This window comes from Salipiger sp. PrR002 (genome assembly GCF_010500775.1).
Lineage (GTDB): Bacteria > Pseudomonadota > Alphaproteobacteria > Rhodobacterales > Rhodobacteraceae > Salipiger.
In genome coordinates, this window is record NZ_JAAGOU010000014.1 from 1 (window position 1) to 56504 (window position 56504).

52 protein-coding genes (1 of these 52 running past the window's edge) are annotated in these 56504 nt (G+C 65.1%); 19 read left to right on the forward strand and 33 right to left on the reverse strand.

Annotated features, from left to right (window positions below):
* Nucleotides 1–14 precede the first annotated feature (14 nt).
* The 9 genes from G0A00_RS15010 to G0A00_RS15050 all read right to left on the reverse strand — a co-directional run bounded on the left by G0A00_RS15010 (nt 15) and on the right by G0A00_RS15050 (nt 9416).
* The gene (locus G0A00_RS15010; RefSeq protein ID WP_164182744.1) at nt 15–230 is read right to left on the reverse strand and encodes a hypothetical protein; all 216 of its coding nucleotides are present in this window, start codon (nt 228–230) and stop codon (nt 15–17) included.
* 70 nt (nt 231–300) lie between these two features.
* Nucleotides 301–1497: an IS256 family transposase gene (locus G0A00_RS15015; RefSeq protein ID WP_164182741.1), complete on the reverse strand. Its 1197-nt coding sequence runs from the start codon at nt 1495–1497 to the stop codon at nt 301–303.
* 511 nt (nt 1498–2008) lie between these two features.
* Nucleotides 2009–2704 carry a ribulose-phosphate 3-epimerase gene (gene rpe, locus G0A00_RS15020; RefSeq protein WP_164182739.1) on the reverse strand — a complete coding sequence of 232 codons (696 nt, stop codon included), beginning with the start codon at nt 2702–2704 and terminating at the stop codon, nt 2009–2011.
* Nucleotides 2705–2741: 37 nt separating this feature from the next.
* Nucleotides 2742–3677, reverse strand: a complete 936-nt coding sequence (locus G0A00_RS15025) for a glyoxylate/hydroxypyruvate reductase A (RefSeq protein ID WP_164182737.1) — start codon at nt 3675–3677, stop codon at nt 2742–2744.
* Nucleotides 3678–3695: 18 nt separating this feature from the next.
* The gene (gene rodA / locus G0A00_RS15030; RefSeq protein WP_164182735.1) at nt 3696–4835 is read right to left on the reverse strand and encodes a rod shape-determining protein RodA; all 1140 of its coding nucleotides are present in this window, start codon (nt 4833–4835) and stop codon (nt 3696–3698) included.
* Nucleotides 4832–6751, reverse strand: a complete 1920-nt coding sequence (gene mrdA, locus G0A00_RS15035; RefSeq protein WP_164182733.1) for a penicillin-binding protein 2 — start codon at nt 6749–6751, stop codon at nt 4832–4834. Before mrdA ends, rodA begins: the two co-directional genes overlap by 4 nt.
* Complete coding sequence (locus G0A00_RS15040; protein ID WP_164182731.1) at nt 6748–7290, reverse strand: rod shape-determining protein MreD; 543 nt, start codon at nt 7288–7290, stop codon at nt 6748–6750. Before G0A00_RS15040 ends, mrdA begins: the two co-directional genes overlap by 4 nt.
* Nucleotides 7283–8239 carry a rod shape-determining protein MreC gene (gene mreC, locus G0A00_RS15045; RefSeq protein WP_164182729.1) on the reverse strand — a complete coding sequence of 319 codons (957 nt, stop codon included), beginning with the start codon at nt 8237–8239 and terminating at the stop codon, nt 7283–7285. Before mreC ends, G0A00_RS15040 begins: the two co-directional genes overlap by 8 nt.
* 130 nt (nt 8240–8369) lie before the next feature.
* On the reverse strand, nt 8370–9416 hold the full coding sequence (locus tag G0A00_RS15050) for a rod shape-determining protein (RefSeq protein ID WP_066101739.1): 1047 nt from the start codon (nt 9414–9416) through the stop codon (nt 8370–8372).
* A gap of 399 nt (nt 9417–9815) precedes the next feature.
* Between G0A00_RS15050 and G0A00_RS15055 the strand changes: the two genes are divergently transcribed.
* The 5 genes from G0A00_RS15055 to G0A00_RS15075 all read left to right on the forward strand — a co-directional run bounded on the left by G0A00_RS15055 (nt 9816) and on the right by G0A00_RS15075 (nt 15475).
* Nucleotides 9816–12320 (forward strand): FAD-dependent oxidoreductase, encoded by a 2505-nt coding sequence (locus G0A00_RS15055; protein WP_164182727.1) that lies wholly within the window; start codon nt 9816–9818, stop codon nt 12318–12320.
* Between the two features lie 250 nt (nt 12321–12570).
* The gene (locus G0A00_RS15060; protein ID WP_164182726.1) at nt 12571–13269 is read left to right on the forward strand and encodes a hypothetical protein; all 699 of its coding nucleotides are present in this window, start codon (nt 12571–12573) and stop codon (nt 13267–13269) included.
* A gap of 84 nt (nt 13270–13353) precedes the next feature.
* The gene (locus tag G0A00_RS15065; protein WP_164182725.1) at nt 13354–13803 is read left to right on the forward strand and encodes a YtoQ family protein; all 450 of its coding nucleotides are present in this window, start codon (nt 13354–13356) and stop codon (nt 13801–13803) included.
* A gap of 218 nt (nt 13804–14021) precedes the next feature.
* Nucleotides 14022–14444 carry a large conductance mechanosensitive channel protein MscL gene (mscL, locus tag G0A00_RS15070; protein ID WP_164182724.1) on the forward strand — a complete coding sequence of 141 codons (423 nt, stop codon included), beginning with the start codon at nt 14022–14024 and terminating at the stop codon, nt 14442–14444.
* Between the two features lie 143 nt (nt 14445–14587).
* On the forward strand, nt 14588–15475 hold the full coding sequence (locus G0A00_RS15075; protein WP_164182723.1) for a cation diffusion facilitator family transporter: 888 nt from the start codon (nt 14588–14590) through the stop codon (nt 15473–15475).
* 129 nt (nt 15476–15604) lie between these two features.
* Here the strand turns inward: G0A00_RS15075 and ald are convergent, their stop codons facing one another.
* Nucleotides 15605–16723: an alanine dehydrogenase gene (ald, locus tag G0A00_RS15080; RefSeq protein WP_164182722.1), complete on the reverse strand. Its 1119-nt coding sequence runs from the start codon at nt 16721–16723 to the stop codon at nt 15605–15607.
* A gap of 151 nt (nt 16724–16874) precedes the next feature.
* Between ald and G0A00_RS15085 the strand changes: the two genes are divergently transcribed.
* The 3 genes from G0A00_RS15085 to G0A00_RS15095 all read left to right on the forward strand — a co-directional run bounded on the left by G0A00_RS15085 (nt 16875) and on the right by G0A00_RS15095 (nt 19492).
* Nucleotides 16875–17333, forward strand: coding sequence for an Lrp/AsnC family transcriptional regulator (locus G0A00_RS15085; protein ID WP_066101720.1), 459 nt, complete (start codon nt 16875–16877; stop codon nt 17331–17333).
* A gap of 168 nt (nt 17334–17501) precedes the next feature.
* A complete protein-coding gene (locus tag G0A00_RS15090; RefSeq protein WP_164182721.1) occupies nt 17502–19082 on the forward strand; it encodes a GMC family oxidoreductase in 1581 nt (526 codons plus the stop codon).
* A gap of 80 nt (nt 19083–19162) precedes the next feature.
* Nucleotides 19163–19492: a hypothetical protein gene (locus tag G0A00_RS15095; RefSeq protein WP_164182720.1), complete on the forward strand. Its 330-nt coding sequence runs from the start codon at nt 19163–19165 to the stop codon at nt 19490–19492.
* 179 nt (nt 19493–19671) lie between these two features.
* Here the strand turns inward: G0A00_RS15095 and ccoS are convergent, their stop codons facing one another.
* The 5 genes from ccoS to G0A00_RS15120 all read right to left on the reverse strand — a co-directional run bounded on the left by ccoS (nt 19672) and on the right by G0A00_RS15120 (nt 24905).
* Nucleotides 19672–19833 (reverse strand): cbb3-type cytochrome oxidase assembly protein CcoS, encoded by a 162-nt coding sequence (gene ccoS, locus G0A00_RS15100; RefSeq protein ID WP_164182718.1) that lies wholly within the window; start codon nt 19831–19833, stop codon nt 19672–19674.
* Entirely contained in the window at nt 19830–22025 is a 2196-nt protein-coding gene (locus tag G0A00_RS15105; RefSeq protein ID WP_164182716.1) for a heavy metal translocating P-type ATPase, read from the reverse strand. The genes ccoS and G0A00_RS15105 overlap by 4 nt, the downstream gene beginning before the upstream one ends.
* A 4-nt stretch (nt 22026–22029) precedes the next feature.
* Complete coding sequence (locus G0A00_RS15110) at nt 22030–22503, reverse strand: FixH family protein (RefSeq protein WP_164182714.1); 474 nt, start codon at nt 22501–22503, stop codon at nt 22030–22032.
* Nucleotides 22503–23936 carry a cytochrome c oxidase accessory protein CcoG gene (gene ccoG, locus G0A00_RS15115; protein ID WP_066101700.1) on the reverse strand — a complete coding sequence of 478 codons (1434 nt, stop codon included), beginning with the start codon at nt 23934–23936 and terminating at the stop codon, nt 22503–22505. The genes G0A00_RS15110 and ccoG overlap by 1 nt, the downstream gene beginning before the upstream one ends.
* A 90-nt stretch (nt 23937–24026) precedes the next feature.
* Nucleotides 24027–24905, reverse strand: a complete 879-nt coding sequence (locus G0A00_RS15120; protein ID WP_164182712.1) for a LysR family transcriptional regulator — start codon at nt 24903–24905, stop codon at nt 24027–24029.
* 17 nt (nt 24906–24922) lie between these two features.
* Between G0A00_RS15120 and G0A00_RS15125 the strand changes: the two genes are divergently transcribed.
* Entirely contained in the window at nt 24923–25225 is a 303-nt protein-coding gene (locus tag G0A00_RS15125) for a hypothetical protein (RefSeq protein WP_164182710.1), read from the forward strand.
* A 129-nt stretch (nt 25226–25354) separates the two neighbouring features.
* Here G0A00_RS15125 and ccoP read toward each other — a convergent pair whose 3' ends face one another.
* The 4 genes from ccoP to ccoN are packed head-to-tail and all read right to left on the reverse strand — an operon-like array spanning nt 25355 to nt 28821.
* The gene (gene ccoP, locus G0A00_RS15130; protein WP_066101695.1) at nt 25355–26245 is read right to left on the reverse strand and encodes a cytochrome-c oxidase, cbb3-type subunit III; all 891 of its coding nucleotides are present in this window, start codon (nt 26243–26245) and stop codon (nt 25355–25357) included.
* Between the two features lie 13 nt (nt 26246–26258).
* Complete coding sequence (locus tag G0A00_RS15135; RefSeq protein ID WP_066101693.1) at nt 26259–26456, reverse strand: CcoQ/FixQ family Cbb3-type cytochrome c oxidase assembly chaperone; 198 nt, start codon at nt 26454–26456, stop codon at nt 26259–26261.
* A 10-nt stretch (nt 26457–26466) separates the two neighbouring features.
* Complete coding sequence (gene ccoO / locus G0A00_RS15140) at nt 26467–27195, reverse strand: cytochrome-c oxidase, cbb3-type subunit II (RefSeq protein WP_164182708.1); 729 nt, start codon at nt 27193–27195, stop codon at nt 26467–26469.
* A gap of 12 nt (nt 27196–27207) precedes the next feature.
* A complete protein-coding gene (ccoN, locus tag G0A00_RS15145; RefSeq protein WP_164182706.1) occupies nt 27208–28821 on the reverse strand; it encodes a cytochrome-c oxidase, cbb3-type subunit I in 1614 nt (537 codons plus the stop codon).
* Nucleotides 28822–29024: 203 nt separating this feature from the next.
* Between ccoN and G0A00_RS15150 the strand changes: the two genes are divergently transcribed.
* A complete protein-coding gene (locus tag G0A00_RS15150) occupies nt 29025–29864 on the forward strand; it encodes a universal stress protein (protein WP_164182705.1) in 840 nt (279 codons plus the stop codon).
* Between the two features lie 118 nt (nt 29865–29982).
* On the opposite strand, the gene G0A00_RS15155 is transcribed toward G0A00_RS15150, so the two are convergent.
* The gene (locus G0A00_RS15155; RefSeq protein WP_164182704.1) at nt 29983–30429 is read right to left on the reverse strand and encodes a MarR family winged helix-turn-helix transcriptional regulator; all 447 of its coding nucleotides are present in this window, start codon (nt 30427–30429) and stop codon (nt 29983–29985) included.
* A gap of 69 nt (nt 30430–30498) precedes the next feature.
* On the opposite strand from G0A00_RS15155, the gene G0A00_RS15160 reads away from it, so the two are divergent.
* Nucleotides 30499–30852, forward strand: coding sequence for a DUF1428 domain-containing protein (locus tag G0A00_RS15160; protein WP_164182703.1), 354 nt, complete (start codon nt 30499–30501; stop codon nt 30850–30852).
* Here the strand turns inward: G0A00_RS15160 and fnrL are convergent, their stop codons facing one another.
* The gene (gene fnrL / locus G0A00_RS15165) at nt 30853–31599 is read right to left on the reverse strand and encodes a transcriptional regulator FnrL (RefSeq protein ID WP_066101677.1); all 747 of its coding nucleotides are present in this window, start codon (nt 31597–31599) and stop codon (nt 30853–30855) included.
* A gap of 65 nt (nt 31600–31664) precedes the next feature.
* Between fnrL and hemN the strand changes: the two genes are divergently transcribed.
* On the forward strand, nt 31665–33020 hold the full coding sequence (gene hemN, locus G0A00_RS15170) for an oxygen-independent coproporphyrinogen III oxidase (RefSeq protein ID WP_164182702.1): 1356 nt from the start codon (nt 31665–31667) through the stop codon (nt 33018–33020).
* Nucleotides 33021–33199: 179 nt separating this feature from the next.
* On the opposite strand, the gene G0A00_RS15175 is transcribed toward hemN, so the two are convergent.
* The 5 genes from G0A00_RS15175 to G0A00_RS15195 form a co-directional block, all read right to left on the reverse strand.
* A complete protein-coding gene (locus G0A00_RS15175; protein ID WP_164182701.1) occupies nt 33200–34795 on the reverse strand; it encodes an ABC transporter ATP-binding protein in 1596 nt (531 codons plus the stop codon).
* Nucleotides 34792–35997, reverse strand: coding sequence for an ABC transporter permease (locus G0A00_RS15180; protein ID WP_164182700.1), 1206 nt, complete (start codon nt 35995–35997; stop codon nt 34792–34794). Before G0A00_RS15180 ends, G0A00_RS15175 begins: the two co-directional genes overlap by 4 nt.
* Before the next feature lies 1 nt (nt 35998).
* Complete coding sequence (locus tag G0A00_RS15185) at nt 35999–37111, reverse strand: microcin C ABC transporter permease YejB (protein WP_066101668.1); 1113 nt, start codon at nt 37109–37111, stop codon at nt 35999–36001.
* Nucleotide 37112: 1 nt separating this feature from the next.
* Nucleotides 37113–39089, reverse strand: coding sequence for an extracellular solute-binding protein (locus tag G0A00_RS15190; protein ID WP_164182699.1), 1977 nt, complete (start codon nt 39087–39089; stop codon nt 37113–37115).
* Nucleotides 39090–39398: 309 nt separating this feature from the next.
* A complete protein-coding gene (locus tag G0A00_RS15195) occupies nt 39399–39908 on the reverse strand; it encodes a cytochrome c family protein (RefSeq protein ID WP_164182697.1) in 510 nt (169 codons plus the stop codon).
* Between the two features lie 145 nt (nt 39909–40053).
* Between G0A00_RS15195 and G0A00_RS15200 the strand changes: the two genes are divergently transcribed.
* Complete coding sequence (locus G0A00_RS15200; protein ID WP_164182695.1) at nt 40054–40887, forward strand: prephenate dehydratase; 834 nt, start codon at nt 40054–40056, stop codon at nt 40885–40887.
* 51 nt (nt 40888–40938) lie between these two features.
* Nucleotides 40939–41445, forward strand: a complete 507-nt coding sequence (locus G0A00_RS15205; protein WP_164182693.1) for a hypothetical protein — start codon at nt 40939–40941, stop codon at nt 41443–41445.
* A gap of 197 nt (nt 41446–41642) precedes the next feature.
* On the opposite strand, the gene G0A00_RS15210 is transcribed toward G0A00_RS15205, so the two are convergent.
* Genes G0A00_RS15210 through G0A00_RS15220 form a run of 3 tightly spaced genes read right to left on the reverse strand, consistent with a single transcriptional unit; the run spans nt 41643 to nt 44271 of the window.
* Entirely contained in the window at nt 41643–42401 is a 759-nt protein-coding gene (locus G0A00_RS15210; protein WP_164182691.1) for a TadE/TadG family type IV pilus assembly protein, read from the reverse strand.
* 11 nt (nt 42402–42412) lie between these two features.
* Nucleotides 42413–42949: a TadE/TadG family type IV pilus assembly protein gene (locus G0A00_RS15215; RefSeq protein ID WP_164182689.1), complete on the reverse strand. Its 537-nt coding sequence runs from the start codon at nt 42947–42949 to the stop codon at nt 42413–42415.
* A complete protein-coding gene (locus G0A00_RS15220) occupies nt 42946–44271 on the reverse strand; it encodes a pilus assembly protein TadG-related protein (RefSeq protein ID WP_255455354.1) in 1326 nt (441 codons plus the stop codon). The genes G0A00_RS15215 and G0A00_RS15220 overlap by 4 nt, the downstream gene beginning before the upstream one ends.
* 453 nt (nt 44272–44724) lie before the next feature.
* On the opposite strand from G0A00_RS15220, the gene G0A00_RS15225 reads away from it, so the two are divergent.
* The gene (locus G0A00_RS15225; RefSeq protein WP_164182685.1) at nt 44725–46161 is read left to right on the forward strand and encodes a Glu/Leu/Phe/Val dehydrogenase; all 1437 of its coding nucleotides are present in this window, start codon (nt 44725–44727) and stop codon (nt 46159–46161) included.
* A gap of 74 nt (nt 46162–46235) precedes the next feature.
* On the opposite strand, the gene ribD is transcribed toward G0A00_RS15225, so the two are convergent.
* The 4 genes from ribD to G0A00_RS15245 form a co-directional block, all read right to left on the reverse strand.
* Nucleotides 46236–47324, reverse strand: coding sequence for a bifunctional diaminohydroxyphosphoribosylaminopyrimidine deaminase/5-amino-6-(5-phosphoribosylamino)uracil reductase RibD (gene ribD / locus G0A00_RS15230; RefSeq protein ID WP_368667708.1), 1089 nt, complete (start codon nt 47322–47324; stop codon nt 46236–46238).
* Between the two features lie 25 nt (nt 47325–47349).
* A complete protein-coding gene (nrdR, locus tag G0A00_RS15235) occupies nt 47350–47817 on the reverse strand; it encodes a transcriptional regulator NrdR (RefSeq protein WP_066101636.1) in 468 nt (155 codons plus the stop codon).
* Nucleotides 47818–48029: 212 nt separating this feature from the next.
* Complete coding sequence (locus G0A00_RS15240; RefSeq protein WP_164182683.1) at nt 48030–48437, reverse strand: secondary thiamine-phosphate synthase enzyme YjbQ; 408 nt, start codon at nt 48435–48437, stop codon at nt 48030–48032.
* 136 nt (nt 48438–48573) lie between these two features.
* On the reverse strand, nt 48574–48825 hold the full coding sequence (locus tag G0A00_RS15245) for a hypothetical protein (protein WP_164182681.1): 252 nt from the start codon (nt 48823–48825) through the stop codon (nt 48574–48576).
* Between the two features lie 331 nt (nt 48826–49156).
* Between G0A00_RS15245 and G0A00_RS15250 the strand changes: the two genes are divergently transcribed.
* From G0A00_RS15250 to G0A00_RS15265, 4 genes are all read left to right on the forward strand, one after another.
* The gene (locus G0A00_RS15250) at nt 49157–49831 is read left to right on the forward strand and encodes an SDR family oxidoreductase (protein WP_164182679.1); all 675 of its coding nucleotides are present in this window, start codon (nt 49157–49159) and stop codon (nt 49829–49831) included.
* Nucleotides 49832–50017: 186 nt separating this feature from the next.
* Nucleotides 50018–53431 carry a DUF2126 domain-containing protein gene (locus tag G0A00_RS15255; protein WP_164182677.1) on the forward strand — a complete coding sequence of 1138 codons (3414 nt, stop codon included), beginning with the start codon at nt 50018–50020 and terminating at the stop codon, nt 53429–53431.
* Nucleotides 53432–53435: 4 nt separating this feature from the next.
* The gene (locus tag G0A00_RS15260) at nt 53436–55841 is read left to right on the forward strand and encodes a circularly permuted type 2 ATP-grasp protein (protein ID WP_368667709.1); all 2406 of its coding nucleotides are present in this window, start codon (nt 53436–53438) and stop codon (nt 55839–55841) included.
* Between the two features lie 24 nt (nt 55842–55865).
* Nucleotides 55866–56504 carry the 5' portion of a transglutaminase family protein gene (locus G0A00_RS15265; protein ID WP_164182676.1) on the forward strand. Its footprint extends 240 nt past the window's final position, so 639 of the gene's 879 nt are visible here — the first part of the coding sequence; it begins with the start codon at nt 55866–55868; its stop codon lies off the right edge, out of view.

Sequence of the window (56504 nt, forward strand, 5' to 3'; positions counted from 1 at the left end):
TTCAAAGCCGTGAATCATGCTGTTCCCGCGAAATCAATGCATCCTGAGCCTAGTTGCTTTCGATATTTGGTTCCGTCGCCATCCAGAATTGCAACAAACTTTACCGGTGCCGTGGGCAGGGCAATAACGGTGGCTTCTAAGTCCTCGGTGGGAACGGTTTTCTCGATATTGAAGTTAAGGCAATTCTTTAGTGTCGTTTTACCAGCTTGGCTCCGCCCGATGATGGACACCTTTCCAATTTTTTGATAGTGTTCGAGCGTCTGGTGTAGGAGCGCCGACCTTCTGAGAGGTCAGGGTCTTTCAGGTAGCCACGGCGCACAACCTGACTGTGGGATTGTCCGTGACGCGGGCCAGGGTTTCAAGGCTCATATGTCGGCGCGCCACGGCCCATTCGTCGTTGGTCTCCAGCATCAGGGCGCCGACCAGGTGGACGATGGCAGCATCAGTGGGGAAGATCCCAATGACATCGGCGCGCCGTTTCACCTCTCGGTTCACCCTTTCCAGCGGATTGGTAGAAGCGATCTGGGTCCAGTGCTCGCGTGGGAACGACATGTAGGCCAGCACATCGTCGCGCGAGGCATCCATCAGGGTCCCGAGCTTGGGTTGCTTCTCGCGCAGGGCCTCGGCCACGACCTCCCATTGCGCCTCGGCGTCAGACTTGGTCTCCTGCGCGAAGATCGTCTTCAGCATGGCGGCGACCGCCGCGCGCTGCTTGGCTGGAGCATGTGCCAGGGCATTGCGCATCCAATGAATGCGGCAGCGCTGGTGGGTGGCATTGAAGACGCGCCGCGCGGCCGCCCGGAGCCCTTTGTGATCGTCAGCGATCACGAGTTTCACCCCCCGCAGGCCACGATCAGCCAATGACCGCAGGAACTCGGTCCAGAAGGTTTCGGCTTCGGATGGCCCGGTTGCGACGCCCAGCACTTCGCGCTTGCCATCGTCGTTGACCGCCTCCGCGAGTATCACCGCCTTGCTGATGATCCGCCCGCCTTCCCGGACCTTGAGGTAGGTCGCATCGAGCCAGAGGTAGGGCCACGCGCCTTCCAGCGGCCGGGTCAGGAAGGCGTCGACCCGCTCGTCGATCTCCATGCATAGACGGCTGACCTGGCTTTTCGACATCCCGCCTGCACCCATGGCCTTCACCAGATCATCGACAGAGCGCGTCGAGATACCGTGGACGTAGGCCTCTTGGATCACCGTGACGAGCGCCTTCTCTGCCGTCCGGCGCGGCTCCAGGAAACTGGGGAAGTAACTGCCCTTGCGCAGCTTGGGGATCTCCAGCGCGATCCGACCGGCGCGCGTATCCCAGTCCCGGTCGCGGTATCCGTTCCGCTGGGCCTCCCGCACCGGCGAGCGAACGCCCTTGGCCGCCCCCGTCCGCGCCTCGATCTCGGCTTCCATGATGCGCTCGGCGGCAAAGGCCAACATCTCACGCACGAGGTCGCAATCGGCCTGCTTCTCAACCAACTCGATCAGAGCCATTCTGTCGTCGGTCATCGTCATCTCCGTCTCAGGGTTCAGGTGTCGCAACCCAAACCTTCTCCGAAGATCGACGGTGACCGCCAGCGTCGCCTAAGGTTCCGCCCGCGGCTTCCTACACCACGCCCTGAGCCACTATCTTTGTGAGACTTCTCGTCACCAATGGGGCGTCTCTCTCAGGGCGCCGACGCGGTGCAGGGCGCCGCGCATATCCTCTGGCAAAGCAGGCTGCGCAGACTGCCGGTGCGATGCGACCTGGAGCTCCAAATGAGCGAAGCAATGTTGAGGGCGGCTGCGCGAATTTCAGGCCAGTCATTGAAATCTGCTTGTTGTCGCGGTCGCTTGACGCACTGGACCCGGCCCGGGTGCTCGCTCCAGGACCGCAGAACGAGTGTCAGGTCGGCTTTCCTCGTTATTTTTCAATGGGAAGGGCGCCTCAAAGGGCGCCCTTCATATCTCTGTTGCTGCCGGGCCGCCGGATCTTGAGCGGCATTTGGCGCAAACTTGATCCGGATTTACACAAGACGGCTCAGGCGCCGACGCTGGCGCGGATGGCGCGGATGTTTTCGCCGTAGGGCGCGGGGTTCTCGACCGAGCCGCCGCGGAACACGGCAGAGCCTGCGACGAGCACGTCGGCACCGGCTTCGAACACCAGCGGGGCGGTGGTGGGATCGACACCGCCGTCGATCTCGATGTGGATCTCGCGATCGCCGATCATTTCGCGCAGTTTGCGCACCTGTGCCACCTGGCTGTGAATGAACTTCTGCCCGCCGAAGCCGGGGTTCACTGTCATCAAGCAGACGAGATCACACAGATCAAGCAGCGGCGCGGCAGCCTCGACAGGCGTGCCGGGGTTGAGCGCGAGGCCCGCCTTGGCGCCGGTGGCGCGGATCGCCTGAAGCGTGCGGTGGGTGTGTGCGCCCGCTTCGAGATGCGCGGTGATGATGTCGGCACCGGCGTCGGCGAAGGCTTCGATATAGGGGTCCACCGGCGCGATCATCAGGTGCACATCCATCACCGTCGAGATATGCGGGCGGATCGCTTTGACCAGCGGCGGGCCGAAGGTGAGGTTGGGGACGAAATGCCCGTCCATCACGTCGACATGGATCCAGTCGGCGCCCTGCGCCTCGACGGCGCGGATCTCGGCGCCGAAGTTGGCGAAATCGGCGGACAGGATGGACGGGGCGATCTTCAGCGAGCGATCAAAGGTCTCGGGCAGGGGCATGGCGGCAGCATCTCCAGTTCAGATGCGCCGCGCCTTATCAGTATCCCGCGTCCCGGTCCACAAGATGCAGCAAGGGCTCGCCCGTGACGCCGCGCCGCACGTTCTCGGCAATGACCCGCGCCGCCGAGTCCGCGCGCGTCTCGGCGGCGATATGCGGCGTAATGGTGACCTTGGGATGATCCCAGAACGGATGGTCCTGCGGCAGCGGCTCGATCCGGAACACATCGAGCGTGGCGTGGCCCAGATGGCCGCTGTCCAGCGCCGCCAGCAGGGCCTCGTCGTCGATCAGCTGGCCGCGGCCGGGGTTGACGATGCAGGCCCCCTCGGCCAGCTGCGCAAGCTCTGTGGCCCCCAGCGTGTTCTCGGTCTGCGGGGTGAAGGGCAGCAGCGTGACGACGATCTGTGCGCCGGCCAGTGCCTCGCTCAGCCCCTCGGAGCCCGACAGGCAGCGCAGGCCTTCGATCTCGCGCGGGGTGCGGCTCCAGCCGGTGACCGGAAAGCCGATCTGCGCCAGTTGCCGGGCGCAGGCGCGGCCCAGCATGCCAAGGCCCAGCACCGTGACGGGACGCTCGCGCGCCAGCGGCGGCGCCTTGTTCACCCAGGCATGCGCCGGGTTCACGATATGCGCATCCATCCCAAGGTGGTGGCGCAGCACATGACCGCTGACATATTCCACCATGCCCTGCGTCAGCCCCTCGTCATCGACCATGCGCGCCAGCGGCACGGTGAGCTTGGGGTTGCCGACGATCTTTTCGACCCCGGCCCAGAGGCTCAGCACCGCCTTGAGGCGCGGAAAGGGCGTGAAGTCCGTCAGGCCCGAGGAGGGCGCATAGACCACGTAATCGACCTCTTCGGCGGGAATGTCGCGGGCGAGGCGATAGTCGATCCCGGTGGCGTCCAGCGCCTCGGTTAGCGGCGCGCGATAGGCGTCCCAGGCGTCTTCCGGGGCGGCGAAGAGGATGGTGGTGGTCATGGAAGTCCTTGATAGTTCTCAGCGAGGCCGATGGATACAGGCACTCTGTACCAGTCCGAAGGCGATCATCAACACCAGCATCGCCGAGCCGCCATAGCTGACCATCGGCAGCGGCACGCCAACCACCGGCGCGAGGCCCATGACCATCGACATGTTGACCGCGAAATAGAGGAAGAAGGTCAGCCCGATGCCCAGCGTCAGCAGCGAGGAGAAGCGGTCGCGGTTGCGCAGCGCGGCAAAGATGCAGAACAGCAGGATCAGCACGTAGAGCGTCAGCAGCGACATCCCCCCGACAAAGCCGAACTCTTCGGCCAGCGTGTTGAAGATAAAGTCGGTGTGCTTTTCGGGCAGGAAGTTCAGCCGCGACTGGGTGCCCTGCATGAAGCCGCGCCCGGTCCAGCCGCCAGAGCCCATGGCGATCTTGGCCTGCGTGATGTGATAGCCCGCACCAAGCGGATCGGTCGAAGGATCGAGGAACGTGTCGATGCGCTTGAACTGATAGTCCTTGAGCAGCTGCCAGTCGGTGCCGCGCGATTCAAAGACCGTGTAGATCGTGCCCACGCCCGCGGCGATCACCACCGCGAAATAGGCCCAATGTACCCCGGCGAGGAACATGATCAGACCGCCGCCGATCATCAGCAGCAGCGCGGTGCCGAGGTCGGGCTGGATCAGCGTCAGCCCGGTCGGTGCGAGGATCAGCAGGATTGGCAAGAACACCCAGAGCGGGCGCGAGGTCTTCTTCAGCGGCAGCCAGTCGTAATAGGCCGCCAGCACCATCACCAGCGAGATTTTCATCAGCTCGGAGGGCTGCAGCCGCATGAAGCCGATGTCGATCCAGCGCTGCGCACCCATGCCCACAGTGCCGAAAAGTTCCACCGCCACGAGCAGCGCCAGCGAGCCGAGGTAGGCCAGCACCGACAGGTTGCGCCAGAGCCAGATCGGCACCATCGCGACGATGAACATTGCTGCGAGGCCGAGACCAAAGCGCTTCATCTGCGGCTCGGCCCATGTGTCGAGCCGTCCGCCCGCCACCGAGTAGAGCATCAGGAAACCGACGCAGGCCACGGCGGTCAGCAGGATCACCAGCGGCCAGTTGATGTAAAGGATCTTGCGCCAGCCCGTGGGCGTGGTCTTGACGTTATATTCGAGATAGCTCACGCGCGCCCCCGGACCTGTTCCGCGCGTTCCCGGCGCTCGCGGTCGAGCCGTTCCTGCAGTTCCTTGATCTTGTCATGGTCCGAAGACGGGTAGGCGTCGAGCGGCGGCGTGCCGCCATAGAGCGCCTGCAGCGCCACATCGCGCATGATCGGCGCGCCTGCGGAAGAGCCGCCGCCGCCGTGCTCCACAACCACCGAGACCGCGATGCGCGGGGCGTTCACCGGCCCGTAGCCCACGAAGAGCGCGTGGTCGCGCTCGATCCATGGCACATCCTCGTTGCTGACCACGCGGTTGCGCACCTGTGCCGTGCCCGACTTGCCCGCGAGCTCGTAGCCCTCGGCCACAGAGCGCGAGCGGTAGCCGGTGCCGCGGGAGGTGTTCATCACCGACGACATGCCCTTGCGCACCCAGCGCAGGTGGTTGGGGTTGATGTCGAGATCCTGCCCGCCGACCACCTCGGTCTCGACCCCGTCGATGGTTTTCACCAGCCGCGGGTGGATCTCGCGCCCGCTCGAGATACGGGCGGTCATGATCGCCAGCTGCAGCGGCGAGGTCAGCACGAAACCCTGTCCGATCGAGGCGTTGACCGTATCGCCGATCAGCCAGCCCTTGCCGCGCTCGCGCTGCTTCCAGTCCTTGTCGGGCATGATGCCCGAGGTGACCGCTGACATGGGCACATCCGGCGAGGCGCCAAGGCCCAGCCGCCGCCCGACATCGGCTATACGGTCGATGCCGACCTTCATCGCCACGTCGTAGAAGAACACGTCGCAGCTTTGCTGCAGCGCCTGTTCAAGGTTCAGGTGGCCGTGGCCGCGGCGCTTCCAGCAGTGGAACCGGCGCGAGCCGACCTCCATGTGACCCGGGCACCAGACCGTATCGTCGGGCGAGAGCACGCCAGCCTCGAGCGCCGCCAGCGCGGTGACCATCTTGAAGGTCGAGCCGGGCGGATAGGCATCCTGCACGGTTTTCGACGCCAGCGGGCGGTGATCGTTCTCGCGCAGGATCGAATAGTCGCCCACCGAGATGCCGCGCACGAACTTATTGGGATCGTAAGAGGGGGCCGAGGCGATCGCCAGCAGGTCGCCCTTTTCCACGTCCATGACCACGCAGGAGGCGGATTCATGCCCCAGACGGGCCTGCACATAGTCCTGCAGATCGGCGTCGATGGTCAGCTGGATGTCGGCGCCGCTGTCACCCTCGCGGCGGTCAAGCTCGCGCATGACGCGGCCCACGGCGTTCACTTCGACGCGCTTGGCACCGGCCTTGCCGCGCAGCTGTTCCTCGTATTTCGACTCGACCCCGACCTTGCCGATCTGGAAGCGTGGGATGCGCAGCACCGGCTCGGGGTCTTCGTATTTCGCAAGATCGCGCTCGGACACCGGGCCGACGTAGCCGACCACATGGGCGAAGTTGCCGTGCTGCGGATAGAAGCGCGAAAGGCCGACCTCGGGCGTGACGCCGGGCAGGGCGGGGGCATTGACCGCGACGCGGCTGATCGCTTCCCAACTCACGCGGTCGGCGATGGTTATCGGCAGGAAGGGCGCCGAGCGGCGCATCTCGGCCAGCGCGCGGTTAAGCTCGTCCTCGTCCAGCTCGACCAGTGCCGAGAGCTTGGCGATCACATCCTCGACGTCGCCGGCATCCTCGCGGACGATGGTGATGCGGTAGGTCGGCGTGTTCTCGGCGACGACCTTTCCCTTGCGGTCGAAGATGCGGCCCCGGCTCGGCGGGATCAGGCGGATGTTGATCCGGTTTTCTTCGGCCAGCAGGCGGAACTCATCGGCCTGATCGACCTGCATGTGGTGCATCCGCAGCCCGAGCATCCCGGCAAAGCCAAGCTGCGCGCCGCCCAGTAGCAGCGCGCGGCGCGAAATCCTGCGCCAGCTGTCGGCGCTGTCCTTCTGGGTGCGTTTCACATCGGCCTCCCCGCGTGGTCGAAATCGCCCGGCGCCATGCGGCGGACGCCGAACAGCCCCTGCGACAGCAGGACGATCAAAGGATAGCAGATCACCGTCATGGCGTATCGCATGAGCGCTAGGAAAGACGTTCCCTCGGGCACGATCAAGAGGGCCAGCGCCAGCCGGAACAGGATCGTGATGACCGCAAGCACCACCGCCACGGCGATCCACTCCTGCAAGAAGGTGGTTTCGCGGCGCGGGCGGTCACGGGACTTCAGAAACTCCGTGGCCATCAGCACCAGCAGCGCCCAGAGGCCGGGCGGGCGCTGGAACAGAAGATCGGCCAGCAGCATCACCGCCGCCACCAGCAGCGCGGGCACATAGTCGGGTCGGCGCAGCGCCCATGCAAAGCACAGGGCGGTCAGCACGTCGGGACCGGCATAGCTTGCGGGCATGAGGTCAAGCGGCAGCAGGTGGTAGAAGATCAGCGCAAAAGCCAGTGCCACGAAGGTGGCGCGCATCATCCAGACCTTGGCCGGGCGGCTGCTTTCAGCCATTTCCGGCCTCCGCCCCGTCCTCCTGCGCGTCGCTGAGCGGCGGCACGGTGGGATCGGTCTCGGCCTCGGGGGCGCGGCTTTCGGGTGGATGCTCGGGCAGGATCAGCCCCGAGGGGGCATTCACCCGGCGTGCACCATGGTCGCGCAGCACCCGCAGGAACTCCAGCCGCTCGTAGTCGGCGGCGAGCCGGACCCGCAGACGTCCGCCCGGATCCTGCGCCACCTGACCGATCAGGATGCCCGGCGGAAAGACCTCGCCGTCACCCGAGGTGACGATACGGTCGCCGGGCTTCACCAGATCGGGGTTCTCGAGAAAGTCGATCGGCGGGTTGGCGCTGTTGTCGCCGACCACCATGGCGCGTTGACCCGAAGGCTGGATCGTCGCCGGGATGCGGCTGGTGGCGTCGGTGAGCAGGATCACCCGCGCGGTGTTATTGCCGACGCCCGAGATGCGCCCGACAAGCCCGATGCCGTCCATCGTGGCCCAGCCATCGACGATGCCATCGCGCGAGCCCACGTTGATCAGCACCGACTGCCGGAACGGCGAGCCGCTGTCGGCCAGCACAACGCCTGTGATATAGGTCAGACGGGGATCAAGCTGGACGTTGTTCAGGTCGCGCAGCTTGGCGTTCTGCTGCTCGAGCTGCAGCGCCGCCTCTTTCCACGCGGTCATCTGGCGCAATTCGCGCCGAAGTTCCTGATTTTGCTCGTGGATGCGCTGGTAGGATTGGAAGTCGCGGAGGATCTTCACCGCGCCGGTCACCGGCGCCATCGCCCAGTCGAAGCCCGGCATCACCGTGTCGATCACCTGCGCGCGAAAACGTTCGACCCGCGGGCTGTCGATCCGCCACAGGATGAACAGCCCCGCAAGGCACAGGATCAGAACCGCCAGAAGCAGGCGCTTCAGCGGGCCGGAATAGTCTTCGCCATTGCTGCCGTTCTTCGCCATGTTCTTCACGCCGGAGCGTGCCTTGGAGCCGCCTTCGGAGCCTGTGTCCTACAGGCTGCGGAGGAGGGCGCATAGCCGTGCCGCGCGCCCTCCAATATTTCTGCCGCAGTCGCAGCCGTCCGCAAAGGGATCAGCTGTCGTAATCGATCGCGTGCTGCAGCTGCTTTTCGTACTCGAGCGCCTTGCCGGTGCCGAGTGCCACGCAGTTCAGGCTCTCTTCGGCGATGGACACGGCAAGGCCGGTCTGCTCGCGCAGCGCCAGATCGAGATCACCCAGCAGCGCGCCGCCGCCGGTGAGCATGACGCCGCGGTCGACGATATCCGCCGCCAGATCCGGCGGGGTCGCCTCAAGCGCCGACATCACCGCTTCGCAGATCGCCTGCACCGGCTCGGCCAGCGCCTCGGCCACCTGGGCCTGGCTGATCTCGGTTTCCTTCGGCACGCCGTTCAGCAGGTCGCGACCACGGATCTGCATCGAGCTGCCACGCCCGTCGTCGGGCATGCGCGCGGTGCCGATCGAGGTCTTGATCCGCTCGGCGGTGGCTTCGCCCACCAGAAGGTTCTGCTGACGGCGCAGATAGTTGACGATGGCCTCGTCCATACGGTCGCCGCCGACGCGGATCGAGCGCGCATAGACGATGTCGCCCAGCGACAGAACCGCCACCTCGGTGGTGCCGCCGCCGATGTCGACGACCATGTTGCCGGTCGGATCGGTGATCGGCATGCCCGCACCGATGGCCGCGGCGATCGGCTCGGCAATCAGCCCGGCCTTGCGCGCACCGGCGCTCAGCACCGACTGACGGATCGCCCGCTTTTCCACCGGCGTGGCGCCATGCGGCACGCAGACGATGATCTTCGGCTTCGAGAAGGTCGAGCGCTTGTGCACCTTGCGGATGAAATGCTTGATCATCTCTTCCGCTGTGTCGAAGTCCGCGATGACGCCTTCGCGCATCGGCCGGATCGCTTCGATCGAGCCGGGGGTGCGCCCCAGCATCAGCTTTGCATCCTCGCCAACGGCCAGCACCTTCTTGACGCCGTCCTTGACGTGATAGGCCACAACCGACGGCTCGGACAGAATGATCCCGCGACCTTTCACGTAGACCAGCGTGTTCGCCGTGCCGAGGTCGATGGCCATGTCCGCCGAGAAGGCGCCCATGAGTCTGTCCAGTCCAAACATTAAGTAGTCCCGCCCCAGAAATACGCATTTTGGCCCTCGACTCCCAGCGAGCGAAGGCCGGGGTCTTATAAGGCCGGACGGGCGAGCAAAAAAGCCCCCCCCTTACGCAAATGCGCGTGAAATCGCGTGTGCAGGGCGGCTGCCCGGGAATCGGGCGGTTTGAAAACATCGCTCCGGGCTGCCGGCAAAGGCGGTAACAGCCCCCAAACTAAGGAGATGACGGGAAAGTTCCCTTCCTCTTGGCGAAAATATCCCGGGGGTGAGGCGCGCCGCGCCGAGGGGGCAGCGCCCCCTTCGCACCGCATGTCGCTTTCCAACCATGGAAAGTCGGGGCGATCCTTCGGCGCTGCAGCATCGCCCGCTATGGATCCGGCAAATGCCTGCGGGAGATGCGGATAAATGAAGACAGACGTGAAAGCCCTGGTGGTTGGCGGCGGTGCCGTCGGAACCTCGATTGCCTACCATCTCGCCAAGGCGGGCTGGTCCGACGTGATGCTGCTCGAACGCGACGAGCTGACCTCGGGCTCGACGTGGCACGCCGCTGGCCTGCTGCCCTATTTCAACATGAGCTATGCCACCACGCATATCCACGACTACTCGATCAAGTTCTACAAGACGCTCGAGGAAGAGACCGGGCTGAACGCCGGTTTCTCGGTGGTCGGCAACCTGCGCATGGCCCAGACGCAGGCGCGGATGGACGAATACGAGCTCTATGCGACCACCGCGGACACCTGCGGCGTGCCCTATGAGTTCATGACCCCCGCGCAGATCAAGGAGCGCTGGCCGCTGGTCAACACCGACGACCTGCTGGGCGCGCTCTATCACCCGACCGACGGTTACATTAACCCCGCAGACGTCACCATGGCGATGGCCAAGGGCGCGCGTCAGCGCGGCGTGATGATCGAACGCAAGTGGCAGGTCGACGGCTACGAGTGGAAGGGCGATCACTGGGAGGTGACCGTCACCAAGACCGCCGAGAAGGGGGGTAACCTCATCTCCACCGACGAGACCGTGGTGATCAAGGCCGAGCATGTGGTGACCGCCACCGGCAACCACGCGCAGCGCACTGCCAAGCTGCTGGGCATCAAGACCCCCGCGATTCCGGTCGAGCACCAGTTCATCGTCACCGAGCCCGATCCGGCGCTGGTCGAATACCGCAAGGCGGGCAACCCCGAGCACCCGGTGCTGCGCGATGCCGACGCCAAATGGTACGTGCGCGAAGAGCGCGGCGGCTGGATCCTCGGCCCCTATGAGCTTGGCGCCCCGGCCTGCTTCAAATACGGCGTTCCCGACAGCTTCCGTGCCGACCTCTTCCCGCTCGATCTCGAGCGGATCGAGGAAGAGTACATGAGCATGATCCACCGCATCCCGACCTCCGAGACGGTGGGCCTGAAGGACGATTTCAACGGCCCGATCTGCTATACGCCCGACGGCAACCCGCTGATCGGCCCGGCACCCGGCCTGCGCAACATGTGGCTGGCCGAGGGTTTCTCGTTCGGCATCACCGCCGCGGGCGGCGCGGGCTATTACCTTGCGCAGCTGATGACCGAGGGCGAGGCCGAGATCGACATGGGCAGCCTCGATCCCAAGCGCTACGGTCAGGACTGGATGACGACCGACTACGCCGTGGCCAAGAACGAGGAAGCCTACGAGCACGTCTACATCCTGCACCACCCCGACGAAGAGCGTCCGCGCGCCCGTCCGCTGCGCACCGCCCCCGCCTACGAGCGGCAGAAGGCGCTTGGCGCGCAGTTCGGCTGCGTCAACGGCTGGGAGCGTCCGAACTACTACGGTCCGCTCGACGCCGATGACAATTTCGACCATGACGCCCGCAGCTTCCGTCGCGGCGGCTGGTGGCAATACGCCATGGAAGAGGCCAAGGCGATCCGCGAAGGTGTCGGCATCATCGACGCCAGCGCCTTTGCCAAGCATGTGGTCAAGGGCCCCGGCGCCACCGCCTTCCTCGATCACCTGACCTGCAACAAGCTGCCCAAGGTGGGGCGGATCAACCTGACCTACGCGCTGTCGGTCAAGGGCACGACCCGCACCGAATACACCATCGTGCGTCTGGCCGAGGATGAGTACTACCTCGTCAGCGCCGGTGCGCTGCACGCCTATGATGAGGATTTTCTGCTCAAGGCTGCCGAGGACTTCGGCTTCGATCAGGGCTACTTCCACATTCAGGACGTGACCACGCAATGGGCGGTCTATGCCGTCGCAGGCCCCAAGTCGCGCGATCTGCTGAACGAGCTGGTGCGCGATGCCGAGCCGGAAACCGTGCTCAGCAACAAGCGCTTCCCGTGGCTGTCGATGCGCAATATCGAGCTGGGCATGTGCCCGGTCCGCGCCATCCGCGTCGCCTATACCGGCGAGCTTGGCTGGGAGCTGCACGTGCCGGTGGAGATGGGCCTCTACCTGTGGGATCAGCTGATGGCCGCAGGCGAGAAGCACGGGCTGAAGCCGGTCGGCACCCGCGCGCAGAACTGGCTGCGTCAGGAGAAGAGCTACCGCGCCTATGGCCATGAGCTTGGCCGCGACGCCACCCCGATGGAGGCGGACCTGCCGCGCTTCATCGACCTGTCGAAAGACTTCGCCGGCAAGGCCGCGATGGAAGCGACGGGCGTGCGCTCGAAATGCGTCACCGTCCTGATCGACGGGCCGGAAGACGCCGATCCGTGGGGCCGCGAGGCGCTGTTCGACGGCGAGACCCGCGTCGGGCGTCTGACCTCGGGCGGCTATTCGGTGGCCTTCGGCAAGTCGATCGGCATGGGCTATGTGAAGCCCGAGCAGGCGGTTGCGGGCACCAAGCTCAAGGTGAAAATGCAGGGCAAGCTTTGGGACGCCGAGGTGACCGAAGACAGCCCCTACGATCCCACCAACGCCAAGATCCGCATCGACGGCTGATCCGAAGCCTCACCTGACAAAGACCGACCGGTCGGCGCTTCTGCGTCGGCCGGTTTTCTTTTGTCTCTCCGGCCTGCAACCGGCCTCCATCCGGCCTGTAAGCGGTGGCGCGCGCGGTGGGCTACTCTCCTAAAACTGGTGCTTGCCGCAAAAATTCGCGCGTATACTATGGGGTTGAGCGTCACGGCCTTTTCAACGTCTGCAGCGGGCTGGCGCGGTATTTTTGAACATATTTCAAAAGGACAGCGCCTTGGATTTTCCAACCAGCCGATATCGCGCGGGGCTTTGTGCCTGCCTGCTTTCGCTCAGCCTCGCAGCGCCCGCGCTGGCGCAGCAGGAAAAGAACCCCGAAGACCCCACGAAGATCGCCACCAAGGCCGGGGTCTCTTATTCTGATGAGCTGTCGATCTCAGGCTCGCTGGCCTTCGGGCCGGTGACCAAGCTGAACGCGCGGGTGTCGGAGAGCGGGCAATGGTCGATCGGTGCCTCCTATCTCTTTTCCTTCGCCATTCTGACCTTCTCGGCGTCGGAGAATGAGTTCGACAATGGCTCGGTGCAGACACGCTATTCGCTGGGTGGCTTCGTGCCGCTGACCGCCATGGGGCTCAAGACCGGAAAGTGGCAGCTGTTCTCGCCCTTCGGCTACACCTACAGCGAGGGGGAAGTGGCGGTGACCAGCGTCGAGTTGCAAGAGACGTTCAACGTCGACGTCAGCAACAACAGCGGCTACGTGGGCCTCTTCGGGATCCGCCCGTTCAACGAGCGGCTCACGTTCCTCTCGGGCGGCATCTACACCCGCGGATCGGATGATTTTCAGGGTATCTCGCTGGGCGCGGGGCTGTCGTATCACCTTGGCGAGAACGACACGGTGGCGCTCTTCGGATCTTACATCGACAATGATTTCGGCGAGGAGCAGAAGCTCGGGGTCTCTTACCGGCACGAGTTCTGAGATCTGCAGCCGGTCCTTTGCGGTTGTCATATGCCCTGCAGTGCATAGGTTGCGCGGCAAGGACGCACACGGAAGGAAAACGGCATGGGCCTCAACGTCTATCTCTCGGGAGAAATTCACACCGACTGGCGCGAGCAGATCATCGAAAGCGCGCAGGGGCTGGACGTGACCTTCAGCGCCCCCGTCACCGATCACGCGGCGAGCGACGATTGCGGCGTGGCGATCCTCGGCAGCGAGGAGAGCAAGTTCTGGCACGACCGCAAGGGCGCGCAGGTGAACGCGATCCGCACCCGCAAGGCCATCGCCGACGCCGATGTGGTGGTCGTGCGCTTTGGCGAGAAATACAAACAGTGGAATGCCGCTTTCGATGCGGGCTACGCCGCCGCGCTGGGCAAGTCGCTGATTATCCTGCAGCAGCCCGAGCATGACCACGCGCTGAAGGAGGTTGATGCCGCGGCGCTGGCAGTGGCGCGTGCGCCGGGCGAGGTGGTGTCGATCCTGCGCTATGTGCTGACCGGCGCGCTGCCGGGGTAATTCGCGGCGTGATATAAAGGGGAGGGGGCGCTGCCCCCTCGCCGCTGCGCGGCTCACCCCCGGCGTATTTTTGAAGAGAAGAAGGGCAGGGCGCGCATTGGTGTGCGCCGTCCCGTGGACGCGGCGCATTTTCCGTGGCGTCATCGCGCCATCTATGCAACCTCTGGCACCGGTAACGAACAGGAACCCGCGATTGGCGGGCCAGAGGGACACGAGACATGATTCAGGAATTCAAGGATTTTATCGCCAAGGGCAACGTCATGGACATGGCGGTTGGCATCATTATCGGCGCCGCTTTCACCGCGATCGTCAAATCGCTGGTGGGCGACATTTTCAACCCGATCATCGCCCTCTTTACCGGCGGCATCGACTTCTCGGGCTGGTTCTACGCGCTGGACGGTGGCGAGTATGCCTCGCTGTCGGCGGCGCAGGAGGCCGGGGCGCCGGTCTTTGCTTTCGGCAGCTTCCTGATGGCGGTGATCAACTTCTTCATCATCGCCTTCGTGGTCTTCATGCTGGTGAAGATGGTGAACCGCATCAAATCGGCGGCCGAAAAGCCCGACGAGGTTGCACCCGAGGTGAAGACCGGTCCTTCGGAGCTTGATATCCTCATCGAGATCCGCGACGCGCTGAAGAAGTGACCCTGAAGTCGCCCGAGGCTGAGGGCGCCCGCCACGGCGCCGGACGCATAGCAGCATGCATCCGGCTGCCACGCGCCATAAGCGGGTTGCGGCCCTTTGAGCGGCTTTGTACATCGCCCGGACCCATCCCCCGGAGACTCGTCATGAACCGCAGCGTGAAAATCGCCATTGGCAGCGTATTCGTCGGCATTCTCGTTCTGGCGATCAAGACGCTTGCCTGGTGGCTGACCGGCTCGGTGGCGCTGCTCTCGGACGCGCTGGAGAGCATCGTGAACGTGGCCACTGCGCTGGCGGCGCTGATGGCGGTGCATATCTCGTCGCAGCCGCCCGATGCGGATCATCCTTTCGGTCACCATAAGGCCGAGTATTTCAGCGCCGTGCTGGAAGGCGTGCTGATCGTTGTCGCGGCGGTGCTGATCCTGCGCGAGGCCTGGGGCGCGTGGCAAGACCCCGCGCCGATCGAGCAGGTGGGGCTGGGGCTCATCATCAACCTGTCGGCAGGGGTGCTCAACGCGGTCTGGTGCTGGGTGCTGCTGCGCGAGGGGCGCAAGCTGAAGTCGCCCGCGCTGGTCGCCGATGGCAAGCATCTGCTGACCGATGTCTTCTCCTCGGCGGGCGTGGCGATTGGCGTGGGCGCGGCGGTGCTCACCGGCTGGCTCTGGCTCGACGCGCTGCTGGCGGCGCTGGTGGCGGTCAACATCCTGTGGTCGGGCTGGCAGGTGATCCGCTCCTCGGTCGGCGGGCTGATGGATGAGGCGGTGCCCGAAGAAGACCTGTCGGAGATGCGCACGATCATCTCGGCCAATGCCGAGGGCGCGGTCGAGGCGCATGACCTGCGCTCGCGCCGGGCGGGGCAGGCGGTGTTTCTGGAGTTCCATCTGGTGGTGCCGGGCGAGATGAGCGTGGTCGCGGCGCATGACATCTGCGACAGGATCGAACACGCGCTGCAGGACGCCATCGAGGGCTGCCGTGTCACCATCCACGTGGAGCCGGAGCATAAGGCCAAGCACTCGGGGATCGTGGTGCTCTGAGAGCGGGGCGTGAGGGGGCGCTGCCCCCTGCTGCCTGTCTTCCTAGGCCTTTTTCCATGGGCGTATTATCAAAGAGAAGAAGGGCGGGCGCCGTGATGTGGCCCGCCCTTGCTTTGTCCTATGGCGTGATCAGGCGGCGATGGCCTTTTCGGTGCTTTGCAGCGGCAGGTTCAGCGCGCGGGCGACGGCGGCATTGGTGATCTGACCGTCATGCACGTTGAGCCCGTTGCCGAGATGCGGGTCCTCGGCGCAGGCCACGCGCCAGCCCTTGCCCGCCAGCGCCAGCATGAAGGGCAGCGTGGCATTGCCGAGCGCCAGCGTCGAGCTGCGCGGCACCGCGCCGGGCATATTGGCGACGCAGTAATGCTGGATGCCGTCGACGGTATAGACCGGGTCCTGATGGGTGGTCGCCTTGGAGGTCTCGAAGCAGCCGCCCTGGTCGATGGCCACATCCACCAGCACCGCGCCGGGTTTCATAGTCGACAGCTGCGCGCGGCTCACCAGTTTCGGCGCTTCGGCGCCGGGGATCAGCACCGCGCCGATCACCATGTCGGCCTCGGTCAGCAGTTCGGCCACGGCGCCTTCGGTCGAGTAGCGGTTCTTGAAGGTGCCGCCGAAGGTCTCGTCGAGCTGGCGCAGGCGCGGCAGCGAGCGGTCGAGCACGGTCACATCCGCGCCCATGCCCGCGGCGATGCGCGCCGCATGGGTGCCGACGACGCCGCCGCCCAGAACCAGCACATTGGCCGGGCCGACGCCGGGCACGCCGCCCATCAGCACGCCGCGGCCACCGTTGGCCTTCTGCAGCGACCATGCGCCCATCTGCGGCGCGAGACGTCCCGCCACCTCGGACATGGGCGCCAGCAGCGGCAGCCCGCCGCGCGCGTCGGTCACCGTCTCATAGGCGATGCAGGTGGCGCCGGAGGCCAGCAGATCCTGCGTCTGCTCGGGATCGGGGGCGAGGTGCAGATAGGTGAAGAGCAGCTGGCCGCGCCCCAGTTGCTTGCGCTCGACCGCTTGCGGCTCTTTCACCTTCACGATCATCTCGGCCTCGGCCCAGATTTCCTCGGCGGTGGCGGCGATGCGGGCACCGGCGGCGGTGTAATCCTCGTCGGTGAAGCCTGCGCCGAGCCCGGCGCCCTGCTGCACGATCACCTCATGGCCATGCGCCGCCGCCTCACGCGCGGCATTGGGTGTCAGGCCGACGCGGAATTCCTGCGGTTTGATCTCTGTCGGGCAACCGATTTTCATGCTAGCTCCTCCTTCCGGCCCCTTCGGGCGCGTTATCCTGCCCTGAGGATGCGCCTCTGGCCGTGCAATTTCCTTGCTGATTTGCCGCGACCAAATCGCTATTGGGGGGAGAATCTTCGACCCAAGCCCGATTTTTTCGAAAGACCTGAGCATGACCCTCGACGACACCGACCGCCGTATCCTGCGCGCGCTGCAAAAGCAGGGGCGCATGTCCAACGCGGAACTGTCGGAGAAGGTGAACCTTTCGGCCTCGGCCTGCCATCGGCGGGTGCAGCGGCTGGAGGCCGAGGGCTATGTGAAGGATTACGTAGCGCTGCTCAACGCCCGCAAGATGGGGCTGGCGAGCACGGTGTTTGTCGAGATCCGGCTCAGCGCGCAGGCCGACGAGGTGCTGGAGGCCTTCGAGAAGGCGGTGGCGCGGGTGCCTGCGGTGCTGGAATGTCACCTGATGGCGGGCACGGCGGATTACATCCTGAAGGTGGTGGCCGAGGACACCGAGGATTTCGCCCGCATCCATCGCCAGTATCTGACGCGGCTGCCGGGGGTGGCGCAGATGCAGTCGAGCTTTGCCCTGCGCACCGTGTTCAAGACCACCGCGCTGCCGGTGTGATCCCGCGCGGGTCTTTCCCGCGCCGCGAGGGCCTGTGCCGCGCCGCGCGGCCCATTAGCCTGCGATCCTATAGCCTGCGCCCCTATGTCGCTTGCCCGGCTCCGCACCGCCTGACATAAATTCAGGCGGGCAGGGAGGCCCGAAGGCGGGACCGTCGCGGAGGGGAAAATGGCGTTCGATCATGTGATTGTCGGGGCAGGTAGCGCCGGATGCGTGCTGGCCAAACGGCTGGCCGAGGGTGGGCGCCGCGTGCTGCTGCTCGAGGCGGGCGGGCGCGATACCTACCACTGGATCCATATCCCGATGGGGTATCTCTACTGCATCGGCAACCCGCGCACCGACTGGTGCTACCGCACCGCCGAGGAGAAGGGGCTCAACGGGCGCTCGCTGCTCTACCCGCGCGGCAAGGTGCTGGGCGGCTGCTCATCGATCAACGGCATGCTCTATCTGCGCGGGCAGGCGGCGGATTACGATGGCTGGCGTCAGATGGGCCTGCAGGGCTGGGGCTGGGACGACGTTCTGCCCTATTTCCGCAAGTCCGAGGATTACGTCGAGGGCGAAAGTGCGGCGCATGGCGCGGGCGGCGAGTGGCGCGTGGAAAACCAGCGCCTGCACTGGGACATCCTTGACGATTGGATCAAAGCCGCCGAGGCCGAGGGCATCCCAAGGGTCGATGATTTCAACACCGGTGACAACGAGGGCGTCAGCTATTTCCGGGTGAACCAGCGCAACGGCTGGCGGATGAACACCGCCAAGGCGTTTCTGCGCACCACCCGGAGCGACCGGCTGAAGGTCGAGACGAACGCCCATGTGACGCGGCTGCTGATCGAGGAGCGGCGCGTGGTGGGCGTCGAATACGAGCGGGGCGGGCAGATCCATCAGGTGCGTCCCGAAGGCGAGGTGATCCTCTCGGCGGGCGCGGTGAACTCGCCGCATCTGCTGCAGGTCTCGGGGGTGGGTCCGGCGGAGCATCTGCGGCAGCATGGCATCGACGTGGCGCTGGACGCGCCCGAGGTGGGCGGCAACCTGCAGGACCATCTGCAACTGCGCTGTGCGTGGCGGCTCACCGGGGCCAAGACGCTCAACACGCTGGCCAGCACGCTCTTCGGCAAGGGCAAGATCGGGCTCGATTACGTGCTGCGGCGGCGCGGTCCGATGTCCATGGCGCCCTCGCAGCTTGGCGCCTTTTCGCGCTCGCGGGAGGGGCTGGCATCGGCGGATCTCGAATACCATGTGCAGCCGCTCTCGCTCGAGGCCTTCGGCCAGCCGCTGCATAATTTCCCCGCAATGACCGCGAGCGTGTGCAACCTGCGCCCCGAAAGCCGCGGCACGGTGCGGCTGGCATCAAACGATGCGCGCGAGGCGCCGGTGATCGCGCCCAACTACCTGTCGACCGAAGGCGACCGGCGGGTTGCGGCAGATGCCATCCGGCAGGTGCGCCGGATCATGGCGCAGCAGGCCATGGCGCGCTACCGGCCCGAGGAGTTGAAGCCGGGGGCGCAGTTCCAGACCGAGGAGGAGTTGCAGCGCGCGGCGGGCGAGGTGGGCACCACCATCTTCCACCCGGTGGGTACTGTGCGCATGGGCACCGAAGAGAGCGCGCCGCTCGACGCGGATTTGCGCTTCCGGGGGCTTTCGAACCTGCGGGTGGTGGATGCCAGCGTGATGCCGCGGATCGTCTCGGGCAACACCAACTCGCCGACCATCATGATCGCCGAGAAGGCGGCGGACATGATGCTGCACGGCTGAGGCGGAACCGTGCTAAGCTCCAAGGTGTTTGAGTCTCAAGTCCTTTGCCCCCGCATGTCACATGCTTATGGAGACAGCCGATGAAACTTCTTTCCGCCCTGACCGCCCCCGCGCTTTTGCTCAGCCTCGCTGCACCGGCCTTCGCCGGGGACTATGAGGTTTATGAGGACGTGCTGCCGGAAAACCGCGATCCCGAGGGCGCGCTCTATTTCAGCCAGATGGATCTGGACCGCAACGGTGTGCTCACCCGCTCGGAGATCGTCGCGGCCTTCGGCGATGGCGCGTTTGATGCGATCATGGCCTTTGACGCCAATGCCGACTGGCAGCTCACCCGCAACGAGATGCGCGCTTATGGCGATCTTGGCACCGGCGGCCCGGCTGGCCTGCTGCATGAAAGCGTGCGCGGCTGACAGGCTGCGGGTGAGGGGGCTCTGCCCCCTCGGCGCTGCGCGCCTCACCCCCGGGCGTATTTGAAAAGAGAAGAAGGGCGCGGGTGCTGCTCTTCTTCTCTTTCCAAATACGCCCGCCGGAGGCAGGCCCGTCAGGGCCTACTTTCGTCGGGTCTCTCTTCCATTCGCGACGCGCGCGGTCAGTCCTGTTTCGGGCGATCGTCATATTTGCCCGAGAGGATGCGCTGCGCGTCGCCTTCGGGGTCGTCGTACTGACGGGTCTTCACGGTGAAGACGAAGAAGGCGAGGCCGAGGCCGCCGAGGATCAGCGAGATCGGGATCAGATAGGCGAGGATATTCATCGAGATGCTTTCAGTCTCAGCGCGTTCAGCGACACGGTGATCGAAGAGGCCGACATCGCCAGCGCCGCGATCAGCGGCGAACAGAGCCCGGCGATGGCCAGCGGCACGGCAATCACATTGTACCATGTGGCGATGGCGAAGTTCTGGCGGATGCGGCGCGTCGCCTTGCCTGCCACTTCCAGCGCGCCGGGGATCGGCGCGAGCGAGGCGCCCAGCAGCACGATGTCCGAGGCGACCCGCGCCGCATCGAGCGCCGAGGCAGGTGAGATCGAGACATGCGCGCCGGCAAGCGCCGCCGTGTCGTTGAGCCCGTCGCCGACCATCAGCACATGCGCGCCCTGCTCGGAGAGCGCCTTGATCCGCGCGGCCTTGTCCTGCGGCAATGCCTCGGCAACCCACTGAGGGATGCCGAGCCGGCGGGCCAGCGCTTCGACCGCCGCAGTGCCATCGCCGGAGATCAGGATCACCTCCTTGCCCGCCTCCTTCAGCGTGTGCACCGCCTCTTCGGCGCCGGCGCGCAGGCTGTCCTCGAAGGTGAACGCCTGCGCCGGGGCATCGCCGACGCGCAGCCAGCTGGCGGTCATGGCGCTCTGGCCGCCGCCGGTCCAGGCGGCGCGGCCGAGGCGGATCTCGCGGCCCTGCCACATGCCTTGCGTGCCGTAGCCGGGAACCTCGGTGATGCCGGTGACCTCGGCGGCGGGAATGCCAGCGGCGCGCAGGGCGTGGGTCAGCGCGGCGGAGAGCGGGTGGTTCGAGCCTTCGGCGAGGGCGAGGGCGAGCGAGAGGTCGTGGCGGGTGAAGGCATCAAGGTTGGTCAGCGTCGGCGTGCCGCTGGTCAGCGTGCCGGTCTTGTCGAAAACCACCGTGTCCACATCCGCCAGACGCTCCAGCGCGGTGCTGTCCTTGATCAACAGGCCGCGTTTGAACAGCCGTCCCGAGGCGGCGGTGGTGACCGCGGGCACCGCGAGGCCGAGCGCGCAGGGGCAGGTGATGATTAGCACCGCCGCGGCGATGTTGAGCGCCACGCGCAGATCGCCGGACCACGCGAGCCAGCCGAGGAAGGCCAGGGCCGAGAGGATATGCACCCCCGGCGCGTAGAGCTTGGCGGCCTTGTCGGCGAGCGGGGTGTAATTCTCGCGGCCCGATTCCGCCACGGCCACGAGATCGGCCATGCGGTGCAGCGAGGTGTCGCGCCCGACGGCGCTGGCGCGGATCACCAGCGGACCGGTGAGGTTGATCTCGCCAGCGCTGACCTGCCTGCCCGGCTCGGCGTAGACCGGGCGCGTCTCGCCGGTGAGCAGCGCGCGGTCCAGCTCGGAGGTGCCTTCGGTGATCTCGCCATCCACCGGCATCCGGCCGCCGGGCCGCACGCGGATCAGATCGCCGACGCGCAGCTCGCTGGCGGCGACCTGGTCTTCGCCGGTCTCGGTCACGCGCCAGGCGCGCGGCACTTCGAGCGCCGAAAGCTCCTCGGCGGCGGAGCGGGCGATGGCGCGGGTGCGGTGGTCGAGATAGCGCCCGGTGAGCAGGAAGAAGGTCAGCGCGATGGCGGCGTCGAAATAGGCGTGCTCGCCCGACAGCATGGTCTCCCAGAGCGAGGTGGCGATGGCCAGCAGGATCGCCAGCGAGATCGGCACGTCCATATTGAGATGCCCGGCGCGCAGCGCGGTCCAGGCGTTGCGGAAGAAGGGCTGCGCCGAGAAGGCGATGGTCGGCAGCACGATGGCCGCCGAGACCCAGTGGAAGAGATCGCGCGTCGGCCCTTCGGCGCCGGACCAGACGGCGATCGACAGCAGCATGACGTTCATCGCGGCAAAGCCCGCCACGGCGAGGCGCATCAGCAAATCGCGCCCGGCCTTGTCGGTGGCGGTGGCGGCCAATGTGCCAGCGTCAAGCTCATGCGCCTCGTATCCTGCCGCCTCGACCACGGGGATCAGATCTGCGGCGGTGATCTCGGGCGCGGCCTCGATGCGCACGCGTTTCTGGCTGAGGTTGACCCGCGCGCTGTGTACGCCCGGCGCGGCTTCGAGCGCGCTTTCCACCGCCGTCATGCAGGCGGCGCAATGGATGGTGGGCAGCGAGAGCGCCAGCTTGGCCTCGGTTGCGCCCGCGCGTTCGGCCAGCGCCTCGGCGGCGGGGGCGGCGACACAGGCGGGGCAGGCTGAAGCCTGCGGGCGCAGGGCGGCGGTCATTGGCTCAGTCCTTGACGAAAAATTCCAGTCGCTGCTCGAAGAGCGTGCCATCGTCGGCATGGGCGTTGACCCAGACGTTCCAATGCCCGGGGGCAAGGGCATCGGCGGCGACGAACTGGCGGCCGTCCCAGAAGAACTCGGGCGTGTGGTCGTCCTTCACATGGGTCGAGCGGCCCAGCTTGACCGACAGATCTGCGGGCTTCACCGGCTGGCCGTCGACGTCGGTGAAGCGCAGCACCACCGCCTCTTCGCGCACTTCGGCCTGCGCGGTCCATCCCAGCGCCTCCTGCTCGGCGCGGCGCACGTCGAAGGTCTGGCTCGCGACATAGGAGTTCTTTACCTCAAGGCCGGGGAAGGTGGCGATGGCGTTCCACGCCAGCGCGATGTTCACCGCGATGATCACTCCGAACGCGCCGCCGAAGATGGCCAGCACGTGCCAGCCGGTGAGCTTGCGTCCACTATCCTGAGCTTCGGTCATCAGTTGTCCCGTCCGTTGAAGATGGTTTCTTTGCCAGCGCGGTCGCCGGTGGTGAGGTCCTCGACCCAGATATGGAACGGGGTGCGCTCGGCCTGAGCCTCGGAGGTGTCTGCGGGGGCGGTCACATAGACCCGTTGAAGGTGCGTCTCGTTGGCGGGCACGTCAACGGTGTCGTCGTCCTCGCCCTCGAGCGTGATCTGCAGGTTGGCATCATCCGAAAGCGTGAGCTGGAAAGGCCGGTCCTCGCCATGCTTGTTGAGCAGGCGCACATCGTAGGTGTTGCGGATCGACCCGTCGGAGAGCACCACGAAGGTGGGGTTGCGCACCGGCGCGACGGTGAGCTCGATCTCGGGGCGCATCACCAGCGCCACCAGCAGGCCGAGGCCCACCAGCGACCACAGCGCGGTATAGAGGATCACGCGCGGGCGGAAGATGTGCTTCCACACGGCGCGCGGCGGGTGCCCCTCGCGCTCGCGGGTTTCGTCCGACAGGGCGAGGTAGTCGATCAGACCGCGCGGCTTGCCGATCTTTGCCATCACGTCGTCGCAGGCGTCGATGCAAAGCGCGCAGGTGATGCAGGCCAGTTGCTGACCGTCGCGGATGTCGATCCCCATGGGGCAGACGTTGACGCAGGCGTTGCAGTCGATGCAGTCGCCGAGGTTCTCGGCCCCCTCGGCCTTGCGGTGCTTGCCGCGCGGCTCGCCGCGCCAGTCCCGATAGCCGACGGTGAGCGTGTCCTCATCCATCATCGCCGCCTGAATGCGCGGCCAGGGGCAGGCGTAGATGCAGATCTGCTCGCGCGCGAAGCCGCCGAAGGCGAAGGTTGTTGCGGTGAGCAGCAGCATGGTGGTGTAGGCCACCGGGTGGGCGTTGCCGGTCACCAGATCGACCAGAAGCGTCGGCGCGTCGGTGAAATAGAACACCCACGCACCCCCCGTGGCGAGCGCGATGAGGAACCACGCCACCCACTTTGTCACGCGCAGGCGGACCTTGCGGGCGTCCCACTTCTTTTGGCGGTGCAGGCGCAGGCGGGCGTTGCGGTCGCCCTCGATCCAGCGTTCGACGAGGATGAAGAGATCGGTCCAGACAGTCTGCGGGCAGGCGTAGCCGCACCAGACCCGGCCAAGCGCCGAGGTGAAGAGGAACAGGCCGAGGCCCGCCATGATCAGCAGGCCGGCGACGAAATAGAATTCATGCGGCCAGATCTCGATGAAGAAGAAAAAGAACCGGCGGCCGGCCATATCGACCAGCACCGCCTGATCGGGCAGTTCGGGGCCCCGGTCCCAGCGGATCCACGGGGTGACGTAGTAGATCCCCAGAAGCACGATCATCAGCACCCACTTGAGGTTGCGGAAGTGGCCGCGCACGCGGCGGGGGAAGATCGGCTCGCGCGCCGCGTAAAGAGAGGGCGCGCCTGGTTGGGTATCGGACACCGTGCATACTCCGGTTCGAATCTGCCTTTGTCGCCCGTTCTGACGCCGTGGCCGCTTTCGAACTTTGACATGCATCAATATACATATCTTTCACTTAGCTTTCGCGGCTTCTCGTCGCAGCCAAGTGGCGAAGAGGCGCAGCGGAGGCCGCATGACGCCGGGGCGGATCACCAGATAGTAGCCCTTTTTGCGGGTGTCCTCGAACAAAAGCCGCAGACGTCCGGCGGCGATGTCGTCATCGGCAAAGACGCGGGCGGTGATGGCGATGCCATGGCCCTGCCGCGCCGCCTCGAGCATCAGGTTGCCGGGTAGGGAACTGATGCCGCGGCGGGCGTCGCGGTCGATGCCGAACTGCGAGAACCATTCGCTCGCCTCATTGGTTCCAAGCTCCTGCAGCCAGTGAAATTCGGTGAGGTCCGAGGGATCGCTGATCTCGCGCTCGCCCACCAGCCGCGGTGAGCCGACCAGCGCGATGGGGGATTCCACCAGAAGCTCCGCCTCGAGGCCCGGCCATTGACCCGAGCCATAGCGCAGCGCCAGATCGACGCCGCCCGGCTCCAGCGGCGCGACCTTTGCCGATGGGTCGATCATCAGGCTGATCTCGGGATGCGCCTCGCGAAACCGCGCGAGCCGCGGCATCAGCCATGACGAGGCGAAGCTGGGGGTTGTGGTGATCATCAGCGGGCGCTCGGCCTCGGCACCGGTGAGGGCCGAAAGCTCCTGCGCGATCCGGCCAAAACCATCGCTCAGCGCCTGCGCCAGACGCGCGCCTTCTTCGGTGAGCGCCATCGAGCGCCGGGAACGGTCGAGCAGCCCGAGCCCGAGATGGGACTCAAGATTGCGGATCTGCTGGCTGATCGCGGCATGGCTGACGTTGAGCGCGGCGCCGGCACGCTGAACAGAGCCGGTCTCTGCGTAGGCGGCAAAAGCCCGCAGCGCGGGCAGAGGGGGCAGGGAGGTCCAATCCATATGTCAATCAATCTTACATGTCTGAATTGTTCCTGACTGGCCTGAAATTGCCCTTTGGTCAATATGAGAGGGGCAAGAGCACGGTGATCAGGAGAATGAAAATGCTAGGAATCTACTCAAAAACTTTCATGACAGCGGCGCGAATGGAAAATATGCCGCCCTCTTCGGAACTGTCGCGTATGGCGCATGATGTGTTGCCCGAGGCGAAAATTGCACCTCGGCGGGTCAAAAAACAAAGATATGGTCTGCTGCGGATGATCGGTGCAAAATTTCGGCCTGCCAAGAGCGGAATGGGTGTTGTCACACATTGCGAGGGTTAATTCGCTTGGGCGAGGCCTGCCCACCAAAAACCGCACAAAAAGAACGCCGCCCCCCGGAAACGCGCGAACAGGACGGGGTGCGGCGTTCTGCCTCCGGGCCATCGGGCCCGGAGGTTTTCGCGTTAAAGGTTATTGCTCGGAGGCTTCGCCGCCGCCAAGCCCGTGCACGTAGCTGGCCACGGCGCGGATTTCGGCCTCGGACAGACGGGCGTTCCAGTTCGGCATGACGCCGAAGCGGGCGTTGTAGACCGTCTCGTAGATGGTCTCGTAATCGCCGCCATAGAGCCAGATCGCGTCGGTCAGGTTCGGCGCGCCCTGGAAGCGGTCGCCGGTGCCATCCTCTGCGTGACAGGCCGAACAGTTGTCCATGAACAGCGTCTCGCCTTCAGATACCGCCTCGGCGTTCTGCGGCTCTTCGCCCGACAGGGTCATCACGTAGTTCGCCACAGCCGAGACCTGTTCGCGGTCGAGCAGCCCATCGCGCCCAAAGGCGGGCATTTCCGAATAGCGTGCGTCGGGATCATCCTCGTTGCGGATACCGTGGGTCACCGTGAAGTGGATGTCCTCGATCGAGCCGCCCCAGAGCCAGTCGTCGTCCAGCAGGTTGGGATAGCCCACCGCGCCCGCCGCGCCCGAGCCGTGGCACTGCGCGCACCATGTGCGGAATACAGCGGCCCCGGCGTTCTGCGCGTAGCTGTTCAGCTCGGGGCTCTCGGCGATTGCCGTCAGTTCGACCGATGCAAGTTCCTCGTTGATCGGTGCGAGCTTGGCTTCCTGCTCGGCGATCTCTTCGGCAACGGCGCCGCGCGTCGAATAGCCCAGCAGGCCTGCCGTGGCCGAGCGTACGCCCGGCCATGCGGGGTAGGCGATGGTGTAGCCGACGCCCCAGACGATGCAGGCGTAGAAGACCATCAGCCACCATTTCGGCAGGGGCTTGTTGTACTCTTCGATGCCGTCCCAGGAATGGCCGGTCGTTTCGTAGTCGAGATCGTCTCTCTTAGTGTCTTTGTTGTCGCTCATGATCCTCGCCTCCTCAATTCTGGGCGGGTGCTTCGGGCGCGCGCGCGGCGGCCGGAGCGTCGTCATTGCGCAGCGGGATGCTGGCGGCGTTGTCGTGCGAGTGCTTGCTGCCGGGCCGGAAAAGCCAGATCAGCATGCCCACGAAGAAGACGAACATCGCCAGAAGGCCCCAGCTGTCGGCGAAGTGGCGCAGGGCGGAATAGGTGTCCATTGCGTCCCCCTTACCGGCTTGCGTCGGGCGTGAAGGTCGAGAAATCGACCAGCGTGCCGAGCATCTGCAGGTAGGCCACCAGCGCATCCATTTCGGAGATGCCCGGCTCGCCGTCGAAGTTGCGGATGTTCACCGTCTCGCCGTAGCGCTCCATCAGCCCGTCGATATCGCCGAAGGGATCGTGCTGGACGCGGAAGTCGGCGGAGGCACTGGCGATCATCTCTTCGGTGTAGGGCACGCCGACCATGCGGTGCGTTTCCATCAGCTCGCCCATGTGCTCGCCCTCGACCAGACGGTGCGAGAGGAAGCCATATTTGGGCATGACGGACTCGGGCACCACCGACTGCGGGTTGGTCAGGTGATCCACGTGCCACTCATCCGAATAGCGGCCGCCGACGCGGGCGAGGTCGGGCCCCGTCCGCTTCGAGCCCCATTGGAACGGGTGGTCGTATTGCGATTCCGCCGCGAGGCTGTAGTGGCCGTAGCGTTCCACTTCGTCGCGCATCGGGCGGATCATCTGGCTGTGGCAGACATAGCAGCCCTCGCGGATGTAGATGTCGCGCCCGGCCAGCTCCAGCGGGGTGTAAGGGCGCATGCCCTCTACGTCTTCGATGGTGTTTTCCAGGTAGAACAGCGGCACGATCTGCACCAGCCCGCCGATGGTCACCACCAGAAAGGCGAAGATGGCCAGCAGGGTTACGTTCTTCTCAAGGATCCCGTGTTTGTCGAGAATGCTCATCTTCGGCCCTCCTTATTCGGCCGGAGTGGCATGCGCCGTGGCAGCCTCGGCCTCGATGGCCGGAGCCCGCTTAACGGTCATCCACAGGTTGTAGCACATGATAATCGCGCCGGAGATGTAGAGCAGGCCGCCAAGGGCACGCACCACATACATCGGGAACTTGGCAGACACGGTGTCGGCGAAGCTGTTGACGAGGAAGCCGTTGGCATCGACCTCGCGCCACATCAGGCCTTCCATGATGCCCGTGACCCACATCGAGGCGGCGTAGAGCACGATGCCGATGGTGGCGAGCCAGAAGTGCCAGCTGACGAGGCTGAGGCTGTAGAGGCGCTCACGGTTCCACAGTTTCGGCGTCAGGAAGTAGAGCGCGCCGAAGGTGATCATGCCGTTCCAGCCAAGCGCGCCGGAGTGCACGTGGCCGATGGTCCAGTCGGTGTAATGCGACAGCGAGTTCACCGCGCGGATCGACATCATCGGGCCTTCGAAGGTCGACATGCCGTAGAAGCCGATGGAGATCACCAGCATGCGCATGATCGGGTCGGTGCGCAGCTTGTCCCATGCTCCCGAGAGGGTCATCAGGCCGTTGATCATGCCGCCCCAGCTGGGCATCCACAGGATGATCGAGAACACCATGCCGAGGGTCGAGGCCCAGTCGGGCAGGGCGGTGTAATGCAGGTGGTGCGGACCGGCCCAGATGTAGATGAAGATCAGTGCCCAGAAGTGCACGATCGACAGCTTGTAGCTGAACACCGGGCGCTCGGCCTGTTTGGGCACGAAGTAATACATCATGCCAAGGAAGCCTGCGGTCAGGAAGAAGCCCACGGCGTTGTGGCCGTACCACCATTGCGTCATCGCGTCCTGCACGCCCGAGAACACCTGCACCGACTTGGAGCCCCAGATCGACACGGGGATGCTCAGGTTGTTGACGATGTGCAGCATGGCGACGGTGATGATGAAGCTCAGGTAGAACCAGTTCGCCACGTAAATGTGAGGCTCTTTGCGCTTGATGATCGTGCCGACGAAAACCAGCAGGTAGGCGACCCAAACGACGGTCAGCAGCCAGTCGACGTACCATTCAGGCTCGGCGTATTCCTTCGACTGGGTGGCGCCGAGGATGTAGCCGGTGGCCGCCAGAACGATGAACAGCTGGTAGCCCCAGAACACCCACCACGCGAGGTTGCCGCCCCAGAGGCGCGCCGCCGAGGTGCGCTGGACGACATAGAACGATGTGCAGATCAGCGCGTTGCCGCCAAAGGCGAAAATCACCGCCGAGGTGTGCAGCGGCCGCAGCCGCCCGAAATTCATGTGGCCCTGCGCCCATTCGAAGTTGAGCGCGGGGAACGCCAGCTGCGCGGCGATGAAAACACCTGCCGCAAAGCCAACCACGCCCCAGAAGGCGGTTGCAATCACGCCAGCGCGCACCACATCATCCATATAACTCAGTTCCCGCACCTTGGCGGGGACTGGCTCGTCGGTATTGCGGAGGGTCCAAAGGAAAAGACCGGCCGCGATGAGGAAAATGGTCAGCGCATTGACCATGTAAGCCACATCTCGTGCGTAGTTGGCGGCCACCAGCGCAAAGACTGCGACGACCCCCAGCACGATGAGCTTGATATAATTCAGCATCGTTCGTCCCTTCGTCTGACTCGCACGATTCGTTGACCGCGCGAGCGGTTTGACTGACGGGGTTGTGAAGTGAATGGCCCCGCCCAACCTTGATCTGCATCAAGGCTTTGGCTGCGAAGTCTTGCCTTAAGTCATTCTGAGAATTGCCTCTCGGGGGTAGAGTGCCGCCATCCGGTTCTCCGGACAATACCAAGGAGACGAACATGGGCTACAAAACAATACTTACGGTTGTAACGGACGAAGCTTTGCTGAATTCGACCATCGACCATGCAGCCGCCGTTGCGGCGTGCTGGGATGCCCATCTCGAGGTTCTGGCCTTCGGCGTGGATCGCACCCAGACCGGCTATTACTACGCCGGGGCCGACGCGATCATCCTTCAGGAGACGCTCGACCGGGCATCCAAGGATGCGGCGGAACTTGCCAAGGCCGCGCGCGTGCGGCTGGGCCAGATTGAGGGCCGCTGGTCGATCGAGGAAGGCGTGGCGCAACTGGCCGACATTGGACGTCACGTGGCCGGACGGGCGCGCTTTGCCGACATGGTCGTGCTGCCCAAGCCCTATGGCAAAGAGCGCGGCGTCGAGCTGGAGCCGATCGTCGAGGGCGGTCTTTTCGAAGGTCAGGCCCCGGTGCTGGTGGTGCCGCAGGCGATCAACCCTTCGAGCAAGCCCAAGCGCGTGGTGCTGGGCTGGAACGAAAGCGCCGAGGCGCTGCGCTCGGTGCGGGCGGCGATGCCGATCCTCAAATCCGCCGATACGGTCCATGTGGTGGTCATCGACCCGCCGCAGCACGGCCCGAACCGGTCGGACCCGGGCGGCATGCTGTCGCAATATCTGTCGCGCCACGGCGTCAACGCCGAGATCGACGTGCTGACCAAGACGATGCCGCGCATCTCGGACATCCTGAACCGCCACGTGAAGGATGTGGATGCCGATATGGTGGTGATGGGGGCATATGGCCATTCCCGCTTCCGCGAGGCGATCCTTGGGGGCGCCACGCGGAACATGCTGGAACTGGCTGAAGTACCGGTCTTCCTCGCGCATTGAGGCCAAGGAGAAGAGGCTTCTGCGTGGGGGGATCGGAAGGCGGCTCTGCCGCCGGAGAGCGGGTCTGGGAGGGCCCGCTCTTTTTTTGTCCAAACTTGGTCGTGATGGGCCTTTGGCCTCAGACCTCGCCGAGCTTCAGCAGCGCCGCCTTCAGCCCGTCTAGGTCGATCTCGCCAAGCGCGGCATCGACGGCGTCATGCTCCTGCCTCCAGAGCGGCAGCGCGCGCATCAGCAGCGCATGACCCGCATCGCTCAGCCGCAGCAGCTTGTTGCGCTTGTCGCCCGGCTCAAGCTCGAACACCACCAGCCCGCGCCGTTCCAGCACCTTGAGCGCGGCGCTCAGCGTGGTGCGGTCCATGGCAAGGAAGGGCGCGAGATCGGAGATGCGCGGCGGCTCGGGGCGGTTCAGCGACATCAGAATCGAGAACTGCCCGTTGGTCAGCCCCACCGGCTTCAGCGCCGCATCGAAGCGCCGCCCCAGCGCCCGCGCCGCGCGCTGAGCGCGAAAGCAGAGGCAACGGTCGCGCACTTCAAGCGTGCTTGTCATCGGCAGTTTCTGGCTCATCTTTCCATTCACGTTGATATCAACTTAATTATGCGCCTACTCTGGTCACACGCAACAGAGAGATGTCCCATGACGTATGTTTCCGGCTTTCTCACCCCGGTTCCGCAGGAAAACAAGGCGGCCTATATTGAGAGCGCCCGCAAGGCGTGGACCATGTTCAAGGAATATGGTGCCACCGAAATGCGCGAATGCTGGGAGGGCGATGTGCCCGACGGCGAGCACACCTCTTTTCCCATGGCGGTGAAGCGCAAAGAGGGCGAGGCGGTTGTCTTCAGCTGGATCCTCTGGCCCGACAAGGAGACCGCCGACCGCTGCTTTGGCTCGTTCGAAAGCGACGAGCGCTGGCAGGAGATGATGTCCATGCCATTTGACGGCAAGCGGATGATGTGGGGTGGCTTCGAGCCGGTGTTCGAGGGCAGCTGATCAGGCGAAGACGCCGCCGTCCGCATCGTCCCCGGCTTCTTCGAGCAGGCGGCCCATGTCCGGAATGGTCACATGGCGCTTGCCCTGAAGCTCGATCACGCCCTCTTTTTTCAGGGCCGAGATCTGGCGGCTCACCGTCTCCAGCGTCAGGCCGAGGTAATCGGCCATCGCCTCACGGGTGAGCGGCAGGTCAAAGGCAAGTTGATCGCCGACGTCGCGCATGTTGATCGAGGCATCGCGGCGGGCGATGATCGACAGCAGCGAGGCGATCTTTTCGCGCGCGGTCTTGCGGCCAAGCACCAGCATCCATTCGCGCGCGGCATCAAGCTCGTCCAGCGTCATTTCCAGCAGGCGCTGCGCGATATGCGGCGTGCGGGTCATCATCTCTTCGAAGGGGGTTTTGCGGAAGCAGCACATGACCAGATCGGTGGTGGCGACCACATCATAGGCAGCCGAGGACCGCCCCGGGCGTCCAACGAAATCGGACGGCAATAAAAGGCCGACCATTTGCGTGCGCCCGTCTTCCATCGTTTGGGTCAGCGTGGCGATTCCCGAAACCACGGATCCGACGAATTCCATCCGGTCGCCGGACCAGATCACCGTCTGCCCGGCTTCGAACTTGCGGTAATACTTGATCTCTTCCAGCCGCTCGAGCTCGTCCGTCTCGCAGCGCGCACAGACGGCGCGATGGCGAATCGGACAGTCGTTACAATCAGGAGAGACTGCGAGGCTTTTCTCGTTCAGCATACCGGTTCCAAATTATTGATCTGCGTCAAAGTCTCGCGGAGGGGAATATTTGTAAGCCTACGCGTATGATTACGCGAACACAACTCTCCCGACTCGGCCTCTTCGACGCCAAGGTGCCCCGTTACACCAGCTATCCGACGGCCCCTCATTTCTCGGGGGATGTAACGCCGGATCGATTTGCCGAATGGATCGGAAGCGTGCCGGAAAATGGCACGATCTCACTCTACCTGCACGTGCCTTTCTGTCGCAGGCTCTGCTGGTTTTGCGCCTGCCGCACGCAGGGCACCGCCACGCTGGGGCCGGTAGAAAGCTACGTCGAGACGCTGAAAGCCGAGCTTGAGCTGCTGAAACGGCAGTTGCCGCGCGGCGTGAAACTTTCACGTCTGCATTGGGGTGGGGGCACGCCGACGCTGCTGACGCCGGACCTCATGCGCGCGCTGATCGACAAGATCGGCGAGGTCGCGGAGTTTGCCGAACACGCCGAGTTCTCGGTCGAGATCGACCCCAATGAGATCGACGGCGAACGGCTCGACGTGCTGGCCGCAGGCGGCATGAACCGCGCTTCGATCGGGGTGCAGGATTTCGATCCCGAGATCCAGCAGACCATTGGCCGCGAGCAGGGCTATGACGTCACCCGCCGCGCCATCGAGATGATCCGCGAGCGCGGCGTCGCCAGCCTCAACGCAGATATCCTCTACGGGCTGCCGCATCAGTCGAAGACCAAGATCACCGAGTCGGTGCAAAAGCTGCTGTCGCTCGGACCGGATCGCGTGGCGCTCTATGGCTATGCGCATGTGCCGTGGATGGCCAAGCGCCAGCAGATGATCCCCTCGGACGCGCTGCCGACCCCGGATGAGCGGCTGGACCTTTTCGAAACCGCGCGGCAGCTTTTCGCATGGGATGGCTACGACGAGATCGGCATCGACCATTTCGCAGTGCCCGACGACGGGCTGGCCATCGCACGCAAGACCGGCAAACTGCGGCGCAACTTCCAAGGCTACACCGACGATACGTCGGATGTGCTGATCGGCGTCGGTGCCTCGTCGATCTCGCGCTTCCCGCAGGGCTTTGCGCAGAATGCGCCCGCCACCTCGGCGCATGTGTCGGCGATCCGCGAGGGGCGCTTCTCGACCACGCGCGGCCACACGTTCCGCGGTGAGGACAAGCTGCGCTCGCGGATGATCGAGATGCTGATGTGCGACTTCCGCATTCGGACCGAGGAGCTGGTGCGCGACTATGGCGCGGAAGAGGCCACGCTGGCCGAGATGTATCGCGCCGCCAACGCACGGTTCGACGGCCTGCTGGAGATCACCGAGGACGGGCTCTTCGTCCCCATGGGCGCGCGCGCGCTGACCCGTATGGTTGCGCGCAGCTTCGACGCTTACGAGCTGTCGAAGGCGGGCCACAGTTCGGCGATCTGAGGTCGCGCAGAGGGCCGCGCCTGACCCTCGGGTGGGCGCAGTCCAGCGGCTAAGCGAAGCGCTTTATCGCGTCGGCCCGCAAGAGGGCCGAGTGATGCGCCACATTGCAAATGCGCCCTCCCGGGGGGAGGGTCGGGCGCGGCCCGGGGCTGGTCGCCCCGGGCAACCTTTTGCCCGCGCTATCCCGCCAGTTCGAAGGCCGCGTTGAACAGTTTTTGCGTGTACTCGGTCTTGGGCGCGGTGAAAATCTCCTCCGCGTCGCCCATTTCCACCACGTCCCCCTGCTTCATCACGATCACCTTGTGGCTCATCGCGCGCACCACCTTCAGGTCGTGGCTGATGAAGAGATAGGCCAGATCGTATTTGCGCTGCAGCTCGCGCAGCAGTTCGACGATCTGCACCTGCACCGTCATGTCGAGCGCCGAGGTCGGCTCGTCCAGCACCACCAGCTTGGGCCGCAGCACCATGGCGCGGGCGATGGCGATGCGCTGGCGCTGGCCGCCGGAAAACTCATGCGGGTAACGGTGCATGGTGGCCGGGTCGAGCCCGACCTCGGCCATGATCGCTGCCACCACCTCTTTCGCGGGCCGCCCATCGGGAGAGCCGTGCACGCCAAGCCCTTCGGCGATGATCTGCTCGCACGTCATGCGCGGGCTGAGCGAGCCGAAGGGGTCCTGAAAGACGATCTGCATCTCAGAGCGCAGCTTGCGCAACTGCCGGGTCGACAGATCGCGCACATCGCGCCCGTCGAAGGTGATGCCGCCCTGCGACTGGATGAGCCGCATGATCGCCAGCGCCAGCGTCGTCTTGCCCGAACCGGATTCCCCGACGATGCCCACGGTCTCGCCCGCGCGCACCGAGAACGACGCGTCGTTGACCGCCTTCACATAGCCGACGGTCTTTTTCAGAAAGCCCTTCTGGATGGGAAACCAGATTTTCAGGTTGTCGGCCCGCGCCACCTCTTTCGCGCCCGCCTCGACGGGGCGGGGGATGCCAGTGCTCTCGGCCGAGATGAGCTTGAGCGTATAAGGATGCTGCGGGTTGGCGAAAAGCTCGGCGGTGGGGCCGTGCTCGACGATCTCGCCGTCCTTCATCACGCAGACCCGGTCGGCGAATTTGCGCACGATGTTGAGGTCGTGGGTGATAAAAAGCAGGCTCATCTGCTCGGCCTGCTTGAGGTCCGCCAAGAGCTCGAGGATTTGCGCCTGAATGGTCACATCAAGCGCCGTGGTAGGCTCGTCGGCGATCAGCAGGTCCGGGCCGTTGGCCAGCGCCATGGCGATCATCACCCGCTGCCGCTGCCCGCCCGAAAGCTGGTGCGGATAGGCGGAAAGGCGGCTTTCGGGATCGCGGATGCCCACCTTGTTGAGCAGATCGAGGATCCGCTCGCGCGCCTTGTCGCCGGTCAGCCCCTGGTGCAGCGCAAGGCTCTCCCCCAGCTGCTTTTCCAGTGTATGCAGCGGGTTGAGCGAGGTCATCGGCTCTTGGAAGATGAAGCTGATGTCATTGCCGCGCACCTTGCGCAGGCGTTTGAGATCGGCGCCGATCATCTCCTGATCATTGTAGCGCACCGAGCCTTCGACATGTGCCGCATCGCCCAGCAGCGAGACGGTCGAGAGCGCGGTGACCGATTTGCCGGAGCCCGACTCGCCCACCAGCGCCACGGTCTCGCCGCGCGGGATGTCGAAGCTGACGCCCTTCACCGCAAGGCTGCGCTTGCCGTCTTGGGTGAAGCTGACCTTCAGGTCGCGGACCTCGAGGATATTGTCGCTCATGAGAAGGTCTTTCTGGGGTCAAACGCGTCGCGCACGCCTTCGAAGATGAAGACCAGCAGCGACAGCATCAGGGCGAAGACGGTGAAGGCGGTGAAGGCCAGCCACGGTGCCTGCAGGTTCTGCTTGGCCTGCAGCGTCAGCTCGCCCAGCGACGGTGCCGAGGAGGGCAGACCGAAGCCGAGGAAGTCGAGCCCGGCGAGTGTGCTGATCGTGCCGGTGACGATAAAGGGCAGCATGGTCAGCGTCGCCACCATGGCGTTGGGCAGCATGTGGCGGAACATGATGGTCCAATTGCTGACCCCCAGCGCCTTGGCGGCCCGCACATATTCGAGGTTGCGCGCGCGCAGGAACTCGGCGCGCACCACGCCCACCAGCGCGGTCCAGCCGAAGAGCACCGTGAGGAACACCAGCAGCCAAAAACTTCGGCCCAGAATGGCGAAGAGGATGATGATCACGTAAAGCGATGGTGTCGCCGACCATATCTCGATCAGCCGCTGGAAGATGAGGTCGAGCCAGCCGCCAAAGAAGCCCTGCAGCGCGCCCGCGATGACGCCGACGATCGACGAGACCACGGTGACCACCAGCGTGAACAGGATCGACAGGCGGAAGCCATAGATCACCCGCGCCAGCACGTCGCGTTTGGTATCGTCGGTGCCCAGCAGGTTCTGCCCGTTCGGGGGCAGGGGGGCCGCGCCGGGTCGGTCGACAGGGGTGTTGAACGTGTAGGGGATCGGCGGCCAGATGCTCCAGCCCTTGACGAAATCGCCCTCGGGGGTGCCGCCGCCGTCCACTGTTTCGATCAGCCCCTCGGGGTCGTCGAAACATTCCTCCAATCCGCCGGTGCGAATGAGGCACTGCACTTCGGGATCGCGATAGGCGGCCTCGGTGCGGAAGTCGCCGCCAAACGCCGTCTCGGGATAGAAGTTGAAGATCGGCATACGCAGATCGCCGCGATAGCTGACGAGGATCGGCTTGTCGTTGGCGATGAACTCGGCGAACAGCGACAGACCGAACAGCAGGATGAAAATCCACAGCGACCAGAAGGCGCGGCGGTTGCGCTTGAAGTTGCGCCAGCGCCGCTGGTTCAGCGGCGACAGGGCAAAGCGGCCGGGTTTCGGCTGCGGTGCCACAGGCGCGGCGGGCTCGGGCTGCGGGCGGATGCCGTTCGCGTCGGGCAGGCGGGGATCGGGCTCAAAGCTCATCTCAGCCCTCCCGCTTTTCGAAGTCGATGCGCGGATCGACCAGAACGTACATCATGTCCGAGATGATCCCGACAACGAGGCCGATGAGGCCGAAGATGAAGAGCGTGCCGAAGATCACCGGGTAATCCCGCGCCACCGCCGCCTCGAAGCCGAGCCGTCCGAGCCCGTCGAGCGAGAAGATCGTCTCGATGATCAGCGAGCCCGAGAAGAAGACGCCGATGAACACCGCCGGGAAGCCCGCGATGACGATCAGCATGGCGTTGCGGAAGATATGGCCATAAAGCACGCGGCTCTCGGTCAGACCCTTGGCGCGGGCGGTCATCACGTAGTGCTTCTTAATCTCGTCGAGGAAGGAGTTCTTGGTCAGCAGCGTCAGCGTGGCAAAGGCCGAGATCGTCGAGGCGATGACCGGCAGCGCGATATGCCAGAAATAATCGGCGATCTTCATCGGCCAGCTCATCATCTCCCAATTGTCCGAGGTCAGCCCCCGCAGCGGGAAAATCTGCCAGAACGAGCCGCCCGCGAAAAGCACGAGCAGCAGGATCGCGAACAGGAACCCGGGAATGGCGTAGGCCACGATGATCACACCAGAGGTCCATGTGTCAAAGCTGCTGCCGTCCTTGACCGCCTTGCGGATGCCGAGCGGGATCGAGACGATATAGGCGATGATCGTCGACCAGAGCCCGAGCGAGATCGAGACGGGCATCTTTTCGAGCACCAGATCGATCACCGAGATCGAGCGGAAGTAGCTCTCGCCGAAGTCGAGCCGCATGTAGTTCCACATCATGTCGAGGAAGCGCTGCAGCGGCGGCTTGTCGAAGCCGAACTCTTTTTCGAGGCTCTCGATGAATTCCGGCGGCAGGCCGCGGGCGCCAACGTATTTCTCGTTGCCGCCGCCGCCCATGCCAGCGCCCATGTCGTTCATGCCGGTGTCGGGCGCGCCGCCATTGCCGCCCGAGAAGCCGCCAAAGACATCGCCCTGACCTTCGATCTGGGCGATGATCTGTTCGATCGGGCCGCCGGGCACGAATTGCACCAGCGCGAAGTTGATGATCATGATCCCCAGCAGCGTGGGGATGATGAGCAGTAGTCGGCGAAGAATATAGGCGCCCATATCAGTTCAGCACGCCGGCCTCTTTGAGGGCCTTTTCCTTGTCGGGGTTCACCCACCACAGGCTGAGATAGCCCAGATCGTAGGGCGGGATGGTCTCGGGGTGTTCATACATGTCGTAATAGGCGACCCAATAGTCCGCGATATAGCCGTCTGGCACGATGAAGAACTCGTAGCGCAGCGCGCGGTCGAGCGCCATCAGCGCCACGTCGGTTTCTTCCTGACTGTCCGCCTCGAAGCTGGCGGCGATGATCGCATCGACCAGCGGGCTGGCGAGGCCAGCGGGGTTGAACAGCGAGAACTCGGCCTCGCGCGAGCCATACATCTGGCTCAGCCCGCCGCCCGTCGACAGGAAGGCGCCATAGCGGCTCGAATAGATCATGTCGTAATCGCGCTCGCGCTGACGCAGCGTGTATTGCGAAGGATCGACCTTCTCGTAGCTGGCGTTGACGCCGATCGCGCGCAGGTTCTGCACATAGGTCTCGTGCATCGCCTCCACCGAGCTTTCGATGTTCGACGGGATGATCATCGCAAGATCCAGCGTCTTGCCCGCCTCGTTGCGCGCCAGCCCGTCTTCACCCACGGTCCAGCCCGCCTCCTGCAGCAGGCGCGTCGCCTCGCGGCGGGTGCGGCGGCTGATCAGATCCTCGGGGTCGCTTTCGTGCATCGTCCACACGTCGGTGGTGTAGAGATCCTCGGGCACCACGTCGCCGAGCGATTTCAGGAACTCAAGCTCCTTGCCCTCGGGCAGGCCCTTGGCCTCGACCGGCGTGCCCTCGACGAAGGACGAGCGTGGGCTGTAGAGCCCGTAGCGCAGGCTCTCGTTGGTCCATTCGAAGTTGAACGCCAGCGAGATCGCCTCGCGCACATTCTTGTCCTTGAGCTGCGGCTTGGCGAGGTTGAAGACGAAGCCGGTGGGGTTGGGCGGGCTGCCGTCGGCGATCTCTTCCTTTTTCACCGTGCCCTGCTGGATGCGCGGGAAATCATAGGCGGTGGCCCAGAGACGCGGATCGCTTTCCACCCGGAAGGTATACTCGCCCGCCTTGAACGCCTCGAAAGACGCGGTCTGATCGGCGAAATACTCCACGCGCACGGTGCCGTAGTTGTGCCGACCCTTGTTGAAGGGGATGTCCTTGCCCCAGTAATCGTCGCGCAGCTTGTAGACGATGCGGCGGTTCACTTCGTAGCTGTCGAGCTTGTAGGGACCAGAGCCCACGGCCACTTCCATACGCGGCTCGTCAAGGCGACGCTTCTCCGGGTCTTCCTCGAACCATGCCTTCTTGAACACCGGTGTGGCGCCCACGGTCTCGATCCGCGAACGCTTGGTCAGCTCGGTGTTGAAGGTGAATTTCACCGTGCGCTCGTCCAGCGCCTCGGCGTCTGTCACCATCTCGCCCACGGCGGCGGCATAAGACGGCAGGCCCTGCGTGATGAAGAGCTTATGGGAATAGACCACGTCCTCGGCGGTGACCGGCGTGCCGTCCCAGAATTTCGCCTCGGGCCGGATGTGGAAGATCACCCACGATTTGTCCTCGGGGTATTCGAGGCTCTCTGCGAGCAGGCCGTAATACTGGCCGACGGAATCCTCGGCGCTTTCGATCAGGCTGTCATATTGCAGCGTGGTCAGCGCGCCGGCGCGGCCCTTGCGGGAATAGGGGTTCATGCTGTCGAAGGTGCCCGAGGCCCCAAGCACGATCTCGCCGCCCTTGGGCGCGTCGGCATTGGCAAAGTCGAAATGGTCGAAATCGGCCGGGTAGTCGAGATTGCCGAAGTAGGAATAGCCGTGGGAGGTGATGATCTGCTGATCGGATGCCTCGCTGGTGGCGGCGGCTTCGACCTTCTCGGGGCTGGCCTCCTGCGCCCAGCCGGCTTGGGCGGCAAGGGCGATCCCCAGCGCGGTCAGCGCGCCAAGAAGGGGGCGGAAGGCGGTCGGATCGAGGCTGCGTGTGGCGGCCGCGGCAGGGCGCGTCGTCCGGATCATGAGGTCTCCCCTGTTCTGTGCGACATGAGATGTGTCGCTTGATGTAAGCTAAGGGTCTGGTGTGACCACATTCAAGCCGAACTTGCTGGAGTTTACGTGAGCGCCCGCGATTTCGGCGCGAGGGTGCCTGTGGCGGGCTCGGGTCCGCGCGCGCCTGCCGCTTCGTCTAGACCCAAATATCCCGGGGGAGGCCGCGCAGCGGCCGGGGGCAGAGCCCCCTCTGGCCCGGGCAGGCGGGAAAAACGAAAAAGGCCACGGCGCGCTGCCGTGGCCTTTGAAATTCAGCGTGTTTCTGCGTGGCTGTCCGGCTCAGCCGCCCAGCGAGTCCAGATAGGCGATCAGGTTCACTCGGTCCTCGGCGCCCTTCAGGCCAGCGAAAGACATCGCGGTGCCGGGCGCCACGCCCTTGGGGTTCTCGAGGAAGTGGAACAGGTTCTCGGGGGTCCAGACCTCACCGACCTGCTCGAGCGCGCCGGAGTAGCTGAAGCCGTCCACCGCGTCGATGTCGCGGCCCACGACGCCGTCAAGATGCGGGCCGGTGGCGTTGCTGCCGTCGATCTTGTGGCAGGCGCGGCATTTGCCGAAGACCCGCTCGCCTTTGCCTGCGTCCGCCGAGGCCATGAGCGTCTCGAAGTCGACCTCTTCCTCTGCGCCGCCGCCGCCGCTCTCTTCGACCTCGATCACATAGGAGGCGACTTCCTCGCCATGGCTGCCGCCGACGTGATAGAGGCTTTCGCCGACCCATCCGCCGAGCAGAAAGATCAGGAACGTGCCGCAGACGCCGCCCACTATCTTGGTCAAGGTCATGGTATCAAACATGTCTCGCGTGTCCTCCCCAGGTCCGGGCGTCGAAAGATAACCGTCGCAAAGTGGTCTACGGCTTCCCTTGGCCTCTGGCAAGGTATAGTAGCCGCGACCAAATGCCCACAAGGCTCAAGTGTTTCTAAAACGACGCGAGACTGACATGACCAACCGCATTGCCTTCCAGGGAGAGCTTGGCGCCTATTCGCATCAGGCCTGCCGCGACGCCCGTCCGGACATGGAGGCACTGCCGTGCCGCACCTTCGAAGACGCCATTGAGGCGGTGCGCAGCGGCGAGGCGGATCTGGCCATGCTGCCGGTCGAGAACTCCACCTACGGGCGGGTTGCCGACATCCATTCGCTGCTGCCGCATTCGGGTCTGCACATCATCGACGAAGCCTTTGTGCGGGTGCATATCAACCTTCTGGCCATGCCCGGCACGCCGCTGGAGAAGGTCGAGAAGGCGATGAGCCACACGGTGCTGCTGGGTCAGTGCCGCAGCTTCCTCAGCGAGCATGGCATCAAACGGCTGACCGGTGCCGACACCGCCGGCTCGGCGCGGCAGGTGGCCGAGATGGGCAAGCCCGAGATCGCCGCGCTCGCCTCGGAACTGGCGGGCGAGATTTACGGTCTCGACGTTCTGGCGCGTCATATCGAGGACCAGAGCAACAACACCACCCGCTTTCTGGTGATGTCGCCGCAAGCGAATCACGTGCCTCGGGGCGATCACGGGATGATCACCACCTTCGTGTTCCAGGTGCGCAACATTCCCGCCGCGCTTTACAAGGCGATGGGCGGTTTCGCCACCAATGGCGTCAACATGACCAAGCTGGAAAGCTACATGGTTGGCGGCTCGTTCACCGCCACGCAGTTCTACGCGGATATCGAGGGGCATCCCGATGATCCGGCGGTGCAGCGGGCGCTGGATGAGCTGGATTATTTCACGGAAAACGTCGAGATCCTCGGGGTCTACCCGCGCGATCCGCGGCGCGACTGAGGCTGGCCGGATCCGCAGCATCCGGGGCAGGGAGACAGGCAGGGAGACCCCATGGAAGACACTCACGACGACAAGATCCTCGCGCGCGCCTCGGCAACCATGCCGCGGCGGCTGATCGGCGTCGGCACGCTGGCCGGGCTGGGCTTGCTGTTGATTTATCTCGCAGTGACGCAGCCTCCGGCGGCGGTGATCTGGCTGGTGTTCCTGATCGTGCTGGGTGTTGCAGCCCTATGGGTGGCGCAGATCATGTGGCGGGTCACCTCGCGTGAGCTGCTGCTGACCGAAGAGGCGCTGACCGACAGTTCCGGCGCGGTGATCGCGCGGATCGAGAACGTCGCCAAGGTCGACCGCGGTGCCTTTGCGATGAAACCGTCGAATGGCTTTGCGCTCACGCTGAAAGAGGCGGGCCCGCGCGCATGGCTGCCGGGCCTCTGGTGGCGCACCGGCAAGCGGGTCGCCGTGGGCGGCGTCACCGCGGCGCGCGACACCAAGCCCATGGCCGATATCCTCTCGGTGATGATCATGCGCCGTGAGGGAGAGCTGCCTCCCGAGGTCTAAGCCCCGAGGGCGCAGGTTTAGGGCAGGTTCAAGATTGAGGCCGCGGCACCTGCCGCGGCCTTTTTCTGTCTGGACTACCGGTGTTCGAAGGCGGGAATGCGGGCAGGACATCGGCGATCCCGCAATCTTCGCAAAGCGAAACGCCCGCCGCGTGATGCGGCGGGCGTTCCCATGGGTGAGGGTGGGGTAGGCGGGCCTTAGGAGTCGAGGCCCGACGTCGGTTCGTTGTTGTAAGAGCCATCCGAGTTGTCGCAGTCGGTGGCGTTCTCTGCATTGTTGTTGCACAGCGATCCGCCCGGAGCGTCCTGATCGCCATTGCCCCAACCGTTGTTGCCGTTCTCGTCGCCAGCGAACAGAAGCTGCGGCGCATAGCGCGGCTGGGTGAAGCTGTAGGCGCGGATGGTGAAGGCATCGAGGCCGACCCGGAACAGCGGGTAATAGTCGTCCCATGTCTCGACGATGATCACCTGCGCGCCATCGGCCAGTACCGGCAGTCGGTCGCTATAGTTCTGCACGTCCGAGTCGGTCAGCGGCTCGGGGTCGCCGCGCGCCTCGGACCATTCGACCGAGTATTTGCTGTTGGCCGACTTGTAGCTCACCACGGTGACACGCAGGTCGGTCGGATAGGCGTCCTCGGTCGAGATCTCCGACACCTGCTCTTCGGAATAGGTGCCGTCGCCGGTGCGGGTCAGCACCTTGAGCAGGTTGTAGCTGTTGTCGATGTAGGTCGCGTCGACCTCGTCCGTCTCGCGCGACAGCATGTCGCCGATCACGTAGTTGGCCTTTTGGTTCACACCCTGCTGGCGGAACACGTCGAAATACACCCAGCAGCCGGTGAAGATCAGCACCAGTGCCGGCAGCACGATCATCGCCTCGAGGGTCACATAGCCGTCGTTGCGGCGGGCAAATCGCGACAGATGCGGCAGGCGCTTGGAGATCAAATTCTTGATGGTCATGACATCGCTCCTCACATCGGCTCGTGCACGAATGCCGAGGTGGCCACCAGTGCGGTGTAGCCTTCGTCATCCTTGTGCATGTGACCGGCCAACATGCCGGCGGGGCTGATCGGGCGGTACTTGTAGCAGGCGCGCAGCAACATGGTCTCATGCTGGCCGCCGTTTACGAAGTTGCGCTGCGGGGTCACAGACAGCGTCGTGTCGACGCAATCGGCGCTCATCGGCGGAGCTTCCCACTCGCGCATATCAAGACCGATCATTTCCAGCTGCAGCGTATCGGTGCAGTCGGGCAGGATCGGCGCGCGGGTGCAGATCATCTCTTTGATCTCGTCCGAGGTATACTGCTCACCGGTGCCGATCTTCACCTCACGCACGGCCTGATCGAGCGCGCGGTCCAGCGTGGTCTGGCGCATGGTCGCCGTGCCAAGCTCGACGCTGGCCACCGCCAGTCCGAGGAAGAAGGGGGTCCAGAGAGCGAAGGGTACCAGCATCGAGCCGGACTCATCGCGGCGGAAGCGCCGCAGGGCGGTTTTCACAGAGCCGATCATTGGGTCAGCCTCACCTGGTTGAGCGTATGCGCGATGGTCGAGAAGGCCTCGGCGATCTCCACCCCTTCGACGCGGAAGAAATGCGAGGGCGAGGAGGCGCAGCTTTCCATGACGTCGGCGCCGTGGTCTTCGACCTCGAAGCCGATGGACCAGATGATGACGCCCTTTTCCTTGGCGGCGGTGCAGATGTTGTCGAGCAGCCGGTCGCCGGTGTCTGCGTCATACTTCTGGTAATAGAAGTTGCCGCGCTGGTAGGAGTTCACGTTCCGGTAGAGGTAGTACCAGAGATTGTACTTGTTCCAGTGAACGTATTCGGATTCCGAGTTGTAATACCCGTCGCGGATGCGGAACGAGCGGTCGTGCTGGCCATCGGTCATCAGAACCACGGTCTTCAGCACGTCGCTGTCGTCATAGGCAACCGGGCGGCCCGAAAACACCGTATCGACCTCGCCGTCGCTGATCAGCCCATCGGTGATGTCCTGGCTCGACGGGTCAAGCAGCGCCGCGCCCCATTTCATCCCAAGAAAGATCGACGTGCCCGCGCGCGGGGTCAGCTTGTTGATCTGCCGCTTGAGCGCGCTGGCGTCTTGGCTGAACGGGGTGATCCGCTCGTAGTCGTAGCGCGGGCAGACCGTGTCGGTCAGCGTGTTCTGGCCCGAGTAGTTCCACTGGAAGTGCTGCATCTGGTCGTAAGAGATGTCGCGCTCGATCTCGGTGGTTTCGAAGGCATCCTCGGGGAACTCGAGGCAGTGCGAATAGCCATGCTTCCAGTTCACCGGCAGATAGCTCAGGATCTCGGGGCCAGCATTCACCTGCTCGGAGTAGGGCACCAGCGAGATCGACACGAGGTCCTCGCTGCCGTCCGCCAGCAGCGTGTCGACGAAATCGCCCGCTGCGTCCTTCAGGTTGTCCATCTTGCTGTTGTTTTCCATCGAGCCCGAGATGTCGACCACAAGCGACACTTCGACCTTGTTGAAACGCTCGCTGGCCTGCGCATGGCCAGAGGCCTGCGTCTCGGCGACACCGAGAAGCTTGAGGAACTGCGAGGGCATGTCCACATGCCCGTCGGCGGTCACCGTCTTGTAGTTCAGGCCTTCGTCGACGTCGGAGGATACCAGCGCGTCGGCAAGGCCCATCTTGGCCATGTAATCGGCGACCACGTCCTCGGCGTCGAGCGTCTGGTCGAGATCGGCCGCGGCGAGAACGGCGCGGTCGAGGGTGTTCTGAACTTTCGTTCGGTTCAGCTCGGCGTAGATCATGTCGACGCCAATGCCGCCGAACACCATCATCACCAGCGACATCGCCAGAGCCATATAGGCCAAGCTGCCGTTTTCGTCACGGAGGAACCTCGCCGTGCCACGCTTAAGCGCGGCAACAGGGTTCCTGCACCGCCCGGCACGCGCCCGGCGGAAAGCAGTCTGCTTTTCCATGCTTCAATACCCTCGTTATGACCGCTGTAAAAACAGGGCCTTTCGTACTCACCACACAATGTTGGAATGTATTTCGCTCCATGATGGCTAAAATGCGGCACGTCTTGCGGCAAAAGTGGGACTTACCCTTTGGAGTCGAGGACAAAGCGAAAGCGCGCGCTATCTCCAGTTCCAAAGCGAGAACAATCGCTTGGTCGAGGGTTATCGAACGGTTTCGCGAGGAGGCGAAATCGTTCAGAAAGAAGAGGTGGCGTATCTGGCTATTTCAGTGCCCCGATTGCGCCACGCGGCTGGGAACGCCCCTGGCGTGCCCCTGCCTGATGCCATTGGTCAGGAGGAGAACCGATGAACGTCTTGCCATCCAACGAGCCGACATTCCGCCAGAGCGTGGACCTGATGTTCAACCGCGCCGTGGCGCTGATGGATTTGCCGCCCGGACTTGAGGAGAAGATCCGCGTCTGCAACGCCACCTATACGGTCCGCTTCGGCGTCCGCCTGCGCGGTAAGATCGAGACCTTCACCGGTTACCGCTCCGTGCACTCGGAACATATGGAGCCGGTGAAGGGCGGCATCCGCTACGCCATCGCGGTCAATCAGGACGAGGTCGAGGCGCTGGCGGCGCTGATGACCTACAAATGCGCGCTGGTCGAGGCCCCCTTCGGCGGCTCCAAGGGCGGGCTGCGGATCGACCCCACGCAATACGAGGAGCATGAGCTCGAGTTGATCACCCGCCGCTTTGCCTATGAGCTGTGCAAGCGGGACCTGATCAACCCGAGCCAGAACGTGCCCGCGCCCGACATGGGCACCGGCGAGCGCGAGATGGCGTGGATCGCCGATCAATACGCCCGGATGAACACCACCGACATCAACTCGCGCGCCTGCGTCACCGGCAAGCCGCTCAACGCGGGCGGCATCGCGGGCCGGGTCGAGGCTACCGGGCGCGGCGTGCAATACGCGCTGCGCGAGTTCTTCCGCCATCCCGAGGATGTGGCGGCGGCGGGGCTCTCGGGCGGGCTTTCGGGCAAGCGGGTGATTGTGCAGGGCCTCGGCAACGTCGGCTCACACGCGGCGCGGTTCCTGTCGCAAGAGGATGGCGCCATTGTCACCGGCATCATCGAACGCGACGGCGCGCTCTACAATGCCGAAGGGCTCGACGTTGACGCGGTGAAGGACTGGATGCAGCGCCACGGCGGGCTCGCGGAATTTCCCGATGCGACCCATACCGCCGATGGCGGCGCGGTGTTGACCGAGGAGTGCGACATCCTCATCCCCGCCGCGCTGGAAGGGGTGATCAACCTCACCAACGCCCATGCCATCAAGGCCCGGCTGATCATCGAGGCGGCGAATGGCCCGATCACTGCCGGCGCCGATGACATCCTGCGCACGCGGGGCGTGGTGATCATTCCCGATCTCTTCGCCAATGCGGGCGGCGTCACCGTCTCCTATTTCGAGTGGGTCAAGAACCTCAGCCACATCCGCTTCGGCCGCATGCAACGCCGTCAGGAAGAGGCGCGGCACCAGCTTGTGGTCGATGAGCTTGAACGGCTCGACACCGCGCTTGGGGACACCTGGAACCTCGATCCGGCGTTCAAGGCGCGCTACCTGCGCGGCGCTGACGAGCTGGAGCTGGTGCGCTCGGGCCTCGATGACACGATGCGCACGGCCTACCAGTCGATGCGCGAAATCTGGCACGGGCGCGACGATGTCACCGACTTGCGCACCGCAGGCTTCATCGTCGCCATCGACCGCGTCGCCAAGAGCTACAGGGCAAAGGGACTCTAAACGCCGGACGCGGCCCGCCCGCTTTCATTGTTCCTAAAATACGCCGGGGGTCCGGGGGCAGCGCCCCCGGCCTTCTACCTCAGCCAGCGGTGCATCACGTCGTTGCCCAGCACCCGCGTCTCCACCAGCCGAAAGCGCGGCGCTTCGGCCAGCGTGTCGACGCCCATCGCGCCGATGCCCGGACGCCCTTCGGCGCCAAGCGCCATACCGGCGGTGAACCCGACCAGCTCATCGACCATGTCAGCAGCCAGCAGCGACGCGGCAAGCTGACCGCCGCCCTCGCAGAACACCCGTGTCAGCCCCTTGGCGCCAAGCGCGGACAGCAGCGCATTCGGCTCGAGCCGCCCGGCGGCGACGCGGCTTTGCAGCAGGGTCGCGCCGCAGCTGTTCCAGGCGCGGCGGGTTTCCGTCGCGGCCTCGGGTCCATGCACGATCCACACCGGCACCTCGCGCGCGGTCGAGGCGAGACGGCTCATCAGCGGCACGTCGATCAGCCGCGAGGCGATCACCCGCACCGGCTGCTGCACCTCGCCCCAGCCGCGCACGGTGAGGTCGGGATCGTCAGAGCGCGCGGTGCCTGCGCCGACCATCACCGCGTCATGGCTGGCGCGCAGCCCATGCACGGCGCGCCGTGCCTCGGGGCCGGTGATCCAGCGGCTCTCGCCGGTGGCGGTGGCGATGCGCCCGTCAAAACTGCTTGCCAGTTTCAGCGTGACCCAGGGGCGGCCCTGTTCGGTCTTGAGGAAAAAGCCCGCGTGGTCATGCGCGGCCTCTGCGGCCATGACGCCCGTGGTGACCTCGATCCCTGCCCGGCGCAGCATCTCAAATCCGGCCCCCGCGACGCGAGGATCGCTGTCGGCCAGCGGCGCGACGACCCGCGCCACGCCGGCGGCGATCAATGCCGAGGCGCAGGGCGGGGTCTTGCCATGGTGGGAACAGGGTTCGAGCGTGACATAGGCGGTGGCGCCTTTGGCGAGAGGCCCGGCATCACCCAGAGCCATGGCCTCGGCGTGGGGCCGACCGCCGGGCTGGGTCCAGCCGCGCCCGACCACACGGCCCTCGCGCACCAGCACGCAGCCGACCGCCGGATTGGGCCAGCACTTGCCCATTCCCCGCCGCCCGAGGCGCAGGGCATGGGCCATGTGTCGGGCGTCGTCGGTCACCTGCGCGCTCTCACCCTTGCGCTGTTCACTTGTCAGACGCGGCGCCGGGGCGCAGTTCGCTGACGAATTTGTCGAAGTCGTCCGCAGCCTGGAAGTTCTTGTAGACGCTGGCGAAGCGCACATAGGCCACGGTGTCGATCCGGGCGAGCGTTTCCATCACGATCTCGCCGATCTGCTTGGACTGGATGTCGGTCTCGCCAAGGCTTTCGAGGCGGCGCACCACACCCGAGATCATCTGATCGACGCGCTCGGGCTCGATCGGGCGTTTCTGTAGGGCGATGCGGATCGAACGCTCGAGCTTGTCGCGGTCGAAATCTTCGCGTCGGCCATTGGATTTGATCACCACGAGGTCGCGCAGCTGCACTCGCTCGTAGGTGGTGAACCGTCCGCCGCAGGCCGGGCAAAAGCGCCGCCGGCGGATCGAGACGTGATCCTCAGCAGGGCGCGAGTCCTTCACCTGGGTGTCGATATTTCCACAAAACGGGCAGCGCATTGCCTTCCCCCATCACTTCGTTCCGCCGTAGGTATGAGGTTATCCCCCATTTATCCACAGCCACTATAGGGGAGCGCCCAGAAATTGGGTAGAGGTCAATTTCACCCGCAAGATGAAGGGCGTGGAAAAAGCGGTTTCCGTGGGGAAAATGCCGCGAAAACGCTCTGCAGAAGGAAAATCCGCCGCTGCCGGGGCGCCTTCACAGCGGTTTTTCACGGCCCCATATGGGCGATCACCTCGCGCCGGTGCGGCCGCTCGCGGTGCTCGAACACATAGATGCCCTGCCATGTCCCCAGCCCGAGCCGCCCGTCGCTGACGGGGATAGACAGCGACACGGGCATCATCGCGGCCTTGATATGCGCGGGCATGTCGTCGGGCCCTTCGTAGGTATGCGTCAGGTACTGCATCGAAGGATCGGTGCTGGGCGGGACGAGGCGGTGGAAATAGGCGGTGAGGTCGCTGCGCACCTCGGGGTCGGCATTCTCTTGGATCAGCAGCGAGGCCGAGGTGTGCCGGATAAAGAGCGTCAGCAGTCCGGTGCCATGCACCCACGCGGCGACGTCGCGGGTGAATTCATAAAGGCCCGGACCGCTCGTCTGGATGGTAAAACTTGTCTGCATGGCGCTCCCCTCTGGTTGGGCGGCCGCCCGATCGCACACGATTGCACAGGATCACACCGGGCCGGGCGCTTATTGCCTAGCAAGCGGCGTCTATCATGGCCAGCGCGGGGAGGGGGTTATGCGGAAACGGGTCCGATCAGAAGGTGTCAGCGACGCAGCGCACCTGCGGCAGGTCGTCATTGCCACCAAAGAGAAGCGGCGTGCCATCGTCGGCCACCGCGGGCATGGAGCCCACCTGTTTCAGCTGCGCCTTGCAGGCGGCCAGTTCGTTCGGAGCAACTTCGATCTCGATCACCGTGGGGCCGTCTGAGGACAGCGCCTCGTTTGCGGCATAGGCGGCAACGGCACTGCAGATTGCGGCGGCGGTCAGCACGGCGAGGCGGGTCATCGTAAGTCTCCTTGACTGGTCAACAAGTAAAGGCTGCTCGGCAATAAAACGCCGGCACCCGCAAATCGTTCCCCCGGACATATTCCCGGACAGATTTCCGGGCAGTTCCTCCGGGCAGTTTCCCGGCAGCCTCCGGCCGTCCTCCGGGTGCCGCGTGATCCTGCGCCAGCGGTTCCTAAAGGCGGGCGGCCACAGGACCGGCGCTCATGGGCGCGGCGGTGAAACGCCCTAGCTTGCGGGTCAGCCCGCCGGGCGCCCCAGCCGGTCTGAAAACACCGCGAGCCCGCCGGCACTTTGAGTGTGAGACGAAATTGCTACGGGAGGATTAATCATGACGCGCAAGACCCTTTTCATCACCGGTGCCTCCTCGGGCATCGGCGCCGAAACCGCCCGCGCGGCGGTCGAGAATGGCTGGAACGTCGGGCTTTTCGCGCGCTCGGCTGACAAATTGGCGGATCTCGAAAAAGAACTCGGCGCATATGCGTTGGCGCTGCCCGGCGATGCTTCCTCGTTGGAGGAGCAGACCGAGGCGATGGCCAAGCTTGCCGAACATTTCGGTGACGTGAACGCGGCCTTCGCCAATGCGGGCACGGGGCTGTCTCAGTCAGGCACGCGCAAGGGTGATCCCGAGGAATGGGAACTGCTGGTGCGGCTCAACGTGCTGGGCGTGCTGTGGACCGCCAAGGCCGCCTCTGCCTATTTCGTGAAGAACCGGGGGCACTTGCTGCTGACCGGCTCGGCGGCGGGGCGCACGCATATCAAGGGCTCGGTCTATGGCGCGAGCAAATGGTTCGTGCATGGCTACGGCGGCAATCTCGCCGAGGAGTTCCGCGAGTGGGGCGCGCGGGTGACGGTTATCGCGCCGGGCATGGTCGACACGCCGTTCTTTGACGAGGGCAAGCCGGATAAGCTCAAGCCCGAGGACATCGCGGGTTCGGTCATCTTCGCGATGAATGCGGATCCGCGCGCCGACGTGCGCGAGGTCTTTGTCATGCCGGTGAACTGAGGGTGAACTGACGGCGATCCGGCGCGGATATGCCGCCGTAAGCGATACTGCCGCAGCGCCCGCCGAACGGGCGGTGCGGTCACAGCAGCCGGTCCGCTCCGGCGCAAGGCCTCACGCAAGGCTTTACAATAACCGGCCAAGCCGCTCAGGTGTGGGGAGTTTCCCTCACGTAGCGGACCTTTGCGAATGGCGATTACGGCAAGCATCTACCACCTGACGCATTACAAATACGACCGCCCGGTCAGCCTCGGGCCACAGATCATTCGCCTTCGCCCGGCGCCACACTCTCGCACGCGGGTCATCTCGCATTCGCTGCGGGTCTCTCCCTCGGCGCATTTCGTCAATCACCAGCAAGACCCCTACGGCAACTGGCTGGCACGTTTCGTCTTTCCCGAGCCGGTGACCGAGTTCAAGATCGAGGTCGATCTGGTCGCCGATATGACGGTCTACAACCCGTTCGACTTCTTCGTTGACGAGAGCGCCGAAGCCTTTCCCTTCGAGTATTCGCAGGATTTCTCCGAAGACCTGTCGATCTACCGCACGCCCGAGCAGGCCGGTCCGCGCTTGCAGGCCTATCTCGACAAGATCGAAAAGAGCGCCCCGCGCACGGTGGATTTCCTCGTCGGGCTGAACGCCCGGCTGGAGCAGGACATCGGCTATATCGTTCGCATGGAGCCGGGGGTGCAGACCCCCGAGGAAACGTTGCAACTGGCCAAAGGGTCGTGCCGCGACACCTCGTGGCTGCTGGTGCAGATCCTGCGCCACCTTGGCTTCGCGGCGCGCTTCGTGTCGGGCTATCTGATCCAGCTAAAGCCCGATCTGGTCTCGCTCGATGGGCCTGCGGGCACCGATCACGACTTCACCGACCTGCACGCATGGTGCGAGGTCTATATTCCCGGCGCGGGCTGGATCGGTCTCGATCCGACCTCGGGGCTGCTCACCGGCGAAAGCCACATCCCGCTGGCCGCGACGCCGCATTACCGCAACGCCGCGCCGATCGTCGGCGGCTATTCCGCGCCGCCCGACACCCAGACCGAGTTCGCCTTCGACATGCAGGTGCATCGCATGGCCGAGCACCCGCGCATCACCAAACCCTTCTCTGACGAGGCGTGGCAGGCGCTCGACAAGCTGGGGCATGAGGTGGATGCGGAGTTGCAGAAGCAGGACATGCGGCTGACCATGGGCGGCGAGCCCACCTTCGTGTCGATCGACGATTTCGAGAGCGCCGAGTGGAACACCGCTGCCGTCGGCCCGCAGAAGCGCGGGCTTGCCGACACGCTGATCCGTCGCCTGCGCGAGCGTTTTGCGCCGGGCGGCTTTCTGCACTACGGGCAGGGCAAATGGTATCCGGGCGAGACGCTGCCGCGCTGGACCTTCTCGCTCTACTGGCGGCGCGATGGCAAGCCGGTGTGGAAGAACCCCGATCTGGTCGCACAGGAAAGCGCCACCGGCGCCGATGCCGAGAAGGCCGACGCCTATATGACGCGCTTTGCCGAGAACCTCGGGCTTGGCGGGGATTACGTGCATCCCGCCTATGAGGATCCGGTGGAGTGGATCCTCAAGGAAGCCGACCTTCCGATGAACGTCACGCCTGAGGATTCCAAGCTCAAGGATCCAGAGACCCGCGCCCGCATCGCCCGCGTCTTCAACCGAGGGCTCGACCGGCCCGCAGGTTTCATCCTGCCGCTGCAGCGCTGGCAGTCGAAGGCGACCGGGCCCAAGTGGCGCTCGGAACATTGGAAGACCCGGCGCGGCCATCTTTTCCTGATCCCCGGCGACAGCCCTGTGGGCTTCCGCCTGCCGCTGGGCGCGCTGCCCTTCGTGCCGCCTTCGGCGTATCCTTATGTCTATCCCACCGACCCCAGCGTGCCGCAGACCGACCTGCCGGATTTCCACGCGGCGCAGGCCGACCGGCGCGCGCGGCTGATGGAAGAACTGGAGCGCATCGCCGCCGAAGAGCGCGAGGCTGCTTCGATGCTGCCCGAGGTGACGCCCGAGCACAGTCAGCCGGTGTCCGAGGCGCGCGACGTTGGGCGGCGGCAGAAGATCATGGAGCAGGGCGTGGACCCGGCTGGCGGCGCCGTGCGCACCGCCATCGCCATCGAACCGCGCGACGGGCGGCTCTGCCTTTTCATGCCGCCGGTCGAGGATCTCGAGGATTATCTCGATCTTTTGGCCGCCGCCGAGGCAACCGCCGAAGATCTGGGCCTGCCGATCCATATCGAGGGCTACACCCCGCCGCATGATGCGCGGATGAACGTGATCCGCGTCGCACCCGATCCGGGCGTCATCGAGGTGAACATCCACCCCGCGCACAGCTGGGAGGACTGCAAGGAGATCACCAGCGCAGTTTACGAGGAGGCCCGCGAGTGCCGCCTTGGTGCCGACAAGTTCATGATCGACGGCAAGCACACCGGCACGGGCGGCGGCAATCACGTGGTGGTCGGCGGCGAGACACCGAACGACTCGCCCTTCCTGCGCCGCCCGGACCTGATGCGCTCGATGATCCTGCATTGGCTGCGGCATCCGTCGCTGAGCTATCTCTTCTCCGGCCTCTTCATCGGCCCGACCTCGCAGGCCCCGCGCATCGACGAGGCGCGGCATGACAGCCTGTACGAGCTGGAGATCGCGCTCGCGCATTTCCCGGCGCCGGGGCAGGGCGAGCCGCCGCTGCCGTGGCTCACCGACCGGCTGCTGCGCAACATGCTGATCGACGTCACTGGCAACACCCACCGGGCCGAGATCTGCATCGACAAGCTCTACTCGCCCGACGGTCCCACCGGACGCCTCGGTCTGGTGGAATTCCGCGGCTTCGAGATGCCGCCCGACGCCAAGATGAGCCTTGCGCAACAGGTGCTCATCCGGGCGCTGCTGGCGCGGTTCTGGAAGTCGCCCATTCAGGGCAAACCGGTGCGCTGGGGCACCACGCTGCATGACCGCTTCATGCTGCCGCATTTCGTCTGGGAAGACTTCCTCGACGTGCTGCGCGACCTCGGCGATCACGGTTTCACCTTCCGTCCCGAATGGTACGAGGCGCAGCGCGAGTTCCGCTTCCCCTTCGCGGGCGAGGTCGAGTACGAGGGCGTGCACCTCGAACTGCGGCAAGCGCTGGAGCCTTGGCATGTGCTGGGCGAGCGCGGCGCCATCGGCGGCACCGTGCGCTACACCGACAGTTCGGTCGAGCGCATGCAGGTGCAACTGACGGCGACCGAGCCGGGCCGCTACATCGTGGCCTGCAACGGGCGGCAGGTGCCAATGGCCGCCACGGGGGGCTCGGGCGTCAATGTGGGCGGCGTGCGCTTCAAGGCGTGGCAGCCCGCCGAGGCGCTGCACCCGACGCTGCCGGTGAACGCGCCGCTGACCTTCGACATCTTTGATACGTGGACCGGGCGGGCGCTGGGCGGCTGCCGCTATCACGTGGCGCATCCGGGGGGGCGCAATTACGACACCTTCCCGGTCAATACCAACGAGGCCGACGCGCGTAGGCTTGCCCGGTTCGAGAAACTGGGGCACACGCCGGGCAGCTATTGGCCCGCGCCCGAGACGCCCCATCCGGAGTTCCCGATGACCCTCGATCTGCGCCGCCTGCCGGGGATCTGATGCCGTGGAGGCAAAGACGACACAGCCGCTGCCGGAACGGGTGGCGAAACTTCTGAAAGGCTACAGCCCGCCGCCGGGCGTGGCCGATGAGTTGTTGCGCCGGGACGGCTCGCTGCGGCCCGCGTGGCAGCCGCTGATCCGCCACCTCGCCGGGCAGAGCGCCGAGACCCGCGCTCGCGCGTTTGCGCGCGGCGATCAGTATCTCGACGACACCGGCGTCTATTTCCGACAGCACATCGGCGAGGGCTCGACCGAGCGGCGCTGGCCGCTGAGCCATGTGCCCGTGGTGATCTCGTCCAGCGAATGGGAGAAACTCTCGGAAGGCATCGTGCAGCGCGCCGAACTGCTCGAGAAGGTGATGGCCGATCTCTACGGGCCGGGGCAGCTGGTGCAGGACGGGCACCTTCCGGCGGACCTTGTGGCGCGCAATCCCGAGTGGCTGCGCCCGGTGGTGGGCATCCAGCCGCGCTCGGGGCATTTCTTGCATTTCCTCGCCTTCGAGATCGGCCGCTCGCCCGACGGCTCGTGGCTGGTGCTGGGCGACCGGACGCAGGCCCCCTCGGGCGCGGGGTTTGCGCTGGAGAACCGCATGGCGACGGGGCGGGTGTTTCACGACCTCTTCCCCAAAGCGAATGTGGAGCGGCTGGCGGGGTTCTTCCGCAGCTTCCGCGACGCGATGATCGACCTGCGCGCGAATGAGGGCGGCAGGGTTGCCATCCTCACACCGGGGCAGCACACAGACACCTATTACGAGCACGCCTATATCGCTCGCTACCTCGGTTTCATGCTGCTCGAATGTGAGGACATGGCGGTCAAGCAGGGGCAGCTCAAGGTGCGAACCGTGGCAGGTGACGAGCCGGTCTCGGTGCTGTGGCGGCGGCTCGATGCGCGCTTCGCCGACCCGCTGGAACTGGACGAAAGCTCGGCGCTCGGCACGCCCGGCATGGTCTCGGCGCTGCGCTCGGGCGCGATCACCATGGTCAATTGCCTTGGGTCCGGGGCGCTGGAGTCGCGTGCGCTCATGGCCTTCCTGCCGCGCATCTGTGAGGCGCTGACCGGCGAACCGCTGAAGCTGCCCAACATCGCCACATGGTGGTGCGGACAATCGTCCGAGCGCGCATATGTGCGCGACAACCTGCACCGCATGATGATCGGCCCGGCCCAATCCACCAAGCTGCCCTTCGACATGGACGCAGGCACCGCGCTTGGCGGACAGTTCCGCTGCGGCGCTGATGGCTCGGTCTCGGAGTGGCTGGAGCGCGAGGGCGAGGGGCTGGTGGGCCAAGAGGCGGTGACGCTCTCGACCACGCCCGCGATGGTCGAGGGGCATCTGGTGCCGCGTCCGATGGTGGTGCGCGTGTTTGCCGCCCGCACGCCCGAGGGCTGGACGGTGATGCCCGGCGGCTACGCCCGCATCGGGCGCAGCGACGATCCCACGGCGCTGGCGATGCAGGCGGGCGGCTCGGTCGCCGATGTCTGGATCACCGCCGACGCCCCGGTTACCAGCGAGACGCTTGCGCCGCGCGACAAGGGGCCGTTCCTGCGCCGCCAGCCCGCGCAGCTGCCCGCGCGTGCGGCGGACAACCTCTACTGGCTGGGCCGCTACGTCGAGCGCGCCGAGATCGGTGTGCGCCAGATCCGCGCCTATCACCTGCGGCTCGAAGATTACGGACCCGACGCGCTGCCGCTGGTCGAAAGCCTCGCCAAATTCCTCGCGGGCTTCGGGCTCGACCCGTCGGAAGAGCCGGTGCCGCCGGGGCTGCTGCAGCTCTTCGACGTCTCGCGCGGCTGCGCCTCTAAGGTGCGCGACCGTTTCTCCACCGACGGCTGGAACGCGCTGTCCGATCTGGCCGCCACCGCGCGTGAGGTCGCCGAAGGCTGCCACCCCGGCGACGATGCCGCCCGCGCCATGAGCCTGCTGCTGCGGCGCATCGCGGGCTTCTCGGGTCTGGTGCACGAAAACATGTTCCGCTTCCTTGGCTGGCGCTTTCTCACCGCCGGACGTGCGCTGGAACGCACGGACCAGATGGCGGCCTTCCTTGCCACTTTCACCGATGCGAAGGCGCCGCAGGGCGGGCTCGATCTGACGGTCGAAGTGGGCGACAGCGTGATGACCCACCGCCGCCGCTATTCGGTCGAGACCTCGCGCGAGACGGTGATCGACCTGCTGGCGCTGGACGCGGGCAACCCGCGCTCGATGCTGTTCCAAATGGATGTGCTTTTGGCCGAGGAAGAGCGCATCCGTGCCGCCAGCGGCCACCAAATGGAAGAGGCAGGGCGGCGCATCCTGATGCTGCGCACCGCGCTTGCGGTGGCGGAACCGGCAGAGATCACCCCGGCTCGGCTGCGCGGCTTCCGCAGCGATCTGGCGGCGATCTCGCACGCGCTGACGGCGCAATACCTCAGCTGACACCCCAGCCAACGGAGGCGCGGCATGTCTCAGACCTACGATATCTCGCTGAAGATCACCTATGAATACGCGAGCCCCGCGGGCGCCAGCCGGACGCTGCTGCGCATGCTGCCGCGCGATCTGCCGGGCCAGCAGCTGATCTCGGGCCGGGTCAGCGCCTCGCCCGCGCCGAACTGGCGTCGCGACGGGATGGATTTCTTCGGCAATCCCACCTGCGAGATGGCCCACGACATGCGTCTGAGCGAGATCACCTTCGCCTTCGCGGGCCGGGTGCGTCGGGCGCGGCCCATCGCCGGGCTCGATCTGTCGGGCAGCTGGCAGGCGCTGGCGCAGGATCTTGCCGCGCTGCGCAGCATTGCCCCGGAGAGCCCGCATCATTTCCTCGGGCCGTCGCCGCGTCTGCCCGCCGCGCCAGAGATCGCCGCCTTCGCGCGCGAAACGGTCACCGAGGCGATGTCGGCGCAAGCGGCGGTCGAGGCGATCAGCGCGCGGCTGCATGCGGATTTCGCCTTCGATCCCGAGGCCACCGAGGTCACCACCACCGCGATCGAGGCCTTCCGTGCCCGCCGCGGGGTCTGTCAGGACATCAGCCATGTGATGATCACGGCGCTGCGCGCGGTGGGCATTCCTGCGGGCTATGTCTCGGGCTTCCTGCGCACGCTG

What these genes read in the sequence shown, in the direction of transcription:
- G0A00_RS15015 (WP_164182741.1), bottom strand. Translation starts at nt 1,497, where the DNA reads ATGACCGACGACAGAATGGCTCTGATCGAGTTGGTTGAGAAGCAGGCC.
- rpe (WP_164182739.1), bottom strand. Translation starts at nt 2,704, where the DNA reads ATGCCCCTGCCCGAGACCTTTGATCGCTCGCTGAAGATCGCCCCGTCC.
- G0A00_RS15025 (WP_164182737.1), bottom strand. Translation starts at nt 3,677, where the DNA reads ATGACCACCACCATCCTCTTCGCCGCCCCGGAAGACGCCTGGGACGCC.
- G0A00_RS15040 (WP_164182731.1), bottom strand. Translation starts at nt 7,290, where the DNA reads ATGGCTGAAAGCAGCCGCCCGGCCAAGGTCTGGATGATGCGCGCCACC.
- mreC (WP_164182729.1), bottom strand. Translation starts at nt 8,239, where the DNA reads ATGGCGAAGAACGGCAGCAATGGCGAAGACTATTCCGGCCCGCTGAAG.
- G0A00_RS15050 (WP_066101739.1), bottom strand. Translation starts at nt 9,416, where the DNA reads ATGTTTGGACTGGACAGACTCATGGGCGCCTTCTCGGCGGACATGGCC.
- G0A00_RS15055 (WP_164182727.1), top strand. Translation starts at nt 9,816, where the DNA reads ATGAAGACAGACGTGAAAGCCCTGGTGGTTGGCGGCGGTGCCGTCGGA.
- G0A00_RS15065 (WP_164182725.1), top strand. Translation starts at nt 13,354, where the DNA reads ATGGGCCTCAACGTCTATCTCTCGGGAGAAATTCACACCGACTGGCGC.
- mscL (WP_164182724.1), top strand. Translation starts at nt 14,022, where the DNA reads ATGATTCAGGAATTCAAGGATTTTATCGCCAAGGGCAACGTCATGGAC.
- G0A00_RS15075 (WP_164182723.1), top strand. Translation starts at nt 14,588, where the DNA reads ATGAACCGCAGCGTGAAAATCGCCATTGGCAGCGTATTCGTCGGCATT.
- ald (WP_164182722.1), bottom strand. Translation starts at nt 16,723, where the DNA reads ATGAAAATCGGTTGCCCGACAGAGATCAAACCGCAGGAATTCCGCGTC.
- G0A00_RS15085 (WP_066101720.1), top strand. Translation starts at nt 16,875, where the DNA reads ATGACCCTCGACGACACCGACCGCCGTATCCTGCGCGCGCTGCAAAAG.
- G0A00_RS15090 (WP_164182721.1), top strand. Translation starts at nt 17,502, where the DNA reads ATGGCGTTCGATCATGTGATTGTCGGGGCAGGTAGCGCCGGATGCGTG.
- G0A00_RS15095 (WP_164182720.1), top strand. Translation starts at nt 19,163, where the DNA reads ATGAAACTTCTTTCCGCCCTGACCGCCCCCGCGCTTTTGCTCAGCCTC.
- ccoS (WP_164182718.1), bottom strand. Translation starts at nt 19,833, where the DNA reads ATGAATATCCTCGCCTATCTGATCCCGATCTCGCTGATCCTCGGCGGC.
- G0A00_RS15105 (WP_164182716.1), bottom strand. Translation starts at nt 22,025, where the DNA reads ATGACCGCCGCCCTGCGCCCGCAGGCTTCAGCCTGCCCCGCCTGTGTC.
- G0A00_RS15110 (WP_164182714.1), bottom strand. Translation starts at nt 22,503, where the DNA reads ATGACCGAAGCTCAGGATAGTGGACGCAAGCTCACCGGCTGGCACGTG.
- G0A00_RS15120 (WP_164182712.1), bottom strand. Translation starts at nt 24,905, where the DNA reads ATGGATTGGACCTCCCTGCCCCCTCTGCCCGCGCTGCGGGCTTTTGCC.
- G0A00_RS15125 (WP_164182710.1), top strand. Translation starts at nt 24,923, where the DNA reads ATGTCTGAATTGTTCCTGACTGGCCTGAAATTGCCCTTTGGTCAATAT.
- ccoP (WP_066101695.1), bottom strand. Translation starts at nt 26,245, where the DNA reads ATGAGCGACAACAAAGACACTAAGAGAGACGATCTCGACTACGAAACG.
- G0A00_RS15135 (WP_066101693.1), bottom strand. Translation starts at nt 26,456, where the DNA reads ATGGACACCTATTCCGCCCTGCGCCACTTCGCCGACAGCTGGGGCCTT.
- ccoO (WP_164182708.1), bottom strand. Translation starts at nt 27,195, where the DNA reads ATGAGCATTCTCGACAAACACGGGATCCTTGAGAAGAACGTAACCCTG.
- ccoN (WP_164182706.1), bottom strand. Translation starts at nt 28,821, where the DNA reads ATGCTGAATTATATCAAGCTCATCGTGCTGGGGGTCGTCGCAGTCTTT.
- G0A00_RS15150 (WP_164182705.1), top strand. Translation starts at nt 29,025, where the DNA reads ATGGGCTACAAAACAATACTTACGGTTGTAACGGACGAAGCTTTGCTG.
- G0A00_RS15155 (WP_164182704.1), bottom strand. Translation starts at nt 30,429, where the DNA reads ATGAGCCAGAAACTGCCGATGACAAGCACGCTTGAAGTGCGCGACCGT.
- G0A00_RS15160 (WP_164182703.1), top strand. Translation starts at nt 30,499, where the DNA reads ATGACGTATGTTTCCGGCTTTCTCACCCCGGTTCCGCAGGAAAACAAG.
- fnrL (WP_066101677.1), bottom strand. Translation starts at nt 31,599, where the DNA reads ATGCTGAACGAGAAAAGCCTCGCAGTCTCTCCTGATTGTAACGACTGT.
- hemN (WP_164182702.1), top strand. Translation starts at nt 31,665, where the DNA reads ATGATTACGCGAACACAACTCTCCCGACTCGGCCTCTTCGACGCCAAG.
- G0A00_RS15175 (WP_164182701.1), bottom strand. Translation starts at nt 34,795, where the DNA reads ATGAGCGACAATATCCTCGAGGTCCGCGACCTGAAGGTCAGCTTCACC.
- G0A00_RS15180 (WP_164182700.1), bottom strand. Translation starts at nt 35,997, where the DNA reads ATGAGCTTTGAGCCCGATCCCCGCCTGCCCGACGCGAACGGCATCCGC.
- G0A00_RS15185 (WP_066101668.1), bottom strand. Translation starts at nt 37,111, where the DNA reads ATGGGCGCCTATATTCTTCGCCGACTACTGCTCATCATCCCCACGCTG.
- G0A00_RS15190 (WP_164182699.1), bottom strand. Translation starts at nt 39,089, where the DNA reads ATGATCCGGACGACGCGCCCTGCCGCGGCCGCCACACGCAGCCTCGAT.
- G0A00_RS15195 (WP_164182697.1), bottom strand. Translation starts at nt 39,908, where the DNA reads ATGTTTGATACCATGACCTTGACCAAGATAGTGGGCGGCGTCTGCGGC.
- G0A00_RS15200 (WP_164182695.1), top strand. Translation starts at nt 40,054, where the DNA reads ATGACCAACCGCATTGCCTTCCAGGGAGAGCTTGGCGCCTATTCGCAT.
- G0A00_RS15205 (WP_164182693.1), top strand. Translation starts at nt 40,939, where the DNA reads ATGGAAGACACTCACGACGACAAGATCCTCGCGCGCGCCTCGGCAACC.
- G0A00_RS15210 (WP_164182691.1), bottom strand. Translation starts at nt 42,401, where the DNA reads ATGACCATCAAGAATTTGATCTCCAAGCGCCTGCCGCATCTGTCGCGA.
- G0A00_RS15215 (WP_164182689.1), bottom strand. Translation starts at nt 42,949, where the DNA reads ATGATCGGCTCTGTGAAAACCGCCCTGCGGCGCTTCCGCCGCGATGAG.
- G0A00_RS15225 (WP_164182685.1), top strand. Translation starts at nt 44,725, where the DNA reads ATGAACGTCTTGCCATCCAACGAGCCGACATTCCGCCAGAGCGTGGAC.
- nrdR (WP_066101636.1), bottom strand. Translation starts at nt 47,817, where the DNA reads ATGCGCTGCCCGTTTTGTGGAAATATCGACACCCAGGTGAAGGACTCG.
- G0A00_RS15240 (WP_164182683.1), bottom strand. Translation starts at nt 48,437, where the DNA reads ATGCAGACAAGTTTTACCATCCAGACGAGCGGTCCGGGCCTTTATGAA.
- G0A00_RS15245 (WP_164182681.1), bottom strand. Translation starts at nt 48,825, where the DNA reads ATGACCCGCCTCGCCGTGCTGACCGCCGCCGCAATCTGCAGTGCCGTT.
- G0A00_RS15250 (WP_164182679.1), top strand. Translation starts at nt 49,157, where the DNA reads ATGACGCGCAAGACCCTTTTCATCACCGGTGCCTCCTCGGGCATCGGC.
- G0A00_RS15255 (WP_164182677.1), top strand. Translation starts at nt 50,018, where the DNA reads ATGGCGATTACGGCAAGCATCTACCACCTGACGCATTACAAATACGAC.